Origin of the sequence: Bradyrhizobium sp., assembly GCF_027307225.1 — a bacterium.
Lineage (GTDB): Bacteria > Pseudomonadota > Alphaproteobacteria > Rhizobiales > Xanthobacteraceae > Bradyrhizobium.
Genome location: NZ_DAHUXJ010000068.1, coordinates 1 through 53,825, shown reverse-complemented (window position 1 = coordinate 53,825; position 53,825 = coordinate 1). Strand labels below are relative to the sequence as shown.

Sequence of the window (53,825 nt, the reverse complement as noted above, 5' to 3'; positions counted from 1 at the left end):
GACCCTGCTCAAGATCATGGCCGGGCTCGACAAGGAATATACCGGCGAGGCCTGGGTCGCCGAGGGCGCCCGCGTCGGCTACCTCGAGCAGGAACCGCATCTCGACGCCACCAAGACCGTCCGCGAGAACGTCATGCTGGGCGTCGCCAAGCAGAAGGCGATCCTCGACCGCTACAACGAGCTTGCGGTCAACTATTCCGAGGAAACCGCCGACGAGATGACCAAGCTGCAGGACGAGATCGAGGCCGCAGGCCTCTGGGATCTCGACAGCAAGGTCGACCAGGCGATGGACGCGCTGCGCTGTCCACCCGACGATGCCGATGTGACGAAGCTCTCCGGCGGTGAACGCCGTCGCGTTGCGCTGTGTCGCTTGCTGCTCGATCAGCCGGAACTGCTGCTGCTGGACGAACCGACCAACCATCTCGACGCCGAGTCCGTCTCCTGGCTCGAAGGCCATCTGCGCAACTATCCAGGCGCGATCCTGATCGTCACCCACGACCGCTATTTCCTTGACAACGTCACCGGCTGGATTCTCGAACTCGATCGTGGCAAAGGCATTCCCTACGAGGGCAACTATTCGTCCTGGCTGGGACAGAAGCAGAAGCGGCTCGAGCAGGAGAGCCGCGAGGAGGCCGCGCATCAGCGTACGCTTGCGCGCGAGCAGGAATGGATCGCCGCTTCTCCGAAGGCGCGCCAGGCCAAGTCGAAAGCGCGCTACCAGCGCTATGAGGATCTGCTGAAGCAGGCGAGTGAGAAGCAGACCCAGACCGCGCAGATCACCATCCCCGTGGCTGAGCGGTTGGGTCAGAACGTGATCGATTTCGAAGGGCTCAGCAAAGCCTATGGCGATCGCGTCCTGATCGACAATCTAACCTTCAAGCTGCCACCGGGCGGTATCGTCGGCGTGATCGGCGCCAACGGCGCCGGCAAGACCACGCTGTTTCGCATGATCACCGAGCAGGAAAAGCCGGACTCCGGCGCGATCACGGTCGGCGAGAGCGTACACCTCGGTTATGTCGACCAGTCGCGCGACGATCTCGACGGGAAGAAGACCGTGTGGGAGGAAATTTCCGGCGGCAATGAACTGATCCTGCTCGGCAAGCGCGAGGTCAACTCGCGCGGCTATTGCTCGTCCTTCAATTTCAAGGGCGCCGATCAGCAGAAGAAGGTCGGCGCGCTATCGGGTGGTGAGCGTAACCGCGTGCACCTGGCGAAGATGCTGAAATCCGGCGCCAACGTGTTGCTGCTCGACGAGCCGACCAACGATCTCGACGTCGACACCTTGCGCGCGCTCGAAGAAGCGCTGGAGGATTTCGCCGGCTGCGCCGTCATCATCAGCCACGATCGCTGGTTCCTCGACCGCATCGCCACGCATATGCTTGCCTTCGAAGGCGACAGTCATGTCGAATGGTTCGAAGGCAACTTCCAGGACTATGAAAAAGACAAGATGCGCCGCCTCGGCCAGGATTCCGTCATCCCGCATCGGGTGAAATACAAGAAGCTGACGCGATAAGTCTCACTGCTTCGATTAGTGAGACTTGCCGTGCGTATAGGTTAGGGCCTCTTCGCAGGCGGTTCCGTCATTCTACCTTTTCCGCCAACCACATCTTGATCAGCGACTGATAGGGAACGTCGCGCTTGTTGGCGGCGATCTTGATTTGCTCCAGCAAGCCCAGCGGCAAGCGAATTGAAATTGCCGTGGTTGAAGGCTTCAGATTCGGAAAGCGTATGCGCTCCGCCTTTCTCCAGTCGACGTAATCGGTGGAGTCATGCGTCTCCCAGAACTTCCGCTCTTCGGCTTCCGTCTTGAATTTGGGAGGCAAATTTCGCTTGGTCATTCGGCTGGGCCCAGATTTGAAGGCATCTCCAGGTCGGGCTGGCCGCTATGGTTCACAACGATCCGGAGCTATGATAACCTTACACCATGGCTGATGCAGACAATATCGTTCTTGAACACTTGCGCCACATTCGTGGCGCCCTCGATGATGTACGCGATGATATCCGAGAGATAAAGCAGCGCGTCGGAAATCTCGAGAACCAGTACGCCAATATGTCGAACCGCCTTGATCGGATGGATGTTCGTATCGAGCGCATCGAGCGCCGTCTCGACCTAACCGACGCGTGAGCATTCGGTTGCTCGTCCGTATTGCGTGCGTACTTGGCCTGCTGCTGATTCTGCTGCCTCTCCCCGCCAGCGCCGCGCCCGACCCTGCCTTCACGCAATTCATCGCCTCGCTCTGGCCCGAGGCCAAGGCGCAAGGCGTCTCGCGCGCGACCTTCGACCGCGAGACCGCAGACCTCGAGCCTGATTACAAGCTGCCGGACCTGATCCTGCCGGGACGCCCCGCAACCGGCGCGCCGTCGCAGGCGGAGTTCGTGCAGGTGCCGGCCGACTACATCAACGAAGCCTCGATCGCGAGGCTGGCGGCCGAAGGTCAAAAGCTGATGGCGAAATATCGCGCTTCGCTGGAGGCAATCGAAAAGCGCTTCGGCGTGCCGGCGCCGATCGTGCTCGCGATATGGGGCCGCGAGACCGATTACGGGCGTTATACACTGCCCTATGACGGCGTGCGCGTGCTGGCGACGCAGGCCTATGTCGGCCGGCGCAAGGATCAGTACCGCAACGAGTTCGTTCTGGCGCTGAAATTGATCAATGACGGCGAGGTGACGCGCAAGGATCTGCGCGTCTCCTGGGCCGGTGCGACCGGGCTCACGCAATTCCTCCCCTCAGAGTTTTACGAGCACGCAGTCGATTTCGATGGCGACGGCCGCAAGGATATCTGGCACTCGGTGCCGGATGCACTGGCGTCTGCCGCGGCGCAGCTCGTCAACAAGGGTTGGCAGAAGGGCCTGCGCTGGGCCTACGAAGTCACGCCGCCGGCGAATGTCGACTGCACGTCAGGGGTGCCGGAGGTGACCAAGCCGCTTGACGAATGGCGGCGCGAAGGCTTTGTGCCGGTGCGCGGGCAGCGATTGAGTGCGGCCGAACAGGCACAAGAGGCGTCGCTGTTGCAGCCCGAGGGCATTTACGGCCCATCATTTCTTGCCACGAAGAACTACTTCGTGATCAAGGAGTACAATTTCTCCGATCTCTATGTGCTGTTCGTCGGCCACCTCGCCGATCGAATGGTGAGCCCGCTTCCGTTCGCCAGACCATGGTCGGCCGCGAAGCAGTTGCGCACCCAGGATGTCGAAGCCATGCAGCGCGGCCTTACCCGCGTTGGTCTCTACGCCGACAAGATCGATGGCAAAGCCGGAATGCTGACGCGCTCAGCGCTCGGCGCCTATCAGAAGCGGACCGGGCTCAAAGTAGATTGCTGGCCGAGCGAAGCGGTGCTGCATTCGATCGAGCAGGCACGATAGCACCCGAGCAGGTCGAGCGACAGCGAGGCCGTTAGCGAACGGTGCAAACGAAGCCAGCGTCCCGATGGCTTGGAAAACCAAAAACCCGGCTGCGAGGCCGGGTTTTTCCTCGTCAAAGCGAGCTTGCGATCAGTCGCAGTACTGAACGCGGCGGAAGCGCCACTCGTAGCCGTCCCAGAAGCGCTCACGTACCCAGCGGCACGGGTAGGGTCCGGGCGCGACGTAAACCGGGGGCGGAGGAGCCTGGCTAGCGGCAACAGCGCCGCCGACGATCGCGCCACCGATGATGCCACCGGCAATCGCCGCGCCGAGCGCACGCTGGGCACTGGCCGGGGTTGTGGTGGCAAGGCCGGCTACCATTGCCAGAGCAAGGAGCGCAGCAAAGGTCTTGTTCATGTGTTCAACTCTCCTGGAGATGCGACGCCTGGGGGGGGCGCCAGGGGGGCAGTTCGATTCGCACGCCGAGTTTGAAATTTACGCTGCGGCCCAAGAAGCGCGCAACGGTCAACCCGAAGTAAACGTGCTTGGGACATTGGCCCGAAAAGCGGTTTTTTCGGGCCAACACTCCCGTGACACTACGGAAATCAGGCGAGATGGAGGGCCATCTCGCCTGATTTAATGAAGATGAATAGCCGTCAGTTGAACGGGCGTCAGTCGCAAACGCGCACGCGGCGGAAACGCCAGGCGTAGCCATCCCAGAAGCGCTGACGCTGCCAGTAGCAGCCATACGGTTCATTGGCGACGTAGGCCGGCCCACCGTAATAGGGGCCAGGTCCGGGTCCGTAGTAGTAAGGGCCGGGGCCATAATAGTAGGGGCTCGCGGCTACCGCGCCGCCGACAATGGCGCCACCGATCAGGCCGCCGGCGATCGCCGCACCGAGCGCGCGCTGGGCGTGGGCGGGGCTCGCTGCCGAGAAGGCCAACGTGGCCACGGTGGCCAGTGCCACCAGTACTTTCCTCATGGCATCACCTTTCAGATTGAACATGAGACTGCGTTCAAGCGGTCTACTCACGAGAGGTTCCCATATATCACTTGAACGATCAATGAACGGGGCTGTCATAATACCGGCCTAATCAGGCGGCGTCGGGAAAAATGGTGCAATGCACAATAGTGACTGCCATGGGGGATAGTGAGTCGTGAAGCAGGCGTTATTGGCGATGACGATCATGGTCGCCGCGGTCCTCCTCAGTTGGTTCGTGCAAGGCGTCCGGCGCCGCAAAGGGCAGGACCATGCATCGGCGCATGACGGTTCGGTCAGCGTCGAAGCGGCTGGCAGTTGCTGGTTCGACGGGCAGGGCCATTCCGGGGATCACGGCGGCACTAGCGATGGCGGCGGGAGCGATGGTGGCGGCGCACATGGCGGTGGAGGCGACAGCGACTGAAGGGCGCGGCCGTTTGCCAAACTCCGTCGATCTACGGAGCTCGCTTTTTGGATTTTAGATTCATTCCAAAGTGAACCGTCTATCAGTTTGGAATTGCTTCAAAACTCCGCTTTTGTCTTTGCATCCGGCGGCCTCATCCAATATTTCAGGCTCTGCATCACCAACGGGCCTCCCGCTTCAATGATCGTCTGTTCCTGTAACGTGCTGAGCGACAACGACGTCCGCAGCGCCGTCGAGAGTGCGCAAGATCTCCCTCGCAATGCCAAGCAACTCTATGGCTGCCTCGGTTGCAGCGCCGAGTGCGGCCGTTGCGCGCGCACGATCAAGACCATCATCGACGATGCACTCGGCGCCTGCGCCAAGGCGTGTTGCTCCGGCTGTCCGCACAACCATGCTGCAAAGCATCAGCACGGCGATACCATCCTCCCGCTCGAAACCGTCGCCTGAACCCCGGAACTTACCGCGAGTTCTCCGCTTCCCGCGGCATGGGCACGATTGGCAGGCTGCCAAACCGCTTAAACTTTGGCGGACGATGCGCTACAGCAGGAACCGGTGAGGATATTTAGGTTTGTTAGTGCCCTTGACTTTCCGAAGTTCGTGGAAGTCGGTGCTGAGGCAGGGTACGAACTTCGGAAAGTGGGCACTAAAGGGAAGCTATCATGCAAGGCGACGCCAAGGTCATCGACTATCTTAACAAGGGTTTGCGCCACGAACTCACGGCCATCAACCAGTACTGGCTGCACTACCGCCTCCTGGGCAATTGGGGCCTGCTCGAGATGGCCAAGACCTGGCGCAAGGAATCCATCGAGGAGATGGAGCACGCCGACCGCTTGATCGATCGCATCATCTTCCTCGACGGCTTTCCCAACATGCAGGTGCTCGATCCCCTGCGGATCGGCCAGAACGTCAAGGAAGTCATCGACTGCGATCTCGCCGCGGAAATCAGCGCGCGCCTGCTCTATCAGGAAGCCGCAACCCACTGTCACGGCGTGAAGGATTACGTCTCGCGCGATCTGTTCGAGAAGCTGATGAAGGACGAGGAACATCACATCGATTTCCTCGAAACCCAGATCGACCTAATCGGCCGCATCGGGCTCGAACTCTACACCCAGAAGCATGTCGGCGGCCTCCAGGGCGAGGAGCACTAGCGCTCTTCAATCATCCCTCGAGACGGCGCAAGCGCCTCCTCGGGATGAGGTCCTCAATTTGGGCGCGAGACCCCCATGGTGAGGAGTCACGCTTTTGCGTGGCGCCTCGAACCATGAGGCCACCTATCACGAAATCCGGAATCAAAGCTGCGTCTTGTAGCGCGCCTCGACCGCGGCTTGCGTTTCCGGCTCGCCGAGACTGGTCTGATCGTGGATGACCTGGCTGATCGATGGAAACATCGCGCGCTCGACCTGCGTATCCTTCGACCACAGTTTTGAACGCATCAGCGCCTTGCCGCAGTGGAAATAGGCCTCATTGACGTCGATGCGCAGCACTGCGCGTGGCGATTTTCCGAATTCTTCCATCGCCGAAAGCAGAGCCGGATCGGCCGTGAGCACGCCGCTGCCGCCGACGCGCAGCGTCTCGTCGAGGCCGGGCACGAAGAAGATCAGCTGCAAGAGGCCGCTACCCTCGACGATGTTCTTGAAACTGTCGATCCGGTTGTTGCCGGGGCGGTCGGGCATCAAGAGCCGGTTGGGTCCGTCGACATGGATAAAGCCGGGATGGCCGCCGCGCGGCGAGGCGTCGACGCTGCCGTCGGTGCCGGACGTGGCCAGCACGCAGAACGGCGACATCTCGATGAATTTCCGCGCGTGAACATCGATCGCTGGCCGCGCCTTCGTGATCACGCGCGCTGTCGGATCCGGGTAGATCTTCCTGAGGTCATCGGGGCAAAGCTCGCTCACGTCAACTCTCCAAAATTGCGGGCGCCAGCCGCAGAATTATCACCGGGACCAGATCACAGCTACCGCGAATCGCGCCGCAAGTGCGGCGAATTTGAAGTTCCTATCAGTTTCGCCGTGAGTTCGTTATAGGAACTTCAAATTCAAAGCCGCTACTCAAATCAATAAGTTGCTAGAGCTCCTTTGATTCCGAAGTTCGCATCGGAGGAGCCGCAATAGCTTGCGAACTTCGGAATCGGAGCTCTAGGGCCAGTCGATGATTTCAGCGCTGAACAGCGCCCACCAGACCAGCACCGGCTGGAAGGCGAGCCTGGGGCCGTGATAGAGCCAGCTGTTGGCGATATACGGCAGGTCGATGCCTTCGATGGCGTGCTTGAAATTGGCGGGCCACACGCAAATGGCGTAGGCCGCGAGTGCAACTCCTGCCCAGCGTCGGAATGGCCTGGTCACCAGCGCCACGGCGCCTGCCAGTTCGCACAAGCCGGTCACCAGGATGACCTGCGGCGCGAAGGGCACCCATGACGGCGTGATCGCGAGCAATTTATCCGGCACGACAAGATGAGCGATGCCGGCCGCGACGTAGAACCCGGCCATCGTCCAGCGCATCACGGCGCGCAGGGTGACGAGGCGCTGGTGTTTTCGCCCTCACTAGAGCTCCGATTCCGAAGTTCGCAAGCTATTGCGGCCCCTCCGATGCGAACTTCGGAATCAAAGGAGCTCTAGCAAGTTATTGATTTGAGTAGCGGCTTTGAATTTGAAGTTCCTATAACGAACTCTCGGCGAAACTGATAGGAACTTCAAATTCGCCGCACTAGCGCAGCAGCTCCTCAAGCGCCAGCTTGTAGAACTTTGCGTTCGCCGTCGTGCCGTGGCCGCGTGTCTCGGTTGACGCCGGGATCAGATCGAGCTTGCCATGCTTGACCTGGGCCAGTGCATCGATGATGACGCCGGTTTCGGGCGGGTTGCGCTCGTCATCGACCGCGTTGATCGCGAGCAGCTTCGCCTCGATCCGCGAAAGCCCGGCGGATGCATCGTAGTCGTGCGAGGACCCCCACTGATAGATGAAGTCGTTGGCGTCGGTGGCGATCGGCTTCGCCAGCTGCTCGGCGACCATGCGATCGGCCTTCTCCGCCGTCGGCGCCTGGTCCTGATAGGCGAGCGTGCCGCCGGAGCTCGCGAAGCGATAGGCTGCGATGGCATATTTCATCATGCGCGGCTGGCTCGTGTAGTTGCCGTTTTTGTAGTCGGGATCGTTGCGGATGGTCTCGATCATCATCCGGCGCAAGATCCAGTTGCGCGCCGCCATCGCGGTCGGTTGCGAGGCCATCGGCACCGCTACGTCCATCATGTCGGGATATTTTTCGGCCCACAGCCAGGTCTGCATGCCGCCCATGGAATTGCCGATCACGAGCCGCAGGTGCTTGATGCCAAGGCCTTCCGTCACGAGCCGGTGTTGCGCCTCGACCATGTCATCGTAGTCGTATTTGGGAAATCCGGTCTTCATGCCGTCGGAGGGCCTGGACGATTTGCCATGGCCGATGCCGTCGGGAATGATGATGTAATATTTCGAGGCGTCGAGCGGCTGGCCCGCGCCGAACAGCTCTCCGGCAAAGGCGGGCGTCAACATGCTCGCCGCCGAGCCGCCGGTGCCGTGCAGCACCAATACCGGCTGGCCGGTCGGCTCGCCCACCGTGGTGTAATGCAGCTTCAGCTCTGCCATCACCTCCCCGCCATGGAACTTGAAGTCGTGCACGATGAAGTCGCTTTGCTTCGGCGGCGGATAGTCCGCGGCGACAGCGGCAAATGACATGGCGACGAAAATCGCGGACAATAGCGGCCGCAAACCTCTCATGGCGTTATCCTCATTTGATGGCTTGCGCGTTACGGTGTGTCCTGAACATCGGTCTCGGGGCGGTCACTGCCGGAGGCGGCTTCGGTGTGCCATTTGCCGTCAGCGGTCTCATATTGGATGGATTCTGTCCGTCCTGGCACGCGTTGCTCGAGGGCGGCGCGTCGGGCGGCCGCCAGGGCCTTGGCGTGGGTCGGGAAGCTTTCGGAGAACACCCCATCGTAGGTATAGGCCCAACCGCTATCGTGTTCGACGATCTTGTAAGTGACATGGCTCATCGGGAACTTGCCTCTCGCCGGCTCGACCGGCTTTGCGGAAAGAGAATGCACGATCTATTCTATGGCAGAATTGGCCGTCCGCCAGACCTTGTCTAAGGAGCGGCCTACGCCGGGCCGTTTTCAGGGAGATCAATATGTGCCGAAACATCAAGACGCTGTTCAACTTTGAGCCGCCGGCGACCGACGACGAAATTCACGCTTCGGCCTTGCAGTTCGTGCGCAAGTTATCCGGCTTCAACAAGCCGTCGCAAGCCAACGAGGCTGCCTTCGACCGCGCGGTCGAGGAGGTCACATCTGCCGCGCATCGGCTGCTTGCCTCGCTGCATACCCATGCGCCGGCGCGCGACCGCGAGGTCGAAGCCGAGAAGGCGAAGGAGCGTTCGCGCCTTCGCTTCGGGTAGTCACGCGCTGCGAAAGAGGATCGTTCATGGTCTGGTATGTCTATGTCGGCTGGTTCTTTGCCGGCGCGTTCCTGACGAACGCGATCCCGCACGTCGTGCAAGGCACGTGTGGCAACCGTTTTCAGACGCCGTTCGCTTCGCCGCGCGGCGTCGGCGAATCCTCGGCGGTGGTCAACGTGGTCTGGGGCTTTTGCAATCTCGCGATCGGTTTCGCACTGCTCTATATTTTCCTGCCGCAGTTGCCGCCGCCGTGGCCGCTATGCGCGGTGGCGCTGATCGGCGGCCTGGTCATCGCGCTCTATCTGGCGCGGCACTTTGGCAAGGTGCGAACGGAGGCGCCGCACCCGTGACCTCTTACTTCCTGCCCTTCTTTTTACGCTTATTTGTCCGTGCATCCGCGTTCAGATCGCCCGGTAGCCGCCATCCGCCATCACGATCGATCCCGTGACATAGGCTGCGAGGTCGGAGGCGAGAAAGATCGCCGGCCCCACGATGTCTTCCGGTTTGCCCGCGCGCCCGAGCGGCGTGTGGTCGATGAAAATCTTGACCAACTCCGGATTGTTGGCGCGCACCGCGGCATTGAGCGGCGTTTCGATCAAGCCGGGGCCGATCGCATTGACGCGCACGCCAAACTTGCCGAGTTCGGCCGCAAGCGCCCGGGTGAAGCCGAGCACGCCGTGCTTGGAGGTGGTGTAGGCCGGCGAGTTCGGCGTGCGCACATGCACGAAGGACTGGATCGAGGCAATGTTGACGATGCGTCCCTTGCTCGCGCGCAAGGGTTCGAGAAGGGCATGCGTCACATTGAATACGCCGTTGAGATTGATCGAGATGATGTCTTCCCAATCCTTGATCACGGCCGAAGCCTCGCCGGCGAAGCCGTTACGGCGGTTGATGCCGGCATTGTTGACCAGGATCGAAACCTGCCCGACCTGTTCCGCGATGAGCTTCGCGACCTTCACGCAGTCCTCGCGGTGGGTGACGTCGAGCCGGTAGCTGGAAGCACGGCCGCCGGAGCGGCGAATTTCTTCCGCGGCCTGTTCGGCCGCCGGTTGGTTGATGTCGAGCAGGACCACCCGAGCGCCTTCGCGGGCATAGCCGGACGCGATCGCGTGACCGATGCCGGAGGCTGCGCCCGTGACGACAGCGATGTGCTCTTCGAGAAGTCCTGACATTTTTTTCTCCGCGTCGATTTTTTGGGAGCTTAACAACTCTGCCGCGCTGGCCACAGCGCTTTCTCGACAAATCAATTCAAATTTGCCGCAACGGAAGCGGAAAGCCTTACCTCCGCCTGGTGTTTCATTCTCTGGGTGTTTGCCATGGACCGGCATCTTGCGGAGTGGAAGCTTGAACTCGATCGCATCTGGTTGGCGCATGCGCCCGACTACGGCGAGGCGATGCGGCTCGCGCAGCTGATTGCCTCTACAAGCGAAGACGAGGCGTTGGGTCAGGCGGCTTCCCAGGCCTTGCCGATCCTGCGATCCGCCGCGCAGGACGGCGCCGATCGCGCAACCAGTGTTGCGGCACGGCGCCGGCTCGGCGTCATTCGCGAGGTGTTATCTGCGCTCACCACGCCGCAATTCGGCAGGCGACAGGCAGCGCCCAGGATGCTGACCATGGAAGAGCACTCCCGCGAGCTTCTGGGATTGCCGCTCGATCGTCGCCTGTCCGAAGCTGAAATTCATCGCGCCTACAAGCTGTTCGCCAAGCGCGCTCATCCGGATGCCGGCGGCAGCGAGGAAGCCTTCTTGCGGATTTCGGCAGCGCATGATGCCCTGCTCAGGGAGCGGCGATTGCCGCCGCGTCGTTAGCGGCTTGGCGGACGGCGAGTGTCAAATCCACGCCACGAGCGGTAGCGGGTTGTGTCGCTGTAGAAGGGGCGGCAGTTCTGACGAGCAGCGCCTAAAGGCGCGATCGGATCGACCCGAATGCTCATGAGTGCCGCGAGTTGTGGAACTGGCGGCTCCAAAATGGTTTCAAAACGACTTCGTCGAGGTTGCAATGCCCCTTCTGTTGGCGCAAAAGCGGCATCCGCTGGCGCAAGGGTGAGCTACGCGTTGCCGCCCGGGAGGAAGAGATGAGTGCTGCGACTGAAGAGAAGGTAGAGGCTGTGCAGCCAGGGCGGCTGCATCAGGCGCTCGGCATTTTTCAGTCCGCGCTGATTGCGGACTTACCGGACGGCGAGGCGGATGGATCAGTAAAGCCTGAGGAGCCGGCGAGCCTGCGCGGCATGCAGGCGGTGAAACGCGAATTTCCGGATCCGAAGGAATTTTTGAGCTTGAGCCTGCGGCTTATGCGTTTCACGGAACTCGTCAGCGACAAGAAGCTGATCAAGTGGGGCATGGTCAAGCACTCGGAAGGCGGCCTCGAAATTCATGACGCCGTCGTCAATGCGCTTGCGGCCGCGCCCATCCGCAAATCCGGCGTGCTGGACAAGGATGTCTTTCACGAACTGGTCAAGGCCGAATTCAACCGCCTGGAAGCGGAAGAGAAGGCGTAAAGGCGCTTCGCTCGCAATGCCGACGTGAGGGGCGAGCGCCGCCTCACCCGTCCGACGGCGTTGCGACGGCGACACTTTGAGCGCCAGCGCTCGCCACACTGCGCCGCTGCCACAGTTCAAAGCCGAACATGCCGAGCACCATCGCCGCCACGAAGACGATGATCGGTGCGGTCAGACTAGCGAGGTTCACCAGCGCAGGGCCGGGACAAATCCCGGCAAGACCCCAGCCAACGCCGAACAGCGCCGAGCCGGTCAGGAGCGGTGCATCGATATCGTTGCGCGAGGGCCAGCCAAATCTGGCGGCAAACAGCGGCGCAACTCGGCGTCGCGCCAGCGCAAATCCTGCTGCGGCCACAGCGACGGCGCCTGCCATCACAAAGGCCAGCGTGGCGTCCCAAGCGCCGAAGAAATCGAGGAAGCCGAGCACCTTTTCCGGTTCGTTCATGCCGGAGATCAAAAGTCCCAGCCCGAAGATGAGGCCGCTACAGAAGCTCGCGAGGATCAATGCCATGATCTTATCCCCCGAAACCGTGACGAACGATCAGAACCGTGACGACTGCGACGCCCATGAAAACCAGCGTCGCCGTGATCGAACGCATCGAGAAACGCGCAAAACCGCAGACGCCATGGCCCGAGGTGCAGCCGTTCCCCATCCGGCTGCCAAACCCGACCAGCAGGCCGGCCACGGCATAGAGCGCGAGATTGGAAGACGAAAGCCGCGCGGCTCCCGGTGCGCCGAACAGTGGCCCGACCAGCGCGGCAACGATGAGCCCGGCAATGAAGGCGATCCGCCAGGCGCGGTCGCTGCTTGCGGTCAATAATCCGCCGAGAATGCCGGAAACGCCGGCGAGGCGCCCGGCCGATAGCATCAACAGCGCGGAGGCGAGCCCGATCAACGCGCCGCCGATCAGTCCGCTCAGGGGCGTGAAATTGTGCATTCTGGTCCCTCCTGTGGCTGGCCGCTCCGAAATTACCACGATAGGGACCCGTCCGCCTGCCGCCAATGCCTTTTTCTGGGCTTGTTCGGTCGGCTAAAGTCCTGCCGCCTGAGATTCGATTTCTCGTTTCGAACGCAAACTCCCGGGGGAACCTATGAAACTGCCATCCGTCTTGCGCGCCGCCGTCCTCACGTTGGCCGCCTGCCTCAGTCTGCCGACCGCGGCCAATGCCGATGATGGCTATGTGCAGCTCACGATCTACAAGGCCGGATGGATCATCGGCGGCAACGGCGGCAGCGGCGTTCTGGATTTCCACGGCCGCCGCTACTCGCTCTCGGTCGGCGGGATCGACTACGGTCTCGTGTTCGGCGGATCGCGCGCCGTGCTGCGCGGCCGCGTCCACAATATCTGGCGGGCGTCGGATATCGCGGGGCCCTATGCGGCGGGCGGCGCGGGCATTGTGGTCGGCGGCGGCGTGCGCGGCATCCTGCTCACCAACGCGCGCGGCGTCGTGCTCGAACTTTCGGGCATGCAGGTCGGCCTGATGGCGAACGCGGATCTCAGCGGGCTTGCGATCGGCATCCGGTGAGACGCTCTTGCTTTTCCCTCCCCCTTGTGGGGAGGGTCGGCGCGAGCGAAGCGAGCGACGGGGTGGGGGTCTCTGAGAGCCAACTCAAAATAAGTCATCTGTCGGATAGCGTTAGCGCCCCCACCCGACCGTTGCTTCGCAACGGCCACCCTCCCCACGCGTTCCGCGGGGGAGGGATCAGAAGATGCGCAGGCCTCATCCGCCGATCTTGTCGAAAATCACCTCCGCTGGCACCGGCGGCGTCACCCTGAAGGTGTCGCTCATCGCGTCGGCCAGTTCCGCCGCGCTTGCGAGCGTGCGCTCACTGACCACCTCACCATCGCGCGCCTCGGTCGACAGCGTTCGATCGACCAGCCGGTAGCGCCGCCTGCCCGACAGCCGCTCCATGATCAGGCGGGTGGTGAGGGGAATCGCCGGGTTGGTCGAGGTGAACCAGTTGCCAAGTTCGTAATCGGACTGAAGCTGCGGTTGCAAGTCGAACACGTACAGCGTTCGCCAGCCGCCCTCTCGTTTCGCATTCAACCAGAGCAGTTCGTCCGATTGTGTGAGCCTATACGTCCCCATCGCGGTGGTCTGCTCGATATCGGCTTTCAGCAGCAGGGGCGCGTCCAGGAGACAGGCGCCGAAGCCGGCGTCGGCCAGATAAACGCCGTCGGCGAGATCGACTTTCAGCAGCATATGTGTCTTCGCCCCCAGCGGACTGTCCGGCGGCGACATCCAGCGCACCCGCCCGGCAAGCCCGGTGACCTCAAAGCCGATCGCCGCAACCGCGGCCTGCAGCAGCAGATTATGCTCGTAGCAATATCCGCCGCGGCGCCCATCGACGAGCTTGGCCTGCACCGAAGCGAGATCGAGCTTGACCGGACGGCGCAACAGCGGATCGAGCGTCTCGAACGGAATTGCATCGAGATGCGCAAGCTGAAGCGCCTTCAGCGTGGCGAGATCGGCGTGAAGCGGGCCGTGATAGCCGATCCGCGCCAGATAATTTTGCAGCCGAAATTCGCCGTCCATGGTCATCCGCATTCACGCAATGGCGATACTGCCATCAAACAAGAAGGCCGGGCAATCGCTCGGCCTTCGATGCCACTCTGCCTCAACCTGAGGCACTCTCAACCCACGCTCACAGCGTGCAGTGACGGGTCATCCGCATGTCTTCCTGGATGGTCGCCGCGGCCGCAAAGGTCGGCACGGTCTTGCTGACGACCTTGTACTGCGAGAACAGCTGCCACGGCTTCTGGGTCAGGTTGGTGTTCCAGATCTGGCAGACGCCGGTGTCGTCCCAGCGGATCACATAGTAGCCGGACTGCTCCTGATGCATCGGACGGGCGATGGCAGCGGTCGAGGCAACGATGGCGGCAGCAGCACAGAGGGCAGTAACGCGACGCATGAAAAGTCTCCCCAAATGATGGATCCCCAGGCACCGCAAGGTGGCCAATGTCGACCGCACGAGGGCGCTGAACGGGGCAGTCCTGCGGCAAAAGCTCTATCGGCGCCAGTAGCAAGCGCGTGATTGCCGGCGGCTTGCCCGCGCCTGGATCGCTCATGTTGCGGGTCATCACGCCCGAGGCCTTCGCCGGCGGCACCAAAGGAGGCGACGAGAGGCGGCGAGACATCGTCTCGCCGCCAAAGGCGAATTGGCTTTCCGCTCATTTGAGAATATGAATCGTGCGCCATTTCAGGCAAGGCAACAAAAGGAGGTGCGGGATGAGAGCCGTATTCGTCTCCTGCCTGCTTGCAGCGCTTGCAACATCGGCGCTGGCGGAGCCTGCCGACACGAAGTCCACGGCTTCGGCTTTCACCTATAGCGCTTCGGGAACATGCCTGGCCTCGCCGCAGGGCTTCAATGCCAGGCTGGAACCGGTCTACACCGGTGTTGCGTGGACGATGACATTCGCAAGCAACGGCAGCGTGGACGATCACGGTGCGGCCAGCGAGGTCGGTCAATTCGTCGATACTGCTTCTTTCGGGGTCGGACCCCGCATGCATGCGCCGGCAGCGCACGCCTACAACAGCACATTCAGTGCCTCGGTCAGCGAATCGCAAGACAACGGCGCCATGTTCCGCGCCGGCGCCGCAAGCGGCACCTTTACAGCCGGTCCCACCGCCGGAAAGAGCTTTGGCATTTCCTCCTTCGAACTCAAACGACTGGCGCGCCGCGACGGCGCTGACGTGTACGGCGGCGCATCGCCGATCGTGCAGACATTCTCGCTCGGCGACGGGACCAAATTCGAGCGCGTCTGTGTGCTGACGGTTACGGTATTTCCGGCGCGGTGAGAGGCAGGTGTTCTGCAGTGCGTAGGATGGGTGGAGCGCAGCGATACCCATCACGGCAGCGGCTGAGACGATGGGTTTCGCAAACGCTCAACCCATCCTGTGTGCTGCTCCGGCACACATCGCGGCGCCGGCGGACCGCTTGACAGACGTCACTCAGCCCTCATCCAGAGGCGTATCGCTGATAGCGATGCATCTCGGGGGTCTCCCGGATTCACGTGTCAGACAGCCTGGTGTAGCGACACTGACGTTCCTTTCAGTGCCGCGGGACACTGGGGCGTCAGGCCGCATTCCCGCGGCGCGAGTTGCGCGCGGGTGATGCACAAACATTTCGCCCCGGATAGAGAGGGCGCAGGGAATGCCGGTGCGTCAGGCGCACCCGCAGCCTCGTGCGCAAGGATAGAAAGCACACGAGTTAGTCACCACAGGTCCACCGGAACGATCCGGCACTCCCTGCGCAATGGTTTTAACGGTTTCCTTCGTGATCTCCCTGGTGAGCCGGGCTTTCTTGCCACCATCCTAAGTCACGATGCCGAGCATCGTCACCAAGTTGACGCCAGCGTCGGGGCGTCAGGACCACACGACTTCGCCGTCCGCGAGCCCGCGCCGTTCGTCTGTTGGCGAGGTCCGCGTCCACCGCATCTCACCCACGTTCGTGACGATCGCGAGCCGCCCCTCTCATCGGGTGAGACGGGGCGAGCTGGTATCGCTGATTTGCCCGACGGGTTAAGCGAAATATTTTTCGCGCGAGGGCTGGACAGACGCGCAAATCAGCAACCGTCATTCCGGGGTGCATCCCCAGGTACGCGCCAGAGAATCCCGAGCTGCGTGACCTCGATGCCAACGTGGATCGCGAAGTGCCTCGATCACACCGCGAGCAAGTCAGAGCAGATCGTGCCGACCGTCACCGGCAAGGTGTACAATCACAGCAAGCGGATGAAGGAAAAGCGCGCGGTGCTGGATGGCTTGGCTGCCGAACTGCGGCGGATCATCGGAAGGCCGGCGGTAGGGGCCGTCGACCGGGCGGAGCTGCCGGTCGCGGCGTGATCAACGCGGATTTGAAAACTTTTCAAATGTGAGCAGCCCGGTCGGCATATCGCCAAGGCCGGTTTTTTGCCGTTCTCTCCTTTGCGGGAGAAAGACCCTTTATTTATCGCATTGAAATTACGAAAGAAACGGGAGTTGGTACCTGCCTCCGTCCCTTGCCGACGATGATGAGCGTAACGTATGATTGACGCCTCCGTCGGATAATGCGCGTTGTTGTTTTTGGGAGCTAACAACGGATTGGTTGATGGCTATTGCCGACCAGATACCTAGTGAACTCACGCTGGAGATCGGCGCCGATCTATCTCCTGAGCGCTTCATGACGGCTGCCCGTGCGTTCTTCGGATATATACAGGAATTGAGCGCGAGCTTTGCTCCAGAGGGGGAGCCCGCGCGATGGGTCGTACGGGTGCGCGAGGGCAGCACATTACTCGGCGTTGACCCAATGCCGGTAACTCCTATTGAAGTCGTGAACGCGGTCTACGCGCGTGCTGAGAAGGGCATTAGGCGCATCGCGGAAGGCGATATTGACGACTCCGGCCTACCTGAAGCAGCGGTGAAGCACTTGCGGACCTTGGCGGAAATATCCGAAGGCACACGAGGTCACATGATTCCGGTCCGCCTTTGGGTCCGCAAAAAGCCGGTCGAGCTAGACCCAAGAATTGCGAGCGTCATCCGGGAGGATTTTAGGGCTGACTACAACGACTACGGGACAATCGAAGGTCGATTGGAAACGATAACCGAGGGCAGTAGCGGCTCTCTACAATTCCAAATCCGCGATGCAATGCTAAAGCAGAAGGTTCGCTGCTTTTTTCCCGAGAACCTGCTCGCCGAGGTCTTCGATAAGTTTCGAAAGCGCGTCGAAGTCTCCGGCGTGATCCATTATCGGAAGAACGGGATGCCTATCAGCATCGAAGCGGTTAGCGTAATCAGCCTGCCCGATGACAGCGAACTACCAACAGCAGGGGACGTGAGAGGCATTCTCCGTAACTGATTTGCCAGTTGAATTGATTTATTGGGATAGCGACGCGTTTCTCGGATGGCTCCAGTCAGAGGCCGGTAAGGCGCAGCTGTGCGAGGGCACCCTGATGCGCGCGGATGCGGGCGAAGTGCTCATCGTGACGTCGACGCTTACAATCGCTGAAGTACTTTGGATGCGAAACGCACCTCCGATTCCGAAGGACAAGGCCGAAATCGTTCGCAGATTCTTTCGCCGATCCTGCATGAGACTCCGCAACGTCACTCGCGTTGTCTCAGAGAGCGCTCAAGAACTAGTTTGGGACCACGGAATACGCCCCAAAGACGCCATTCACGTCGCGACCGCGCTTGAGGCGAAAGTTCAGGCGCTGGAGACATTCGATGACGGCTTGCTCAAAAAAACCGGAGTGGTCGGCATACCGCCGTTGTTGATCAGAAAGCCCATCGCGCCCGCGCAAAGAAAGCTGTTGTGAACGCGGCCTGCTGTAGCTTCTTCGAACGCATTGCGGAGGCCGCCGGGTACGTTGATCACCTCGCGCGACTTGGGGGCGGCAACGTCGAGAAAACCAACCAGCGGAGCGGGCGCTCGAACCGCCATCTCAGTCTTCGCCATCTTTCGGTTTCAGTGAACGTATCAGAGGATGTTGCTTTCTTAAGGAGAGCTCGAATTCCTGAACATTGCCCAATACGGGAGGGACCAAGTCTAAATTTTCTGAATTCATGAGCTGCTGATCTTGCACACTGGCCAGCACCTTAATGCTTTCCGTTCTTATCGACGGCGACCACTCCGAATAAAAGCCGTCAACACCGCGCAAGCGAATTGTTGCTCCCGTCGCCGCGGGCAACTTCACCAAATTCATTAGTTGTTCGAACCGCTCCGGTGAGACAACGATCGATAGCTGAATCCAATCCGGCTCGGTTACGTCTTCGAAATCCCACTCAGCCGTATAACTTGCGCTACCTGACAACTGACAATATTCGTTTTTGTCGTCCTTCGCTTTGTAGATAAAGAAGCTAAACCGATCTATTCGTCGCCGAGTCCCGAACATAGAGTAGAAGCCCGCCTCTCGGCGCTCCACAGAAGGGCGCAATCTTCCATAGAGATATTCCCGCACCTCGCTCGACAGAGGGGCGTCGGTGTCATGTGCCCCATCATCTTTCTTCATCTCAAGCGTATACGACGTGCTCAATTCTAGAACTTCGAATGCCACAGACCAGTCCCATGGAATCTGGTCATGGCCGATTTGTTTTCCGTGTGCATCAAACTCCTTGATGGACCACGAATACAAACTCTTGTGTTCGCGCTCGGTACTAAGAACGACCCGATGGTCCAAGTTGTATTCCATGATTATGCGTCTTTCGTGAAGCCGGCGAACATCCAGCCGATCAGCCAGGAGGCCAGATAGGCGACGACGGCGCAGATGCCAGTAACGATCATGCCGTAACCGAGCGCTTCAGCGCCGTTGCTCGTGACAAACACCGGGTCTGGCGCATCGGCAAGCGCGATCACTTCGCGAACCGATTTGCGATAGAGGCCGTCTTCGACGCAGCCGCCGACGTCATAATCGAGTGCATCACTGTAGGACTTTGTTCTGAATGTGTAGCCGGCGCGCGCGAGCCGCGCGACGCACTGCGCGCTCTCATGAGAACGAGTCGCATCGTTGTACAGCTCTTTGGCGACGAAGATGGTGATCGTCCCGCCTGTCAGCGCCACCAGCACGGCAACGACTGCGCCAATCCGAGTGAAGCCCCTTATGAAGCGCGCTCCGGCAGTCAGCTGCGTAGCAGGTCGATCCCGATAAGGTCGCAGATCGCTCATTGCGTGTGCGCTCCGGCTCCCTTTTTGCAGGCGTAAGCGACATGAAGCGCTCGTCCGAGGCCAAGCGCCATGATCAGCGCCAGTATGAGTCCTTTCATGTTCATCGATCCTCGCAGCACGCCACGTATTGGCGGCCAAGGAGGGCTTTTACAACCGATGGGCGCGTCTATCCCCAGTTTCTCCGCTCAATGATCGAGCGACTTGACGTAAATGCATGAAACAACTTGCATTTCCCACAGGAATATTTTCCGATTCCAGATTTCACATCCTCCGGGAGCAATGATTGGACCCCAGCCGCGCTGTGAGGCAGGCGGGTCCTGTCCATCCAACCCTCGCCCCGACCCTTGAGGATTTCGCCCCGTTGAGGACTTCTCATGGGTCGGCGCGCCTCGCCCGCCCCTTTATTTTTGATAGACTTCTCAGGTTCGCTCGGTAGGCGAGGAAAGCTCACAACACCTTGTTGCTGTCCTTCACCTTGTCCGCATCGAGATAGACGTTGGCGCCCATCTCCTTGAACTTGGCGCTCATCTGCGCCATGCCTTTCTCCGCTTCATCCTTCGAGACGGCGCTGCGCGCCTCCTCAGGATGAGGCTGGCCAATGCCAGCCGGATCATTGAGCGTCGCCGCATAGTCGCGCACGTCCTGCGTGATCTTCATCGAGCAGAACTTTGGGCCGCACATCGAGCAGAAATGCGCCACCTTGTGCGCTTCCTTCGGCAGCGTTTCGTCGTGGAATTTGCACGCCGTTTCGGGATCAAGGCCGAGGTTGAACTGGTCCTCCCAGCGGAAGTCGAAGCGCGCGCGTGACAGCGCATCGTCGCGCAGTTGTGCCGCCGGGTGGCCCTTCGCAAGGTCGGAGGCGTGCGCCGAGATCTTGTAGGTGATCACGCCGGTCTTGACGTCGTTGCGGTCGGGGAGGCCCAGATGTTCCTTCGGCGTCACGTAACACAGCATCGCGCAGCCGAACCAGCCAATCATGGCAGCGCCGATGCCCGAGGTGATGTGGTCGTAGCCCGGCGCGATGTCGGTGGTCAGCGGGCCAAGCGTGTAGAACGGCGCCTCGCCGCATTCCTTGAGCTGCTTGTCCATGTTGATCTTGATCTTGTGCATCGGCACATGGCCGGGGCCTTCGATCATGACCTGGCAGCCCTTGTCCCACGCAATCTTGGTGAGTTCGCCGAGCGTTTCCAGTTCGGCGAATTGCGCGCGGTCGTTGGCGTCCGCAATCGAGCCCGGACGCAATCCGTCGCCCAATGAGAACGACACATCGTATTTGCGCATCAGGTCGCAGATCTCGTCGAAATGGGTGTACAGGAAGCTCTCCTTGTGATGCGCCAGGCACCACTTCGCCATGATCGAGCCGCCGCGCGAGACGATGCCGGTGACGCGGTTGGCCGTAAGGTGGATGTAGGGCAGGCGCACGCCGGCATGGATCGTGAAGTAGTCGACGCCCTGTTCGCATTGTTCGATCAGCGTGTCCTTGTAGAGCTCCCATGTCAGCTTGACGGGATCTCCGTCGCACTTCTCCAGCGCCTGATAGATCGGCACCGTGCCGATCGGCACCGGCGAATTGCGCAGGATCCATTCGCGCGTGGTGTGGATGTTGCGCCCGGTCGAGAGGTCCATCACGGTGTCGGCGCCCCAGCGGATCGCCCACACCATCTTGTCGACTTCCTCTTCCACCGACGAGGTCACCGCCGAGTTGCCGATATTGGCGTTGATCTTGGTCAGGAAGTTGCGGCCGATGATCATCGGCTCGAGTTCGCCGTGGTTGATGTTGGAGGGGATAATCGCGCGACCACGCGCGATCTCGGAGCGCACGAACTCCGGCGTGATGAAGGCCGCCACCGCGGCGCCAAAGCTTTCGCCGTCGGCTAGAGCTGCTTCCGCGCGCTCGAGCTGTTGCTTGCGGCCGAGGTTTTCGCGCGTCGCCACGTAGATCATTTCCTTGGTGATGATCCCGGCGCGGGCGAATTCAAGCTGCGTTACCATTGGCGGATGGCCAGGTCCGCGCGACCATGCGAGGCCTCTCTGTTCCCCTCCCGTCTCTCCAACTCCCTCCCCCCTTGTGGGGGAGGGTTGGGGAGGGGGGTAACCTTGAACAGCAGCGCTTGCGACCACCCCCACCCCCGACCCCTCCCCACAAGGGGGAGGGGAGCTAAGATCGCGGGGGGAGGGAACGGAAGCATCGAGGCCGCGCAGCGGCTGGTGATGCGCGGTGAAGGCCTTGGCGGCGTGCGCGGTGCCGACATTACCGTTGTCTTCCGGCTTGATGCTGCGCCCCTGATATTCCTCGACGCCGCCGCGCTCCTTAACCCAGGCGGTGCGAGCGCGGGCCAGGCCTTTGTTGACGTCGATCACGACGCTGGGGTCGGTATAGGGACCGGAGGTGTCATAGACGGGCAGGTTTGGCTCGCCCGCACCTTCGGAGAGAATGATCTCGCGCAAGGGTACGCGCAGATCGCTCGCCGCATCGGGCGTGGAGAAGATCTTGCGCGAGGAGGGCAACGGGCCCGTGGTCACGGCGGGAAGGGTCGTGTCGGGATTGGAGCGGATGTTCATGTGGTCCTCCTTACTTGTCGTCATTCCGGGATGGTCCGAAGGACCAGACCCGGAATCTCGAGATTCCGGGTCTGGTGCTACGCACCATCCCGGAATGACGGTTGGTGTGGGATCGGTATTCATTTCACGCGGCCTCCTTCAGCCCGAGCCAGGCGCGCACGCGCTTGTCCGGGTCGGCGTTCTGGGTGACGTCGGAAACGACCGCGATCGAGTCCGCGCCGGCGGCGTAGATCTCGCTCGCGTGTTCGAGCTTGATGCCGCCGATCGCGACGAGCGGAACCTCGCCGACGCGCTTCTTCCATTCGGCGATCTTTGGGATTCCCTGCGGCGCAAAGCGCATCGATTTCAGCGTGGTCGGAAAGATCGGGCCGAGCGCGACATAGTCGGGCTTGGCCGCAAGCGCGTTCGCCAGTTCCCCATCGTCGTGGGTCGAGATGCCCAGTGTGAGGCCCGCGCCCCTGATCGCCGCCACATCGGCGTCCGCCAGATCTTCCTGGCCAAGATGCAGATGCTTTGCGCCGGCTTCGATCGCCGCGCGCCAGTAGTCGTTGACCACGAGCCTGGCGTCGGTGCCGTGAATGACCTCGAGTGCGTCCTTCACCGTCTGCAACGCGTCGGCGTCGTTCAGATTCTTGGCGCGCAGCTGAATCGTGCCGACGCCAAGCAGCGCAAGCCGCGCGACCCAGGCGACGCTATCGACCACAGGATAAAAGCGATCAGGATACGGCATGCCAGAACGGGGTCCCAACGACGGGGGTTGAAGGGGAGGCGAAGTCGCGCGCTTCCATTAATCCGGCTTCAAAGGCCGTGCGCCCGGCTTCGACGCCGGCGCGGAACGCTTTTGCCATCGCGACGGGATCGGCGGCCCTGGCGATGGCGGTGTTGAGCAGCACGGCGTCGTAACCAAGCTCGAGCGCGCGGGCGGCATGGCTCGGCGCGCCCAGGCCCGCGTCGACCACGAGCGACACGTCAGGCAGGCGGTCGCGCAGGAGTTTCAGCGCATCGGGATTGATGATGCCGCGCGCCGAGCCGATCGGCGCCGCCCAGGGCATCACCACCTTGCAGCCGGCGTCGACCAGCCGCATCGCCACCGACAAATCCTCGGTGCAATAGGGGAACACCTCAAAGCCATCCTTGATCAGGATGGAGGCCGCCTCGACGAGGCCGACCACGTCAGGCTGCAGGGTATCGTTGTCCGCGATCACTTCCAGCTTGATCCAGCTCGTGCCGAACAATTCGCGGGCGAGTTTTGCGGTCGTCACGGCTTCGCGCACGCTGCGGCAGCCGGCGGTGTTCGGCAGCACCGTCACGTCGAGCTCGCGGATCAGATTCCAGAAGGCGTCGCCGGTCTTGCCACCGGCGGCCTCGCGCCGCAGCGACACGGTGACGATTTCGGCAGCCGAGGCGCGGATCGCACTCTGCATGATCGTGGGCGACGGATAGAGCGCCGTGCCGATCAAGAGACGGGAAGCGAAGGTTTTGCCGTAGAAAGTTAGTGGCATATCAGTATTCCAGTCCACAGGTCGTCATCCCCGCGAAAGCGGGGATCCAGTATTCCAGAGCAGCAGAGGCGAAGCCGAGAGGTCGCGGCGTACTGGATCGCCCGATCAAGTCGGGCGATGACAGCGGAGTTTGCAGGTTGCTCATCCTCACCCTCCCTGCCGCGGCGTGATGATTTCGATCTCGTCGCCGGCTTTCAGATGCGTCTCCGCCCAGCGGCTTCTCGGCAGCACGTCGTAGTTCACCGCGACCGCGAAATGCGTGCCCTCGTAATCGAGTTCGCCAAGCAGCGCAGCGACGCTCATCGAGGGAATCTCGCGCTCTTCGCCGTTGATGATCACGCGCATTGCATTACCTCGTTGTCGATGGTGCCGCGCTCGACATAACCGAGCGTCAGTTCGGCGAGCGCCGGCGCCAAAAGAAAGCCGTGGCGATAAAGCCCGTTCACCGCGATCTTCCCGTTCTTGATCGCAATGCGCGGCAGGTTGTCCGGAAAGGCCGGGCGAAGGCCCGAGCCGAATTCGAGGATGCGCGCTTCGGCGAAGGCGGGATGGACGGCATAGGCCGCGCCGAGAAGCTCGAGCGCGGAGCGGACACTGACGCCGGCACTTTCGGTCTCGAGCGAAGTCGCGCCCAGCATGAAACGGCCGCCGCCGCGCGGGATGATGTAGAGGGGAAATCGCGGATGGACCAGCCGCACCGGACGCGACAGTTCCACCTCGTCGCTCTCGATCAGGATGAGTTCGCCCTTGACGCCGCGAAGCTCGCCCTGCGCCTGGCGCGCCGCAAGCCCGCGGCAATCGATCACGGTGCCGTCGAGTTGGTCCGGCTCGACCGCGCTGTTGAATTCGATGCTGCCGCCGAGCGCGCGAATGCGCGCGTGCAGTTCGCCCAGGATCTTGCGCGGCTCGACATGGCCCTCGTCCGGATAGAACAGGCCTTCGCGAAAGCGCCCGTCGAGCGAAGGTTCGATCTCGCTGACGCCTTGCGCGTCCAGCCGCCGATATCCCGATGTCAGCCGCGCAAAGCGCTCGAAGTCAGCCCGGTCGCGCGCGTGCGCCACCACCAGCGAGCCGTTGAACGGGGTATCGGGAAAATAATCCCGCCAGAGCGTGAGGGAGCGAAGGCCGAGCCGGACGATCACGGGCTCGGTCGATTCCGCCTCGCACCAGGGGGCGAGCATGCCGCCGGCCCAGTAACTGGTGGACTGCGTCATCGTGGCGTCACTGCGCTCGTGCAGCGTGACCGCGCGGCCGGACTGCGCAAGCAGCAAAGCATGCCAGGCGCCTGCGACGCCTGCACCGATGATAGAAATCGGGGATTGTCCCCTCGGACTAGTCGAACTCTGATACATCCCTGTCCCTTCGCCGGCATGACCCGGATCAGGTTCAAAGGGTCACCGCGGTCTCTTGATCCCAACGACATGATCCTTCGGACAGCGTCCTTTGGATCATTCTGGAACCAGAGGGTGCGGTCTCTCAGCTCCTCGTCGGAGCTCCCCTCGGAACAGCTCTAATTTAATCCCCTGATGCGGCGTGTCAACGCGGCCTCGGCCGGTTTGCTCCAATCGGAGGACGTGATGCACGGCTTTTGGAACCTGCCACCGTGCCCCGGACGCGGTGCAGCGCGTCAGCGGCGCACCGCTGATCCCGGGTCCACATTAATTGGAAGCGCTTGGGTCCCGGATCAGCAGCGCGTCACTTCGCGCCGCGCCGCGTCCGGGACACGAGCCTATCCTGCGCAGCTACCGGCGTGATCACCAGCGGTTCGGGATGTCTGGCATGCGCCATTCGCTGACGTTTGGCGGCGTAGTAGTAGCCGCCCGCATAGTACGCGACGGCGCGGTTGTGATTGCCGCCTGCGGCGCGATAGGCGCCGGCGAGATATTTCACGGCGTAGGTGAGGTTGGTGTCGGGATCGCGCAGGCCCTCGGCGGTCCCGGTGTAGCCAAGGCCGCGCGCGGTCGCGAGCTTGATCTGCATCAAGCCGATCGTGCCGCCGCGTCCGACCAGGGACGCATTATAGCGGCTTTCGCGCAGGATGACCCGGTGGACCAGCTCGACCGGCACGCCATTGGCCTGCGCGTGCCTGGCGACCATTTCGTCATATTGGCTGCGCTGGGCGAGCGCTGCTTCCGGGAACAGCAGGGCCGCTGCAAGCGCAAGCGAGGCGAGGGTTAACAGACGCTTCATGAAGTGGCCTCCGGGCGGGGCCGAACCGGTGGAAAGCGCGACAACGCGCGCCTTTATTCGCCATGGATATGGCGAAAACCCGGCCTTGTTCGGCAAATCCCGAGCCGCGGGTTTACCCGGAATTATGCCCTGATGTGCTTCGATCGGGCCTGAAAACCCGAAGGAATTGCGGAAGTCTCCCATGACCCTGGCTACCGCCGACGCTGTGCCCGACAGCAAAGCCCTGCGCGGCTCGCTGCCGCTGTGGATCGGTGTCGCGATCTACGCAATGCTCGTCGTCGTCAGCGGCGATCGCCTGCTGCTCGATCCCGATACGCAATGGCAGATTACCGTCGGGAAATGGATCCTCGACCATCACGCGGTGCCACACACCGACGTCTACTCTTTCACCATGCGCGGTCAGCCCTGGATCTCGACGCAATGGCTGGCGCAGGTTCTCTACGCCAAGGTCTATGCCTGGTTCGGCTGGACCGGACCGGTGGCGCTGGCGGCTCTCGGAAGTGCCGCAACGTTCGCGCTGCTGGCGCGATATCTCGTCCGAAACCTGAGCGACAGCGCCGCGGTGGTCTTTGTCGCCGTGGCGCTGGCGTTGACGGCGCCACATCTGCTGGCTCGGCCGCACGTGCTAGCGCTGCCGATCATGGTTGTCTGGATCGGTGAGTTGATCGCAGCCGCCGACCGGCGCGAGGCGCCGTCGTTCATGCTGCTGCCGCTGATGGTGCTGTGGGCGAACCTTCATGGTGGCTTCGTGTTTGGCTTGATGATGGTTGCGCCGATCGCGCTCGATTGCCTGATCCAGGCGCCGCCCGGCAATCGGGTATCGCTCGCGATGCGGTGGGCGGTCTTTGCCGCGCTGGCCATTGCCGCGAGTTGTTGCACGCCCTATGGCTGGGATTCGCTGCTGGCGTCGCGGAAGATTCTGGCGCTAGGCAGCGCGTTGCCGCTGATCACCGAATGGCGCGCCGCCGATTTCACCACGGTGCATCCGCTGGAAATCTGTTTGCTCGGCGGCGTCGCTCTTGCGCTCTACCGCGGCATCACCCTGCCGCCGATGCGCATCGTGATCCTGCTCGGGCTCCTTCACATGGCGCTGTCGCAGGGGCGAGCAGCGGAACTTCTCGCGCTCCTGTCGCCGCTCGTGCTGGCAAATCCGCTTGCCCGCCAGCTCGACGGCGCGCAAGCGGCATCCTCGCTTCCATGGAAGCCGCTTCGTGGCACCATCGTCGCAGCCCTTGCCGTCGTGCTCGCGGGCGGCACGCTGGGCTTCGCTTCGATCCATCGCTTTGCACCGTATACCGGCAACTCGCCGGTGCAGGCCGTCACCGAATTGAAGAAGCTCAAACTCGAGCGGGTCTTCAACGACTACGACTTCGGCGGCTATCTGATCGCCAGCGGGGTTGCGCCTTTCATCGACGGCCGCACCGAGCTCTATGGCGAGAAATTCTTTGTCGATCACAACAACGCGTCCGGCCTGATGGAGCCGGAGAATTTGTTCCGCCTGCTGAAGGAATATGACATCCAGGTGACGCTGATGCGTACGCGAAGTGCGGCGACCAAGCTGCTCGATCACATGGATGGCTGGCAGAAGGTCTATAGCGACGACATCGCCACGATCCATGTCCGCAAGGCTGACGCATTGCATACGATGGAACCGCTCGTGGAACCCGCGATTGCGGCGGGCGCGAAGTAACCTGGCGCACGACATCACGAATAAACGGAAAATTTGATTCATCGCGGCGACGCGTCGCGGTGACTCTGCCGTTGAATTGCCCCATTACTCGTTCATCTAACATCGTCGGAAGAGTCGATATCCGACAGCAATCCTGTCTGATTAGCTTCAACAACCAAATAAAAAACGGGAGAGATGCGCCATGGCCGGAACCAGATTCCGTTCGTTGCCCCGGGAAAATCCATGCGCCCAGTGCGGCAGGCTGATCGCTCTGCCCGAATGGGTCGAGACTGAGCCCGGCCGCACCTTCTATCTCTGGCGCTGCATGGCCTGCGATTATCGCTTCGAGTCGGTTGCCTATTTCGATTCCGAAGAGGCTGACAACGAAGCGATGGCGGCGTAACGCGACTTTACTCTGCTGCTAGAACGGCACTAGATAATTTTATTTTGCAGCGTTCCTTTGGTTCTGACATTCGTGGAAGTGCTCGCCTCAACAGGGGCACGAATGTCAGAACCGGAACGCTGCCGTATTGGCAGTTCGATGCGCACGATCAGCCCGTTCGGCTGGCGGTCGTGCAGCGAGAGCTTGCCGCCATGCGCCAGCACGATGGCGCGGGCGATCGATAGCCCAAGCCCGAAGCCCGTGGTCTCGTCCATGTTGCGCGCATCGTCGCCGCGCACGAACGGCTCCAGCATCACTTCCTTGCGCGCGTCCGAAATGCCGGGCCCGTCGTCCTCGACCTCGATGGTCGCGGCGTCGGCCGAGATCGAAAGGCGGATGGTGACGAGCGCGCCGTGCCGGACGGAATTTTCGACGAGATTGGTGACGCTGCGGGTGAGGTCGTCCGGCCGCACCGTTGCCATCGCATGTTCCGGGCCCTGATAGGTGACCTTGTGGCCGAAGTCGGCGAACTGGTCGGCGACGAGCTGCAAGGTGGAGGCGATGTCGGCAAGCGTCATGGCTTCGAGCTTGCGGTCGTTGCGCAGGAACGACAGCACCGATTCCAGCATCGCGCGCATCTGGTCGAGATCGCTCATCATGCGGTGACGATGCATCTCGTCGTCGATGAACTCTGCCCTGAGCCGCATCCGCGTGATCGGCGTGCGCAGATCGTGGCTGATCGCAGCCAGCATCTTGGTGCGGTCGTCGATCAGGGTACTGATGCGCTCTCCCATCCGGTTGAGCGCCTTGGCGACGAAGCGGATTTCTTCCGGTCCGCGCTCGGGCAGGGGAGCGGCGGCGCCGTTGACGCTGAAGTTCTCGGCCGCCTTGGCAAAGGCCGATAGCGGCGCCGTCAGTGCGCGCGCGGCCCACAGGCTGAGAAGGCTGACGCTGACGATCACAAACAGCAGCGTCACCATCCACGAGCCGATCCAGTACGGCCGCAGCCGGTCGGGCAGGACTCGCGCCGAAATCATGGCGCCATCCGGAAGTGCAACGCCGACCCTTTGGCGGCTTTGACCATCGGCGACCGCGAAGATGCGATAAGTGCTGTCGAGCCGCCGGTGCAGGCTGCGCAGGTCGAGGCCCTCGACGGCGCTCGCTTCGGGAATCGGGCCCGGCGGCAGCAGCTGGACATCGAGCTTGGGAAAGGCGCGGGCGAGATCAGCGGCCAGCCGCTGGCGTTCGGCGGGAGCTGAAGCGCCGAGCAGCATGACGGCGGCGGCAAACTGGGCATGGCCGCGGTCGATGGTCGGATTCGGCTGGTCCGGCCGGTTGAGCAGGAAGAGGCAAGTCAGGATCGCGTGGATCGCGAGGATCGATGCGATCACCAGCGCGGTGATCTGACCGCCGATGGTCCGCAAGTTCAGGAAGTCGGCCAGTTTCATTTGACGGCATCGAGGGGGGCTGTAGCCGCCTCCACCGCCGGCGTGAACAGATAGCCGCCCGAGCGGACGGTCTTGATCATGCTGGAATCCTGCGGATCGGTTTCGATCTTGCGGCGGATCCGGCTCACCAGCACATCGATCGAGCGTTCGAACGAACCGGCGCTGCGGCCTTGGGTCAGATCGAGCAGGCTGTCGCGCGAGAGCACGCGTCCCGGCCGCTCGCAAAACGCGCGCAGCAGGTCGAACTCGGCCGATGTCATCGCCACGCGCGCGCCCGCCGGATTGCGCAATTCGCGCAGGCGGAAATCGATCCGCCAGCCCTGGAAGGTCAGCGCGGTTGCGCCCATCACGGCGCTCGCGGTTTGCGCGGCGGCCAGCCTGCGCAGCACCGCATTGATGCGGGCGAGCAGCTCGCGCGGATTGAAGGGTTTGGCCAGATAGTCGTCGGCGCCCATCTCGAGGCCGAGGATTCGATCGACGTCCTCGCCGCGTGCGGTCAGCATGATGATAGGCACTTGCGAGTCGCCACGGATCTTGCGACACAGACTCAAGCCGTCTTCGCCGGGCAGCATGACGTCAAGAATCACGAGATCGACGCGATGGTCGGTCATGGCGCGAGCCATTTCGCGCCCGTCATTGGCGGTGATAACGTTGCAGGCGTTGTTGCGGAGATATTTCGCAATCAAGGCCCGCGTTTCACGGTCGTCTTCGACGACCAGGATGTTTGGCGGCACAGCAGGCATCCAAATTCTTTGCCCGAGATTTTGGGCGACAGAACCACCTTTTTTGTTTCCGGATATTTCCGGGCCAGTGCGGCGATTTGAAGCTCGCAACAACTGAATGGCGCGGGAGCTTGGCCCGGTAAGCTTATGTTAATCCTGACATACGGTGATGGGGTAGGAAACCCTTAACCTTGTGGCGCCGGGCAGCCAGGCCCGGAAGAGTGCATGTTTGAGGCCATCATTTTCCTGATCGGAGCAGTCGAGCGGACGGCGCTGCGAGCCGCCCCGTTGGGGCACAATGCCGCCCTCAACGTCCTGACGATCGAGAGTGCGATTTTGGCGTTGAGTGCCGTGGTTCCCCGATGTTCCGGCCGAAAATTACGGGAACCGCGGAACGACAACAAAGGACTGGTGTTTTCTCCTCACCTTTTTGGAAGGAGGAAACAATGTTTGCAAAAACTCTAACGGCCGCGTTGGCCAGTACCGCGTTGCTTGTGACGATTGCGTCGGCGCAAACCCCGACCGCGACCACACCGGCCGCGAAAGCCGATCAAACGAGCGGAGCGCCGATTTCGAAGTCCTCGCTCAAGGGCGATTGGCGCGCGTCCAAGGTCGTCGGCCTCAAGGTCTATAACGACAACAATGAGAGCCTCGGTTCGATCAACGATCTCTTGATGGACAAGGGCGGAAGCATCAAAGCCGTCGTGCTCGGCGTCGGCGGCTTCCTCGGCGTCGGCCAGCATCTGGTCGCGGTTCCGCTCGACAAGGTCAAGTTCGTCAACGAACCGGTCACCTTTACGGGTACGGCGAGCACCAGCAAGCCGGGTGCGGGTGGCGCACGGCCGCCGGCCGCTCCGCCGACCACTACCGGCTCCGCAAGCGGCAGCGGTGCATCTGCGAGCAAGGCGGACCCCTGGTATCCGGATCACGCCGTCTTCAACGCCAACAAGGATGAGTTGAAGGCGATGCCCGAATTCAAATATTCGGAGTGACGCTGGCCAGAACGATACGGCAACGATCACAAAACACAGCGCGCCCGGTTTTTGCCGGGCGCGCTTTGCTTGTGCGGGACTTTGCGCCTTTCAGCGCCGATGTCGCGATGTTAGTCTTGCCGGCGGCAGGAGCACCTGCCTCCTGCCTATTACCGAACGGGAGAACGATATGAGCGAAAGCGTCTACAAGGTCATCGAACTGGTCGGTACCAGCAAGGAATCATGGGAGAAGGCGGCCGCGGCCGCCATCGAAAGGGCCGGCAAAACTCTGCGAGATCTCCGCGTCGCCGAAATCGTCAAGCTCGACCTGCAACTTGATGCCAAAGGCAAGATCGAAGCCTATCGCGCCAAGCTCAACGTCTCGTTCAAATTCGAGGACTGACGAAAAGGCGATCGAGCACAATTGTCCGTGGAAAAACGCGCCCGGTTTTGCCGGGCGCGTTTTTGTTGAGGATTTGAGATTGCGATGGGTTTCGCGGTCACACTCTTTCGTCATCACCGGGGGTCAAGTCCGGCCATGACGCGGAGAGCACGAGGGCTCAATCCTTCTTCACCAGCGGGCAGTTGCCCTTGTCGAGCGGGCGGAAGGCCTCGTCGCCGGGAACGGTGGCGAGCAGCTTGTAGAGATCCCATTCGCCCTTCGATTCCTCGGGCTTCTTGACCTCGAACAGGTACATGTCGTGGACCATGCGGCCGTCGATCCGGATCTTGCCGTTCTTGGCGAAGAAATCGTTGATCGGCGTGGCGCGCATCTGGACCATTACCTTCTGCGCTTCATCGGTGCCGGTGGCGTCGATCGCTTGGAGGTAATGCATGGTGGCCGAATAGAGGCCGGCCTGGATCATGGTCGGCATTTTGCCGACCTTTGCGTAGAAGCGCTTGGAGAAGGCGCGCGTCTCGTCGTTCATGTCCCAGTAGAACGCATCGGTGACGATCAGCCCCTGCGTCGCCTTGATGCCGAGCGAGTGCGTGTCGGTGATTTCCTGCAACAGCGCGATCATCTTCTGGCCGCCCTGGACGATGCCGAACTCGGCCGCCTGCTTCAGTGCGTTGGTGGTGTCGCCACCGGCATTGGCGAGCGCAATCACCTTGGCCTTGGAGGCCTGCGCCTGCAGCAGGAAGGAGGAGAAGTCGGACGAGTTCAGGGGGTGACGGACGGCACCGAGCACCTTGCCGCCGCTTTCCTTGACGACGTTGGCCGCGTCACGCTCCAGCGCATGGCCGAAGGCATAATCGGCGGTGACGAAGAACCAGGTGTCTTCGCCGCGCTTGACCATCGCCTTGCCGGCGACGTTGGAGAGCGCATAGGTGTCATAGGTATAGTGCACGGTGTTCGGCGAGCAGGCGACGCCGGTGAGGTCGGAACTGCCGGCGCCTGAATTCATGAGGATCTTGTTCTTCTCCCGCGTCAGCTGCGAGATTGCCAGCGCGACGGAAGAAGTCGGAACGTCGAAGATCGCGTCAACCTTGTCGTTGTCATACCAGTTGCGGGCAATGCTGACGCCGACGTCGGGCTTGTTCTGGTGATCGGCAGAAACGACCTCGATCGGCTTGCCCTTCACCTTGCCGCCGTAATCGGCGACCGCCATCTGCACGGCGGTAAGCGAGCCCTTGCCGGTGGCGTCCGCATAAAGGCTCGACATGTCGGTCAGCACGCCGATCTTGACGACGTCGTCGGAAATTTGCGCGCTCGCCGCGCCGCAGGATGCGGCAAAAGCGACAGCGGCCAGCAACGTCGCGGTGAAGGATTTCATGGTCGCATTCTCCCCTTGGTGTTGATGCTTGTTTTATGCCGCTGTTTTACCGGGCTTCGGCTTTGTCCGTAAAGGCTGAAGGTTGGGCGCGTAGCGCATTCGGCCGCTCTTGATCCCTCCCCCGCGGAACGCGTGGGCAGGGAAGGCCGAAGCGGAGCGAGGCCAGGGTGGGGGGTCTTTGAACCACCCCCACCGCTCGCTGCGCTCGCCTGGGGAGGGATACAAAGATGGCTCTCAAAGCCCCGGGAGCGCCGCCACCGTGACATTGATGGTGCCGGAGACCTCGGCAATCAGGCGTAGCGTCCTGGAATCGTAGGCGATGTCCGCGAGCGCGAGGCTGCTAACAGCCGTCGTCACCCGCACGCTGTCGTCGTTCTTCTGCAAATCGGAGATGGCGCTTGCGATCATCTTCTGCGCATCGCCCAGGAACGGCTTCAAGTCCACCGTGGTCTTCTCGGCCAGCGTCTTTTGCAGATGCGGCATGACCGCGCGAGCCGCCGCTCCGAGCAGACCGAAGGCGGCCTCCGATTCAACCCCCATCTCGACGTCGGTGAGCCGCAGGATCTGGTTCGCCTTGTCGAGCACCGGCTTGCCCCAGATATGCACGGTCGCCTCGCCGCCCAACGAGAAGAAGCTTTTCTCCTTGGCGTGGAGCAGGAGCGAAATCAAAAGCCGGTCGCCCGAAGCGGAAACCTCGGCGCGCTTCACGGTCACGTTCACCGAACCCGAGCCGTCCTCGGGGAAGGTACGCCCGACCAGCTGCGCTTCGACGATCTTGTCGACTTCGGTAAAGGGAATGTCGATCGGGATATCGATGGCCACGGCCGGCTGCGTCGGCGGCACTACCGAAAGCTTTGCCGGGAACGGGCACAGCGGCGTGGTCTGCTTCGACGTGATGCGGGTTTCCGCCTCGATGCCAACCGTCATGGTGACCGCCGTCGCGCTCACGTTAGGCTGCACCGCGACCGCCCGCGTCGGCCGCAATTCAAGCCACAGCGGCGGCGCCGGGGCGCTGCTCGTTTGCAATGGGATCGAGCGGCACGCCTTGGCCCACTGAATGCGCGCGTTGTGCTCGAACGAGGAGTCGTTGTGGATGCGGTTGTCCGCGGCTACGATCTGATCGGCGACGTTCTTGTCGAGCAGCGGCTTGATCTCCGTAGGAACGTTGAGGCGCGCGCCGGCGACCGACATGGTGGTGTCGCCGAGATTGACCTGGCCGCTCAGGTTCGGCTCGATGCGCCAGTTGGCGCCGAATTTCGGCCGCGCCGTCACGGTCACATTGCCCTTGATCTCGGCGTTGGCATTCACATTCTTGATGTTGATGCTGGCGATCTGCTTGCTGACATTGGTCCCAAGCAGTCCGCCGATCGCATCACCCACCGCGCCCGTTGTCTTGGCCGCCAGCGAACCGGCGACGTTCAGTCTTCCGGTCAGCGCGGTGTTCAGCGACAACGTGTCCTGCCCGCCGGTGATCCCGATCGGCCCGCGCGAGGCGGTCCAGCCGATATCGGCGTTTTGCAGAAGCTGCGAGACCGGATTTTCGGCCTTACCTGAAAAGTTGCGTGGTGCGCCGCGGTCAGCCGCATTGCGGATCGCGGTAATGGGAATCGTCACCTGCGCCAGGATCACCGAACTGCCGGGAGCGGGCGGCAACGGCGGCAGGTTGGCGACGGCGGCCGGGCGCAAGCTCCCGCGCGGCGACACCCAATCCATCACCTTCAGGCTGACAAAAAACGATCCCGCCACCACCGCGATCGCGAGCAGAATGATCTTAAGCCGCATTGTCCCCCCAGGCTGATTCAACGGAGGATTTTACAGGGGCGGGCAGGTCGGCGCCAGTGCAGCGGCTCGGCATAGACAGGCTTAAGCCCTTAAAGCCGGGCGGCAATGTGTTCGAATTGTAACCGGGCGGAAAGAAGAAAGGGCCGGGGGCACCGCCTTCGATGATCACCCGACACTCGAGAATGGCTTGGTTGCTTCATCAGATGCTTCATCTCGCTGTCAAGAAGCGGGAAAACGAGAGCTGTGCGGGAGCAGGAACCGAGGAAACGGCAGCGATCCGAAAATCAAAGTCGTTAACCTCCATGACGTCACACGCCTGAAATATCTCTGACGCAACGTCGCGCCTCAAGGAATCAGCAAGGCCGAATCGGAAGGCTAGTGCCGCCCATTTGAAGTCCCCGCTCCGCAAGCGGCGAGTCCAGTTCGGGGACTTCAAATGGAAAGCGACACTAGAATCGAAAATTTGGCAGTGCCCATGGCTTTCCGAAGTTCGTGAAAGATGGGTGCTGAGGCGGAACACGAACTTCGGAAAGTGGGCACTGACCGATGCGAATCCTGATAGCGACAGACGCCTGGCATCCGCAGGTCAACGGCGTGGTGCGCACGCTGACTTCGCTGCGGCGGGCAGCCGGCTCGCTGGGCGGCGACGTTCAGTTCCTGACGCCCGAGGGTTTTCCCTCGATGGATCTTCCGACCTATCCGGGCCTTCAGGTCGCCTGGCCCAACCGGTGCGAGATCGCACGGCGCATCGAGGCAGCGAATCCCGAGGCGATCCATATCGCCACCGAGGGGCCGGTCGGCTGGGCGGCGAGGGCCTATTGCCGCCGTCATGGACTTGCCTTCACGACGTCCTATACGACGCGGTTTCCCGAATATATCGCGGTTCGCTCGATCGTTCCGGCGTCGGTGCCTTACGCGGTGCTGCGCTATTTCCATAACGCGGCGGCGACGACCATGGTCGCGGTCCCCTCTCTTTATAACGAGCTCTCCGCGCGCGGCTTCCGCAAGCTCGCCTTCTGGGGACGGGGCGTCGATACCGATTTGTTCAATCCGGATCACCCGGCAACGCTCGATCTGCCGCGCCCGATCTTCATGACCATGGGGCGCGTCGCGATCGAGAAGAACATCGAGGCGTTTCTGTCGCTCGATCTGCCCGGCTCGAAAGTCGTGATTGGCGACGGGCCACAGCGCCGCGAGCTCGCGCAAAAATATCCTGATGTCAAATTCCTGGGCGAAAAGAAGGGCGCGGACCTCACCGCGCATCTCGCCGCAGCCGACGTCTTCGTATTTCCGAGTCTCACCGACACGTTTGGCGTCGTGCAGCTTGAAGCGCTCGCCTGCGGCGCGCCGGTTGCTGCGTTTCCGGTGACGGGCCCGATCGACGTGATATCAGGCCATCCGATCGGCGCGCTCGACAACGACCTGCGCGCTGCGTGCTTACGCGCGCTCACGATGTCGCGCGAAACCTGTCGCCAGTTTGCGCTGGAGCGCTCCTGGGAAAACAGCGCGCGTCAGTTCATCGCTAATTTGAGTGCGTTGCAGCCGAGCCGCGCACCGCGGCCCGTCACGATCGCAAGCGAAAGCCATGCGGTCGGCGGCTCACGAACCTAACCACAACGATGCCTGGATCCGCGGGTTGGGATCAGTACTGGACGAGGAAAACGAGAAAATCATCATGGCAGAGAGCATCAAACTCGACGGCACTCAGCTCGACTTCGACCGCGAGACGGTCGAACAGGCGTATGACCGCTGGGCTCCGATTTACGACCTTGTGTTCGGCGGCGTGTTCTCGAAGGGACGCGATGCCGCGATCCAGGCGACCAACAAGCTCGGCGGCCGCGTGCTCGAGGTCGGCGTCGGCACCGGGATTTCGTTGCCGTTGTATGCGCCGCATGTGCGCATCTTCGGCACCGACATTTCGGAGGCCATGCTCAACAAGGCGAGAAAGCGCGTTGCCGAGCAGAAATTGAAGAACGTCGAGGGGCTCGCGGTGATGGATGCCGAGAAGCTCGAATTCCCCGACAATTCCTTCGATGTCGTGATGGCGCAATATGTCGTCACCGCGGTGCCTAACCCCGAAGTGGCGCTTGATGAGTTTGCCCGCGTGTTGCGACCGGGTGGCGAACTGATCATCCTGACCCGGGTCAGCGCCGATGACGGATTGCGCCGCTTCATCGAGCAGGGTTTGCAGCCGGTGGTGCGCCGGCTCGGCTTCCGCACCGCCGAGTTCGCGTGGTCGCGCTACGCGCGCTGGCTCTCGGGCGCGAACAGCGTCGAACTTGCGGAACGCCGTCTGATTCCGCCGCTCGGTCACTTCTCGCTGGTGCGGATCCGGAAGCTCAGACACGGTTTTACGACAGCCGCGTCGCGTGATGGTGTGTGACATCTTGATGATGTCACACACCGGACATCGAAATCCCGTACCGTTCCTTTGACTCACCCCTTTTGAGGATGACCATGATCAAGAATTTCCTGGAGCAGTTGCGGATCCAGCGCTGGGACGACCATCGCTTCTACCATCACAGCCGGATCAATCAGAGCCTGCACTTCGTCAGTGCCGCAAGTTTCCTGATCGGCTATGCGATGATGTTCTTCGATCCCTTGATGTCGGCGCTGATCGGCTGGCTGGTCTCGATGACCTCGCGCCAGGCCGGGCACTTCTTCTTCGAGCCGCGCGACTACGATCATCTCAACGACGCGTCCCACGAGCACAAGGAAGCGATCAAGGTCGGCTATAACCTGCGCCGCAAGGTAGTGCTGATGACGATTTGGGCGGCCTCGCCGATCGTGCTCTACTTCGATCCGACGCTGTTCGGTCTGGCCGATCCGTGGGTCACACCGGCCGATTTCATGCGGCAGGTCGCCAGGATCTGGCTGTTCGTCGGCATCGGTGGTCTTCTGTTCCGCACCGTGCAGCTGTTCTTCATCCGTGACGTCGAAACCGGCCTCGTCTGGATGACCAAGATCCTCACCGACCCCTTCAACGACTTCAAGCTCTATTGCAAGGCGCCGCTCGCCCTGCTGCGCGGCGAACTGATCGATCCGGGCCTCGACATCATCGAGCACAACGAGCTCGTCGAAAAGCAGGCCTGAAACCCGATTCAATGTCAGTGACTTCTCATGCCCGGGCAAAAGCGCGAAGCGCGTCTTCGCGTTAGATGTCCCGGGCATCTATGTTTTGGTGCATCGTGAATTGCCTTTTATCCCTCCCCCCGCGAAGCGGAGATCAGGGTGGGGGGCGCGGGTTCGCGGCAATTCCCCCCACCCCGACGCTAGCCTACGGCGCGCGTCGAGCCTCCCCACCACTCGCTATGCTCGCGGGGGGAGGGATAAGAGAGAGGACTTCAGCGCCGAAACCGGCTCCTCAGCATCTCTTTGAGGATCTGGCGGCGGATCGCCTTGTTGGTCAGCTCAGGCGGGTGCCACCACCAGCCGTCGCGCTTCATCTTTTCAGCCGCCGTGACGAAACGCTGCTCGACCTCGGCAAAATCGGCGTCGGTGAAATTCAGGCTGAAGATGAAGCGGCCGCTGCCGACCCAACTCAAAGCAAGGCCTTCGGCGCGCAGGTAATACTGGAACATCCAGTTGTAGCGGGAGGGTTCGGTATATTGCGCCGTCCAGACCGAGGAGAAATTGGCGACACGCACGGGAAGGTTTTCGCCCGCGAGCCGCGCGTTAAGCCGCGCGGCGCGGCCGTTCCAGGTCTCGTCCAGCCCCTGATAGATGCCGCGGAAGTTCGGGCTTGCGAGCCGCGACAGGAACTCGTCCATCGCCGTCATGACATAGGGGTGCGCGTTGAAGGTGCCGCGGGCAAAGCAGATGTCGGCGGGACGATCGTCGCGGAAGCGGCGCATCAACTCCTTCTTGCCGCAGACGACGCCGATGGGAAGCCCGCCGGCAAGGCTCTTGCCGTAAGTCACCATGTCGGCACGCACGCCGAAATACTCCTGCGCGCCGCCGGGCGCGATGCGAAAACCGAGAAACACCTCGTCGAAGACCATGACGATGCCGCGCTGGTCGCAGACCTTGCGCAGTTCCTGCAGCCATGCGGCATAGGCCTCGCGGTCGAAATGCGCGGTTCGCGAGGAATCGACCAGCGTGGAATCGCCCGGTGCGTTGGCGTTCGGATGCAGTGCCTGCAACGGGTTGACCAGCACGCAGGCGATGTCGCGGCGTGTTCTCAAGACATGCAGGGTCTTCTCCGACATGTCGGCGAGCGTATAGGTCTCGTGGGCGGGAAGCGGATTGCCCACACCGGGCTGCACGTCGCCCCACCAGCCGTGATAGGCGCCGGCGAAGCGAACCAGATGCGTGCGCCTGGTGTGGTAACGGGCGAGACGCACCGCCTGCATCACGGCTTCAGTGCCGGACATGTGGAACGAGACTTCGTCGAGCCCGGAGATCTCGCAGATGCGCCGCACATTCTCGGCGACGACGGGATGGTAGCTGCCGAGTACGGGGCCGAGCGCACGGGCGCGCTTCTCGCCTTCGACGATGCACTCCTTGTAGAAGTCGTTGCCGAAGATGTTGACGCCGTAGGAGCCGGTGAGGTCGTAGAACAAATTGCCATCGACGTCGGTGACGGTGACGCCGGACGATTTTTCGGTGAATGCCGAGGTGCCGAGGTTCTGCTGCACCAGACGAGAGAACTGGAACGGCACGCGATAGGCGCGGGTGAACTGCAGGTCGGAGACCCGGTCCGCCGCCTCCGCCGTCATCTGCCGTCCCTTGGCGTAGCGTTCGGCGTAAAGCTTCGCGAGCGCAAAGAAGGCGTCCTTTCGCTGGCTCGCGATTTCCGGTGGCGCGCCATCGGCGGCAAAATATTGGTCGCCGGAAAATTCATAGAAAGGCAGCAGCCGTGCCACCCGCCGCGACATCTTCGAATGTCCGGTCAGCGAGTGGTGCTTGGCGCGCGACAAATCCAGCCGCGCCTTGATCTTCGGGAAGGCGGCGGCGGCCACCACCGCTGCGGACAGCGAGAGAATCGGGAGAGACGAATCCATGCCAGAAGCAGCTAATGTCCCGATTCCGAAGTTCGTACCACGTTGCGGCTCCTTGCTTACGAACTTCGGAATCGATAGGACACTAGCCAACTTAAATTACCTAGTGTGGCTTTGATTCCAAAGTCCGCATGACGAACTCGCGGCATCAATGATGCGGACTTTTGAATCGCCACACTAGCGCCTCGATCTAACAGATTCATGACAGTCAAAGGCCTGATCGCAGCCGTGAGCGAGCAGGAGGATCTTAACTTCCTCCTGACCAACCGGATTCCGCGCGCGGCTGTGACGCGCTTCATGGGCTGGTTCAGCAAAATCGAAAATCCCTATGTCTGCGCCGCCTCGATTGCGCTCTGGCGGCTGTTTTCGGACCTCGATCTCGCGGAGGCCAAAAAGGCCGAGTTCAGGAGCCTGCACGATTGTTTCACGCGCGAACTGAAGGATGGCCTGCGTCCGTTCGATCCTGACCCTGCAATCGTCACAAGCCCGAGCGATGCGATCATCGGCGCGCATGGCGCGATCGAGGACACCGAGTTGTTCCAGATCAAGGGCGCGAATTATTCGCTGCTCGATCTCCTGGGCATGCCCGAACTGGTCGAAACCCACCGCAACGGCCGCTTCGTCACCTTGCGGCTGACCTCGAGCATGTATCACCGCTTCCACGCGCCGGCGGATTTCAGGGTCGAACGCGTCACTTTCATCAGTGGCGATACCTGGAACGTCAATCCGATCGCGCTCAAGCGCGTCGAAAAGCTGTTCTGCAAGAACGAGCGCGCGGTGATCGAAACCCGTCTCCCCTCGGGCGAAGCGCTGACGATTGTTCCGGTTGCGGCCATCCTGGTCGCGAGCCTCCGCCTTCACTGCATCGATCGGACGTTGAATGCACAAACTCAAGCGCCCACCGTCTATCCTTGTGACGCGACGGTGAAGAAGGGCGATGAACTCGGCTGGTTCGAGCACGGCTCGACCATCATCGTGCTGACGCCGGGTCGTTTCGAGTTCTGCCCCAACGTGCGCGAAGGCGTGCGCATCAAGGCCGGGCAGCCGCTATTGCGGAAGATGGGATAACGATTGGCCTCATGGTTCGAGACGCCGCGTAAGGACGCGGCTCCTCACCATGAGGGTCTTGCTCTCAACCTCGTCCTTAAGGAGCATCGCGGTGAGCGATGCGTCTCGAAGGACGGCGGCACCAGAAATCCTACCGCCGCTTCTCCTTCGGCGGTTTCCGTGGCGGCGGTGGACGGCGGGGTGCGGCGGGGCGGTTCGGCAATCCGCCCTGGCGCAGCGCCGGCGCATTGGGCCGCTGCGCGCCGGGCGGTTGTTGGGGCCGCACTTGCCCGGTCGCGCGATTCGGCTGACCGGGTTGACCCGGCTGGCCGGCGCGATTTGGTTGACCCGGCTTCCCTTGCTCCGTCGCGCGGTTCGGCTCGCCCGGCCGGCCTTGTTGGCCGCTGCGGTTGTTGGGCAAAGCATGTTGCTGCGGGCCACCCGGACGTTGCTGCAGATTGTTCTGCCGCTGCTGGCCGGGCCGAGCCGGAGCATTACGCTGGTTGTTGTTTCGGTTCGGGTTGGCGCGCCGCAGCGCGCGTTGTTCGCTCACGACCTGGCGGCCGATATTCTGCGCCGCATGCACCTGGCGCACGATGCCCTGGTCGCGCGCGGCCTCTCGCGGCGAAATCGTCAGCGGCGCGGCGGTGATGCGGCCGCCGGCGCCGGCGCGGATGGTGAAGCCGCTCGCGCCTCGTGTGAGCGTGCCGAGCCGCACGCCATTGCGATCGGTCACCTCGATGATGCCGACATGGCCGTCCGGATCGGGATAGAGCTTGATGTTATGCGCGCCGCCGCCGGCGCCATTCACCTCGACAAGTCCGGTGGTGCCGCGAATGCCCAGCGTTGCGGTCGGCGTTGCGATTTTCATGTTGCCGGTCTTGGCGACGGCGGAGGCGACAAAGGCGACGGTGCCCTTGGTGACGTCGAACAGCGCCGAGTTCTGCTGGCCGCCCTCCTGATAGACAAAGTCGTCGACCTTGATGGAGGCGCTGGCGGTGAGGTTGAAGGTCGTGGCATCGTTGAAGGTGACGCCGAGCGTGGAATCGGTAAATGTCACCAACACGTCATTGAGGTAGATGTCATCCTTCAACTTGAGCGGAAGCGTGTTCTGGTTGCGGATGACGCTTGCCGTGCCTGTCAGCGTCGCGACATTGCCGATCGGCTCGTCCGATGCGGCGGGCTGGGTGGAAGAAGCCGGCTGCGAGGAAGCCGCAGCGGGGGCAGGTGAAGGCGCTGGCGGCTGCGCCTGCGCCAGTTGGATTTGGGCACCGATTGCGCTCGCCAACGGCAGTATGATGTCGACATCCGTTGCATCCGGTGCGGGATAGGCCAGCGCCGGACCGGCCAGCGCAAGACCTGCGAGCGCAACGCCTGACAGTATCGCAAGCACCCGCGACCACCGTCGTGCCGCGCTGGATCCGCGATGATGCGGGGTCGTCGTTGAAAGATGCATGTTTTGGAAATCCGCCCTGCCCAAAGAGCCACTGATGCAGCAAGAAATGTATTTAAACAATTGAGGCCGGTATCGGCTGAACGCGGCATGAACGTCCGCGTCAGGGAGGCCGGCGATTGCACGCGGCTCCTCGGCGCAAAAAACCGGCGGGTCAAAGACCCGCCGGTTTTCGAAACCGAATGACCGGATGAGGTCAGAACACGCCCAACACGATCGCGCCGACAAAGGCAAATGCGAGGTACGCCGTCACCACGCTCAGCTGACTGACGAAGGGACGAAGGGCCATTTGATGCTCCAAGGGTGGGTTGCTCCAAAGGTCGCGTCGAAGTCACTCAAGCTCAACCAGCGCTAACGTCAAAAGCTAGCGACTCACTCATTGACGAAAAAGTCAGCGCTGCTGTCCATGCACCGCACCCCCGCGGCGCAGCATCGGCCGCGGCGTGGTTAAAGAGTCGTGAAATCAAGACGTTGATGAGTCCTTAAATAAATTGGTTGAAGTTCTCGCGCATGACGCGCGGAGTTTGTTGGTTTCTCGTCGGCTCCTTCGTCCTTGTATCGTTGGCAGGCTGCGGCCGCGGATTTTTTTCCGAGGAACGCGAGCCGTGGCGGGCCGAGGCCGAGGCCGCCTGCCTGAAATCCGGCGCAGTCAAGGAAGGTCCTGATATCGTTCGGATTAGCCCGATTTCAGGGCCCGGTGCCTGCGGTGCCGATTTTCCGTTGAAAGTTTCCGCGATCGGCGAAAGCACCTCGACGTTCGGCTTTGCTGATGACGATCTTCGTCCACCGGCTTCCATCGGCAACCAGCCGCGCTGGCCGGTCGGCCAGCCGCCTCAACCGCCGCCCCCATCGTCTTATTATCGGCAGCAGCCATATCCTGCGCCCAACTCCGGCGGAGCGGGCTACGGCGCGGGCGAATACGGAGCGCCGTCGGGTCCGGTCTCGCTGCGCGCGCCCAGCGTGGCGCCGGATCAGGATGGCATCCGCCTGCCGAGCGAAGGCGTGCCGCCGGGCTGGCAGGCCGGGCCTTCTTCGCCGTATGCGCCGCCGCCGCCGTCCTACTCGCGCGACCGTTATGCGCCGACCTTGCCGGAGCGTGGCGAGGCGCCGATGTCATCCGCCCCGGCTTATCCTTCGTATCAGCCGCCGCCGCGGTTGGGTCCGGGAGCGATGGAGCCCGTTGTCGCCGGTCCCGTTGCGGTCAAGCCCGCAGCAACGCTCGCATGTCCAATCGTCTCGGTGCTCGATCGCTGGTTCGCCGACACCGTGCAGCCGGCGGCGCAGCGCTGGTTCGGTAGCCGCGTAGTCGAGATCAAGCAAATCTCCGCCTATTCCTGCCGCGGCATGAACGGCAATCCCAACGCGCGCATTTCCGAACACGCTTTCGGCAACGCGCTCGACATCGCCGCCTTCACATTCGCCGACGGCCGCCGTGTCACGGTGAAGGACGGCTGGCACGGTCTGCCGGAAGAGCAGGGATTTCTGCGCGACGTCGAGGCCGGCGCGTGCCAGCAATTCACCACCGTGCTCGCGCCAGGCTCCAACGCCTATCATTACGACCACATCCACGTGGACCTGATGCGCCGTGCCTCGAGGCGACTGATCTGCGAGCCGGCGGCGGTCTCCGGCGAGGAAGTCGCCGCACGCGTCATGCGACGCAACCCCTATGCCTCGCGCGAACCGGCGGTGACGGGATCGCTCGGCAAGACCGCGTCTTCGCGCAGGCACCGCGGCAAGGTCGACGACGAAGACGACTCGGAAGACGAATAGGGGCGCGCGGACCCCTTTCCCCGGATGCTACGCAGCGCGTAGCGAAGGCGGAGCGGTGGTTTGCGGATCCGGGGCCCATAATCCACGACACTAGTGGTCCGATTCTAACATTCGCATCCCTTCTCAGCGGGCACCTTTGCGAATGTTAGAATCATAGGACCACTAGCAAGGATATGTTTCTAGTGGAGTTTAGGATTTGACATTCGCTTTCCGAGTTTGCGGCTAGGTGGGTAGCGAATGTCAAATCCACTCCACTAGGTCCCGGCTGTGCGGAGCGGCGTTGCACGCTGCACCCGCGTCCGGGACATCAGCGCTGTGCTCACCGCGCCCCAGGCCCGTCATCGCTCGGTCTCGAGCTTGTCGATATGCCGTCGCGGGAAAGTCGCCCTTGGAACCAACAGTGTGGCCTCGCGGTTGGATTTTCAGCACCTGAAATTATTTCCCGTGGCGCGACATGAACTCGAATGTAAATGTGCCGTTCAGCAATCTGCGCGCAGTGGTCATCCTGATCGTGGTCGCCTTTCATTCGGCGCTGCCTTATCTTGCATCGCAACCCCCGCACCCCTTTGCTTTTGATGCCGAACCCTATCGCTGGGTGGCGTTCCCGATCATCGATCAGCAGCGCTGGTTCGGCTTTGACCTTTTTTGCGCCTGGCAGGACATCAGCCTGATGCCCCTGATGTTTTTCCTCGCCGGCCTGTTTGCGCCGGCAAGTCTTGGACGCAAGGGTGCGTTTCGCTATCTCGCCGATCGGTGGTGGCGGATCGGCCTTCCCTTTGTGCTGGCGGTCGCGATCCTCAGCCCGCTTGCCTACTATGCCTCGTATCGCCTCACGGCAGTCGACCCGTCGCTATCGGCGTTCTGGCAGCACTGGCGCAAGCTTCCGATGTGGCCCTCCGGCCCGCAATGGTTTCTATGGCAGCTGTTCGTGCTCAGCGCGCTCGCCTCCGCGCTGTATGGCTTCGCGCCTCGCTGGGGTGAGGCCTTGAGCCGTTGGGCCGGTCGGCTAGGCAAGAGACCGCTCGTCTTCGTCGCGTGCCTGACCGGATTCTCGGCGCTCGCCTATATTCCGCTGGCGATGATCTTCACGCCCTGGGCCTGGAGCAATGTCGGGCCGATCTCGTTCCAATATAGTCGTCCCTTGCACTATCTCGTTTATTTCTTTGCCGGCTTTGCCATCGGCGCCTATGGCTGCGAACGCAGCCTGTTGCGCAACGACGGGCCCATCGCCAGGTACTGGCTCGCCTGGCTTGCGGGTGCCACGATCTGCATGTGCGCCTGGGGCGGTTTGACATCGCTGACCTTGCCGGACTGGAACGCGAGTCCGCTGGTTGAGCGGCTGGCGGCGGCGGCTGCCTTTCCCTTTGCCAGCGCGGCCGGCGTGATGGCCTATCTCGGAATCGCGCTGCGGCTGTTGCGCGCGCGCGACCACCTGCTCGATAGCCTGTCGGCGAACGCCTACGGCATCTATCTAGTGCATTATGTCTTCGTGCTGTGGCTGGGATATGCGCTGGTCGGCGCGCCATTGAACGCCGTGTTCAAGATGATCATCGTCTTCTCGGCCGCGCTGATGCTAAGCTGGCTGACAAGCGCCGGCGCCAGCGCGATCGTCGGGCCGCGCTTGAAGGCTGCATTCAAGGGTCCTGCACTGCGGCATTCGGCCATTCCGCGCGACGGCGTGGTCGTTGACCAGACACGATGAGGGAATGAGGTTAGATGTCTCTGGTCATGACGCTTGCCACGCGCAACCTCCTTCACGACCGGCTGCGCTTGGTCGCGACGCTGATCGGGATCGTGTTCTCGGTGGTGCTGGTGATGATCCAGATGGGCCTTTTCCTCGGCTTCGGTCACATGGTCTCGACCATGATCGATCACGCCAATGCCGATCTCTGGGTGCTGCCCAAAGGCGCGAAGTGCTTTGAGGATCCGTCGCAGCTCGACGTCAAGCTGCGCGAGAAGGTCGCTGCCGCAGACGGTGTCGCCTCCGTGGTGCCGCTCGTGATCGGCTTCTCCGACTGGCGGCTCGACTCGGGCGAGGTCACGCCGGTCTTCATCGTCGGCTCTGACGTGAAGGCCGGAGGGCTACAGCCCTGGAACGTGGTCGAAGGCGACGTCCGCTCGCTCTCGCAATGGGGCGCTGTTGCGGTCGACCGCACCTATTTCGACCGGCTCGGGATCAAGAAGCTCGGCGATGCCGCGGAGATCCATGGTCACAAGGTCAAGGTGGTTGCGGTGACCGACGGCATCCGCTCGTTCACCACCACGCCCTATGTGTTCGTCGATCAGAAAGACTCCCGCTTCTATACCGGCATGTTTCCGAGCAAGGCGAGCGATCTGCTCGTTCGCCTCAAGCCCGACGCCGATCGCACCAAGGCGGTGCAGGCGATCCGCGACCGTGTCGGTAACGACGTCGAGGTGCTCACCACGGCCGAATTCCGCAAGCGCAGCCGATCCTTCTGGCTGTTCGGCACTGGCGCCGGCGCGGCGCTGTTTGCCGGCGCCATTCTCGGGGTGATCGTCGGCACCGTGATCGTGGCGCAGACGCTCTATTCCTCGACCAAGGATCACCTGAGCGAATTTGCCACGCTCCGCGCAATGGGCTCGTCGAACAACTACATCTACGGCGTCATTATCTATCAGGCACTGTTTAACGCGGTGGTCGGCTTCATCATGGCCGGTGCGATCGGTTACGTGGTGGTCAGGATGACCGAAAGAAGCGCGCTTCCGATCGTGATCACGCCGTGGCTGATGGCCGCGCTGTTCGTTCTCACGGTCGTCATGTGCGTGGCCTCGGGCTTCGTGGCCATCATCCGCGTCGTTCGTATCGATCCTGCCTCGGTTTTCATGCGATGAACGACATCATTATCGATGCCAGGGAAATCAGGAAGACGCTCGGCAAAGGCGCCGGGGAGGTGCAGGCGTTGCGTGGCGTCGACCTCGCTCTGCGCAAGGGCGAGCTGACGCTCCTGATGGGGCCGTCCGGCAGCGGCAAGACCACGCTGCTTCTGATCCTCGGCTGCATGTTGACGCCGAGCGCGGGCAGGGTGACCGTTTGCGGCACCGCGACTTCGGATGCCGACAAGGAAGCTCTCGCCCGAATCCGCCGCGACCATATCGGCTTCGTATTCCAGTCCTATCATCTGTTCCCGACCATGACGGCCCGGCAAAATGTCCAGCTCGCGCTCGATATTCGCGGCCATCACGGCCGGGACGCCGCGCGAAAATCGCGCGATGCGCTCGCGCTTGTCGGGCTCGACCAAAAGGCGAAGTCGCTGCCCGACTCTTTAAGCGGCGGCGAACAGCAACGGGTTGCGATCGCCCGCGCCTTTGTCGCCAATCCTTCTGTCATTCTCGCCGACGAGCCGACTTCGGCGCTCGACGGCGACAGCGGTCGCGCCATCATGCGCATTCTTGTGGACGCAGCTCACAAGCGCGACCGGGCGGTGCTCGTCGTCACCCACGATCCCCGCATCGTTTCGTTCGCCGATCGCATCGTCAGGATCGAGGACGGTGTTCTGGCGGATGAACAAGCCGACGAAAGCGAGCGGCGGCGCTTGCCAAAGGCCGCCTCATGGCCGTGAGGCGGCCATCACCATGAGTAAATAGGCGGTACTAGTGCTCCGATTCCGAAGTTCGTATCACATTGCGGCTCCACGTTTACGAACTTCGGAATCAAAGGAGCACTAGCCAATTATATGATTCTAGTGCGGTTTAGAATTTGAAGTTCCTATGACGAGGTTACCGCGAAACTGATAGGAACTTCAAATTCACCGCACTAGAACCGGACGGTGCGCTGCGCGGCAGACAGGGAAAACGACTGGAAGGTTTCCTGCGCTTTTGCGAGTTCCTCTGCCGGGACCGGCGGCAAGCCCGGGCGATTCCTGACAACCATCTTCGTCGTGCCCCAGCTCAATCTGCCCGCCTTGCAAGACAGGACGAGACCTTCGATCTTCTCGCTGGCGATCAGGGCCCAGATGACGTTGGCCGGCGATCCCGTCAGCACGGCGAGCGCTGCGGCAACATCGAGGTAGTCACGGCCGGCCGCTGCGCGATTCACGGTGGAATCGCGCAGCTTGCCCTTGCGGGCGACCTCCGCCATCCTGGCCTGAGCGCGTGCCAGATCCGACGGGTCGGGATCGGGCATGCCGGACGTTGCCCTGGACGCAACGGTGTCTTCAATCTGGTCGCGCATGGCGCGTGGCCTCGAGGACTGCAGCCGCATCTGCGCATCTTCGAGCCTGGTTTGAATCTCTCGCTTGATCGAATCCGGCATGTCCCTCCGGCGCGCGAGTTTTTCCGCGAGCTTGGGGTCGTTCTGTGCGAACTCGGCGAGACGGACCCAGCCGGCTTCCGACATTTGGGCCCCGCGGTTTTCGGCCAACGCCTGGTGAACGGCCGACGGCCCGCGTTGTATCAATGTATCGCTCAGCGAATGATCGATCGAATGTCTGGAAGCAATCGCGAGGTGGTGGGCGAGGCCGGACGACGCGATGACCTCGAGGAGAACGCCTTGAGCGACGCCTCCGGACTTCAGAACAGGCGCCCAGACGGACTCGTTCCCGTCGAAGGCAAGCCGGCGGGTAACCTGAGGCAAGGAGCAGTTCGCCTCCGAGAGTTTTTGGCTCAATTTGGTCAACGATTGCGTATCGACGTGGTCGATCAATCGGCCAAGGACGCTGTCGAAGAGCTCAATCTGGGACGCCGACAACTTTTCAATGCTGCACAGGAACAGCTTCGCGGTGCGATCCAGGACGGCAGCCCAGCGCTCGGCGGGCCATCCCTCCGTCGCATCCAATTCCGCGAGCAACTGCAACGTTGCCGTTTCCATCGACGCCTCTGGGGCTTTCAAGAAATCGGGGCGGCTTTGGCAGCTCGCCTGGATCGAAAATAAAAAGTCCGCTGAAACAAACTTCCCGGCAAGGTAGCGGGCAGGTTTTATGATTTGATTAACGTTTGACCCTTCGCGGGACTGTCGGTGCATGTCAGCCGGTGGGCAGTCGATTTCCGCAAAAAAGCGCCTCTGGCGGCGGCGACGCGGGCTTGGCACATTTCCGCGGTATTATGGCGCAAACGCCACAAGCGGGAGCACCTAGTACCGACCACATGAAAGGAGTGGTCGATGCGCGGTATAGGTGGATGGATTGTTTAGTCTTTGCTGCCGATCAAAATTATGATTGGAGTAGAAAGTTGGGCAGACTCCGCAATAGGTGATGTTGGCGGTTCAAGTACCCAGCTATTCTTATATCCAGCGTCAGTCAGCGCATGGAACAATTCGATAGCGAGTGGCTGTAGGTACGGGCTTGAAATATGTGTCTCGATGCCTCTTAGCATATCCATTCCCACGTCTGGCTTTCCACCTGCCGGTTTAGTTACGATACCGCCCCGAGGCCAGTTTATCCAGCGCCAGTCAGCCGCCTTCAGCGCATCTGCAATATCGCTAGCAAAATCTATCGACTCGGCCCCGACCGCCGACATAGCAAATGCTATATGCTGGAAACCTTTCATACGTTCGGCAATGGAGGCCTTTTGCTCTACTGTTAATCGTCGCGGAGTGGTCAGTTTTGCCAACTCTAACTTAGCTTCAAGGGCGCGGGCATTTGCGTCTGCGGCGCGAGCATTTGAATCGGAAATTTTACCCCCTGTTTCCAATTTATATTTTTCTAGCGCATCCTCTGCCGCCGATGTCTCCCTTTTATGGGAGACGATTGAACCAGCAGTCGTGATGCCGACGGCAACGCCAGCTAGTGCGGCGAATATCACTGCCAATATCAGCGAAGAATCCCACCATTCGCCGTTATGGCCGAGAAACAGGGTTGAAGCTGCCGCATTTGCGCTGGCTATCGTTTCTGTCATCGGTGGGCTTGCCGTAGTTGCGTTTGGCATTTTTTGCACGTCGCACTATGCGAAGGAAGCCCTAACCTAGATTTCATCCAAAACAACTTGTTCTAATTCCAGGCGCCGCAACGCACGCGTCTCGAACGGGGATCAGGTGAACCGGATTGCCGCGCTTGCGATGAAGCGCGGCAAGTCAGTGGACTTCACTGGCTATTGGCAGCGGCATATTGATTAGCCGCCCAACACGCGTCCGAGAATTTCATAGAAATCTGGCTTAACCAATTTGATTACGAAGGCCATCGCAATCAAAAATATAGTCCAGCAAGCAGCTCCCATAAAAGCTTCTCGCACGCCATCCCAAAAGCCCTTTTTGGATTTTGCCGCCTCGGCTTTGTACTCTTGCAAGGCGGCCTCAAGGAAGGCGACACGCTCTTGCTCTACGATGTTGTTGGCAAAATCCTGCAAGACATCGGTAGCTTTTTCAGTATGGGCAGCGATGCCGTGCGGGACATAGCAATCGTACCATTCCTTATATTTGCCGTGGGTGGGCCAAGCAGGCTGAGACTCTGCCCACTTACATTCGGAATCAATGTACATGCCGAAGGCGACGTACCCGGTTAGGGTATCACCGTGGTTGTTTTTGAAATGCTCAAAGGCCAGCACATACAACGGCTTTGGCATGCGAATGAACGCGGTAGCAACCGCCCCCTAGCTGCCCGCCGTAAGGCTATTATTTTTCTTGCAGCTGTTTTGAAATTTCACGAGCAATTTGATCAGTCATTTGGTTGATCGTTTCGCTCGTTTGCCGAGAGGCATTGTTGACGGCGTCGCGGCCAACATGGATTTGAACAGCAACCTGCGGAGCCCGCTCTTGCGGCCCCTGCTTCTTCATTGCGAATGACATTTGCCTATCCCCACCGGCAGGAACACCTTACCAGTGGCTCCATCGCTGACAAGTCGAAAGACAAGACATAGTATTGGTGTTTGTTCCTTCTAGGGCGTTAACGCCCTATGGATCAAAGTTAATTTTAATTGTGTGTCGCTGTGAGTACAGCTCCGGTTCAGGTCAATTTTGGGGATTTTCCCCCGTTAACCTGTGTGACAGCGATTCCCGCCGACTAGCCAACTAGCCGCCTTCCCACGGGCCCCATCCCCGACGCAGGCGGCACGGCCTCAACCGATCCCGGACCTATTCCGCATCAGCGGACTGGATGGCCGCTTGAACGTCTATCTCCTGCTTGCGGGTGGCCTTGGGCTCCCGGCCTTCCAGAACCGCGTCCATATCATCTGCCGCGCCGTCATGGGCTTCTCTGCGGTCCTGAGCACGTCCAGTACGGCCCTGTATAATGTGCCATGCTTGAACCAGGGATTGCCTTGGTTGCGCCGTTTGACCGCGATGGCCCGCAGGTTCACTTCCGGATTGAGCATCTTCATGACGGCCTCGACCTGCATCATCTGCATTCGGAGCTTGTCACCCTGCTTGCGGTTGCCTTCGATCTTGCCGGCCAGCTCGGCATGAAGCTGCGTAAGGGTGTTGAGGCTTGCTTGGTTAGGATTGTCCCGAGCGGCATTGCTGTCTCCGATGTTTGCGGAGACATGGTGGGGATCGTTCAAAATTCTTGTGGCGTCTGCGCCACAATACCGCATTTCCGAAGTCCTCGCCCTGATCGAGCGAATTTGCTAAGTCTCGCGCGGAAAAATCCTGGGGAGCCGGACGTGGCCGTTTTCGAAGCAGCATTGCGCGGAGGAGCGGTATTCCTGTTGATTTTGCTCGCGGTGCTCCTGGTGCGCGACGCGCGGCAGATTGCAGCCGCGCGGTTCGCCGCGTTCTTTGCCCTTGGGGTTGCCTGCTACGCGGTCGTCTCGGCCTCGGAATTTGCCGCGGGACTGCCCGCCTGGCTGCTGCCGCTGCGCTTCGTTGCGATGGGCAATCCGGTCGTCTTCTGTCTGTTTGCGGCCGCTCTGTTCGACGACGACTTCAAGCCTTCCTGGTGGCAGGGGCTCGCCTGGCTCGCGGTCGTGGCGGTTGGGGCTTCCTGTTTGTGGATCGGCACGCCCGCCGCCCGCATCGGCTTCAGCACCGTCGGACTCGCCTGCAATGCGGTGGGCGCCTGGTATGCGCTGGCCGAGCGGTCGCTCGATCTCGTCGAACAACGCCGGCGATTGCGCGGCATGCTGGTGGTCGTCATCGCCTTCTATGCAACGGCGATTATTGCATCGGAGATTCTCTACCCGGGCGGCAGCGGCGGTCCGGCACTGGGGATGGCGATCAGCGCCGGCGTTCTGGCGATCGTGATGGTGTTCGCGGCCGCTCTGTTTGTGGTCAATCGCGACGGATCGCTGATTCCATTTGATCAGTCGGAGCCGCAACCGCTTGCGGTCACACCGCGCCGGCCGGCGGCGGCGGCGGGTGTTGTTGGGCAATCCGACGATGAGGGAGCGCCGATGCTTCTCGCATTGCGCCGGTTGATGGAGCACGACCGGGCCTACCGCGAGGAGGGGCTGTCGATCGGCGGTCTTGCCGGGAGGCTTGGCATCGCCGAACACGCGCTGCGGCGCCTGATCAATCAGCGGCTCGGCCATCGCAACTTCAATGCCTTTCTCAACGGCTATCGTCTGGACGAGGTCGCCGCGGCACTGGCCGATCCGGCGCAGGAGGCGGTGCCGATTCTCACCATTGCGCTGGACGCCGGTTTCCAGTCGCTCGGCCCCTTCAACCGGGCCTTCAAGTCCAGGACCGGCATGACCCCGAGCGAGTTCAGGCGCGAACAGCTAGTGTCCCGATTCCGAAGTTCGTCGCATTTTTCGGAGCCACGTTTTCGAACTTCGGAATCGAAAGGACACTAGCCAAACCTATTAATCTAGTGGAGTGGATTTGACATTCGCTACCCACTTGGCCGCGGGTTCGTCAGGCGAATGTCAAATCCAAAACTCCACTAGAAACCTATATTTGCTAGTGGTCCTTTGATTCTAACATTCGCAAAAGTGGCCGCTGAGATGGGATGCGAATGTTAGAATCGGACCACTAGTGTGGCTTTGGTTCAGAAGTCCGCATGACGGACCCGTGGCACAAACGATGCGGACTTCTGAACCGCCACACTAGGTCAGAATGGCCGATTGGCGGCCGCATAGGGCGTTCTCTTCAGGAATCGGCTGGCCGATTTCGAATTCGGCCAACCATTTTGCAAGCTTCGGCGAGCCCATCGCCGTGCCTCCGTTCAGGATCGTACCGGTTTTCGATCCCCAAACGGAGTGTTCCGATGCAGACCATTCTCGAGCTACTCGCCAGTTTCTGGCAAATCTGGTCCCCCAACCTCTTTCTCGACGTCGGCCGCTACGTGGTTGCGGCCGGCGGACTGGCGCTGATCCTGAAGCTGTTCTGGAATTTCGGCCTTAGGCGCCGCAAGATCCAGGCGCGCTGGGCCACCACTGCCGACATTCGCCGCGAAATCCTGGCCTCGCTGCGGACCGGCGTCATCTTCTCGCTGAATGGCGCGGCTATCGTCTACGGCGCAATCCACGGCGTCTTCACGATCTACATGGATTTCGACAAGGCCGGCATCGGTTATCTCGCGGTCAGCCTGGCCGGGATCATCGTCGCGCATGACGCCTACTTCTACTGGACCCACCGGCTGATGCACCAGCCGCGTCTCTATCCTTATTTCCATCGCACGCATCATCGCTCGGTCACGCCGACGCCCTTTGCGGCCTACGCCTTTGACATTCCCGAAGCGATGTTGATGGCGACGTTCACGCCACTGTGGCTGTGGTTCGTGCCGATGCATGCGCTCGGCCTGTTCCTGTTCATGGCCTTCATGATCGTCCGCAACGTCATGGGCCACGCCGGCGTCGAACTGATGCCGCGCTCGCTCGCCGACAGCCGCTGGTTCGGATGGATCAACGCGACCACCCATCACGATCTCCATCACGCGACCTTCCATCACAACTACGGTCTCTACTTCACCTGGTGGGACCGGATGATGGGAACGGAGCATCCCGCCTATCGCGAAAAATTGCGCGGCACGCCTGCCCATGATGCCGCCGGCTCCGTGGTTAGCGTCGCTCGCCCGGCCGCCGCGACGAGCTGAGTTGGACGAAGATAACGCACTGGAGCAGTTGCGAGCCCGGCTTTGAGCAATCAAGGCCGGGCTCTAATCCTGCCGGCTGCGCCGGCGGGCGAAGGTGAGCGTGAGGTCCCAGACGATAAGGACGCCGCCGATCGAAAGGCAGTTATGTCCCCGGTCGACTGACAGGCGCCGGCTTGCGATCAGACGTCTGTCCGTAGCGGGTGAAGATGTCGTATTTTTGTAGCTCGTGATCTGTCGCCTTCGTTGTTGAGTTTCGGAGGAGCCGGAAAGCGTGGACGGTTCCGCCAGCCTGGTCATGCCATGGATATTGCTGCCGGGTTAGCCCTC

Annotated in this window: 62 protein-coding genes and 1 riboswitch (1 of these 63 running past the window's edge); of the genes, 30 read left to right on the top strand and 32 right to left on the bottom strand. The window is 61.6% G+C overall.

The features are described 5' to 3' along the window. Positions 1–1,513 carry the 3' portion of an energy-dependent translational throttle protein EttA gene (ettA, locus tag M6D32_RS11915; RefSeq protein ID WP_298256299.1) on the top strand. The gene continues 140 nt to the left of window position 1, outside the view, so the window shows 1,513 of its 1,653 coding nt (coding positions 141–1,653); its start codon lies off the left edge, out of view; its stop codon occupies positions 1,511–1,513. Between the two features lie 67 nt (positions 1,514–1,580). On the opposite strand, the gene M6D32_RS11910 is transcribed toward ettA, so the two are convergent. Beyond that, the gene (locus M6D32_RS11910) at positions 1,581–1,838 is read right to left on the bottom strand and encodes a BrnA antitoxin family protein (protein ID WP_298256267.1); all 258 of its coding nucleotides are present in this window, start codon (positions 1,836–1,838) and stop codon (positions 1,581–1,583) included. 86 nt (positions 1,839–1,924) lie between these two features. Here M6D32_RS11910 and M6D32_RS11905 point away from each other — a divergent pair, with 86 nt between their 5' ends. Further along, positions 1,925–2,125, top strand: coding sequence for a hypothetical protein (locus M6D32_RS11905; RefSeq protein ID WP_298256265.1), 201 nt, complete (start codon positions 1,925–1,927; stop codon positions 2,123–2,125). Positions 2,126–2,127: 2 nt separating this feature from the next. After that, a complete protein-coding gene (locus M6D32_RS11900; RefSeq protein ID WP_298256297.1) occupies positions 2,128–3,363 on the top strand; it encodes a lytic murein transglycosylase in 1,236 nt (411 codons plus the stop codon). A 129-nt stretch (positions 3,364–3,492) separates the two neighbouring features. Here the strand turns inward: M6D32_RS11900 and M6D32_RS11895 are convergent, their stop codons facing one another. Beyond that, positions 3,493–3,759 (bottom strand): hypothetical protein, encoded by a 267-nt coding sequence (locus M6D32_RS11895; RefSeq protein WP_298256263.1) that lies wholly within the window; start codon positions 3,757–3,759, stop codon positions 3,493–3,495. 254 nt (positions 3,760–4,013) lie between these two features. Continuing rightward, positions 4,014–4,325, bottom strand: a complete 312-nt coding sequence (locus tag M6D32_RS11890) for a hypothetical protein (RefSeq protein ID WP_298256261.1) — start codon at positions 4,323–4,325, stop codon at positions 4,014–4,016. A gap of 175 nt (positions 4,326–4,500) precedes the next feature. Here M6D32_RS11890 and M6D32_RS11885 point away from each other — a divergent pair, with 175 nt between their 5' ends. From M6D32_RS11885 to bfr, 3 genes are all read left to right on the top strand, one after another. Continuing rightward, positions 4,501–4,746, top strand: a complete 246-nt coding sequence (locus tag M6D32_RS11885; RefSeq protein ID WP_298256260.1) for a hypothetical protein — start codon at positions 4,501–4,503, stop codon at positions 4,744–4,746. Positions 4,747–4,926: 180 nt separating this feature from the next. Beyond that, a complete protein-coding gene (locus M6D32_RS11880; RefSeq protein ID WP_298256258.1) occupies positions 4,927–5,193 on the top strand; it encodes a (2Fe-2S)-binding protein in 267 nt (88 codons plus the stop codon). 212 nt (positions 5,194–5,405) lie between these two features. Next, on the top strand, positions 5,406–5,894 hold the full coding sequence (gene bfr / locus M6D32_RS11875; RefSeq protein WP_298256256.1) for a bacterioferritin: 489 nt from the start codon (positions 5,406–5,408) through the stop codon (positions 5,892–5,894). 141 nt (positions 5,895–6,035) lie between these two features. On the opposite strand, the gene M6D32_RS11870 is transcribed toward bfr, so the two are convergent. The 4 genes from M6D32_RS11870 to M6D32_RS11855 all read right to left on the bottom strand — a co-directional run bounded on the left by M6D32_RS11870 (position 6,036) and on the right by M6D32_RS11855 (position 8,765). Then, positions 6,036–6,641, bottom strand: coding sequence for a pyridoxamine 5'-phosphate oxidase family protein (locus M6D32_RS11870; RefSeq protein ID WP_298256254.1), 606 nt, complete (start codon positions 6,639–6,641; stop codon positions 6,036–6,038). A 240-nt stretch (positions 6,642–6,881) separates the two neighbouring features. Beyond that, the gene (locus tag M6D32_RS11865; RefSeq protein WP_298256252.1) at positions 6,882–7,244 is read right to left on the bottom strand and encodes a DoxX family protein; all 363 of its coding nucleotides are present in this window, start codon (positions 7,242–7,244) and stop codon (positions 6,882–6,884) included. Positions 7,245–7,449: 205 nt separating this feature from the next. After that, a complete protein-coding gene (locus M6D32_RS11860; RefSeq protein ID WP_298256250.1) occupies positions 7,450–8,490 on the bottom strand; it encodes an alpha/beta fold hydrolase in 1,041 nt (346 codons plus the stop codon). 29 nt (positions 8,491–8,519) lie between these two features. Beyond that, positions 8,520–8,765 carry a DUF2188 domain-containing protein gene (locus M6D32_RS11855; protein ID WP_298256295.1) on the bottom strand — a complete coding sequence of 82 codons (246 nt, stop codon included), beginning with the start codon at positions 8,763–8,765 and terminating at the stop codon, positions 8,520–8,522. Between the two features lie 134 nt (positions 8,766–8,899). Between M6D32_RS11855 and M6D32_RS11850 the strand changes: the two genes are divergently transcribed. After that, positions 8,900–9,166: a DUF2277 domain-containing protein gene (locus tag M6D32_RS11850; RefSeq protein ID WP_298256248.1), complete on the top strand. Its 267-nt coding sequence runs from the start codon at positions 8,900–8,902 to the stop codon at positions 9,164–9,166. A 26-nt stretch (positions 9,167–9,192) separates the two neighbouring features. Beyond that, on the top strand, positions 9,193–9,516 hold the full coding sequence (locus tag M6D32_RS11845) for a hypothetical protein (protein WP_298256246.1): 324 nt from the start codon (positions 9,193–9,195) through the stop codon (positions 9,514–9,516). Between the two features lie 51 nt (positions 9,517–9,567). On the opposite strand, the gene M6D32_RS11840 is transcribed toward M6D32_RS11845, so the two are convergent. Then, positions 9,568–10,338, bottom strand: a complete 771-nt coding sequence (locus tag M6D32_RS11840; RefSeq protein ID WP_298256244.1) for an SDR family oxidoreductase — start codon at positions 10,336–10,338, stop codon at positions 9,568–9,570. Positions 10,339–10,482: 144 nt separating this feature from the next. On the opposite strand from M6D32_RS11840, the gene M6D32_RS11835 reads away from it, so the two are divergent. Together M6D32_RS11835 and M6D32_RS11830 are read left to right on the top strand one after the other, a co-directional pair. Then, positions 10,483–10,974 (top strand): hypothetical protein, encoded by a 492-nt coding sequence (locus tag M6D32_RS11835; protein WP_298256242.1) that lies wholly within the window; start codon positions 10,483–10,485, stop codon positions 10,972–10,974. Between the two features lie 266 nt (positions 10,975–11,240). Continuing rightward, entirely contained in the window at positions 11,241–11,663 is a 423-nt protein-coding gene (locus M6D32_RS11830; RefSeq protein ID WP_298256240.1) for a hypothetical protein, read from the top strand. Between the two features lie 43 nt (positions 11,664–11,706). Here M6D32_RS11830 and M6D32_RS11825 read toward each other — a convergent pair whose 3' ends face one another. Further along, on the bottom strand, positions 11,707–12,174 hold the full coding sequence (locus M6D32_RS11825; RefSeq protein ID WP_298256238.1) for a DUF6691 family protein: 468 nt from the start codon (positions 12,172–12,174) through the stop codon (positions 11,707–11,709). Positions 12,175–12,178: 4 nt separating this feature from the next. Next, on the bottom strand, positions 12,179–12,601 hold the full coding sequence (locus M6D32_RS11820) for a YeeE/YedE thiosulfate transporter family protein (RefSeq protein WP_298256236.1): 423 nt from the start codon (positions 12,599–12,601) through the stop codon (positions 12,179–12,181). Positions 12,602–12,755: 154 nt separating this feature from the next. Here M6D32_RS11820 and M6D32_RS11815 point away from each other — a divergent pair, with 154 nt between their 5' ends. After that, positions 12,756–13,190, top strand: coding sequence for a hypothetical protein (locus tag M6D32_RS11815; RefSeq protein WP_298256234.1), 435 nt, complete (start codon positions 12,756–12,758; stop codon positions 13,188–13,190). A 195-nt stretch (positions 13,191–13,385) separates the two neighbouring features. Here the strand turns inward: M6D32_RS11815 and M6D32_RS11810 are convergent, their stop codons facing one another. Next, positions 13,386–14,213, bottom strand: a complete 828-nt coding sequence (locus M6D32_RS11810) for an arylamine N-acetyltransferase (protein ID WP_366145832.1) — start codon at positions 14,211–14,213, stop codon at positions 13,386–13,388. 97 nt (positions 14,214–14,310) lie between these two features. After that, the gene (locus tag M6D32_RS11805; RefSeq protein ID WP_298256232.1) at positions 14,311–14,577 is read right to left on the bottom strand and encodes a hypothetical protein; all 267 of its coding nucleotides are present in this window, start codon (positions 14,575–14,577) and stop codon (positions 14,311–14,313) included. 317 nt (positions 14,578–14,894) lie between these two features. On the opposite strand from M6D32_RS11805, the gene M6D32_RS11800 reads away from it, so the two are divergent. From M6D32_RS11800 to M6D32_RS26950, 4 genes are all read left to right on the top strand, one after another. Next, a complete protein-coding gene (locus tag M6D32_RS11800) occupies positions 14,895–15,464 on the top strand; it encodes a hypothetical protein (RefSeq protein ID WP_298256230.1) in 570 nt (189 codons plus the stop codon). Positions 15,465–16,298: 834 nt separating this feature from the next. Next, entirely contained in the window at positions 16,299–16,508 is a 210-nt protein-coding gene (locus tag M6D32_RS11795; protein WP_298256228.1) for a hypothetical protein, read from the top strand. 244 nt (positions 16,509–16,752) lie between these two features. After that, complete coding sequence (locus M6D32_RS11790; protein WP_298256226.1) at positions 16,753–17,499, top strand: OB-fold nucleic acid binding domain-containing protein; 747 nt, start codon at positions 16,753–16,755, stop codon at positions 17,497–17,499. Position 17,500: 1 nt separating this feature from the next. Beyond that, the gene (locus tag M6D32_RS26950; RefSeq protein ID WP_366145831.1) at positions 17,501–17,956 is read left to right on the top strand and encodes a PIN domain-containing protein; all 456 of its coding nucleotides are present in this window, start codon (positions 17,501–17,503) and stop codon (positions 17,954–17,956) included. Here M6D32_RS26950 and M6D32_RS11785 read toward each other — a convergent pair. The 9 genes from M6D32_RS11785 to M6D32_RS11745 all read right to left on the bottom strand — a co-directional run bounded on the left by M6D32_RS11785 (position 17,845) and on the right by M6D32_RS11745 (position 25,556). Then, entirely contained in the window at positions 17,845–18,096 is a 252-nt protein-coding gene (locus M6D32_RS11785) for a hypothetical protein (protein ID WP_298256224.1), read from the bottom strand. The two genes, M6D32_RS26950 and M6D32_RS11785, sit on opposite strands and share 112 nt — an antisense overlap. After that, complete coding sequence (locus M6D32_RS11780) at positions 18,083–18,829, bottom strand: hypothetical protein (RefSeq protein ID WP_298256221.1); 747 nt, start codon at positions 18,827–18,829, stop codon at positions 18,083–18,085. Before M6D32_RS11780 ends, M6D32_RS11785 begins: the two co-directional genes overlap by 14 nt. 2 nt (positions 18,830–18,831) lie before the next feature. Beyond that, positions 18,832–19,302 carry a hypothetical protein gene (locus tag M6D32_RS11775; protein WP_298256219.1) on the bottom strand — a complete coding sequence of 157 codons (471 nt, stop codon included), beginning with the start codon at positions 19,300–19,302 and terminating at the stop codon, positions 18,832–18,834. 447 nt (positions 19,303–19,749) lie between these two features. Beyond that, positions 19,750–21,864 carry a phosphomethylpyrimidine synthase ThiC gene (thiC, locus tag M6D32_RS11770; protein WP_298256217.1) on the bottom strand — a complete coding sequence of 705 codons (2,115 nt, stop codon included), beginning with the start codon at positions 21,862–21,864 and terminating at the stop codon, positions 19,750–19,752. Positions 21,865–21,988: 124 nt separating this feature from the next. Then, entirely contained in the window at positions 21,989–22,594 is a 606-nt protein-coding gene (locus M6D32_RS11765) for a thiamine phosphate synthase (protein WP_298256215.1), read from the bottom strand. Continuing rightward, positions 22,581–23,366, bottom strand: coding sequence for a thiazole synthase (locus M6D32_RS11760; protein WP_298256213.1), 786 nt, complete (start codon positions 23,364–23,366; stop codon positions 22,581–22,583). The genes M6D32_RS11765 and M6D32_RS11760 overlap by 14 nt, the downstream gene beginning before the upstream one ends. Positions 23,367–23,513: 147 nt before the next feature. Beyond that, positions 23,514–23,711 carry a sulfur carrier protein ThiS gene (thiS, locus tag M6D32_RS11755; protein ID WP_298256211.1) on the bottom strand — a complete coding sequence of 66 codons (198 nt, stop codon included), beginning with the start codon at positions 23,709–23,711 and terminating at the stop codon, positions 23,514–23,516. Then, a complete protein-coding gene (locus M6D32_RS11750) occupies positions 23,702–24,718 on the bottom strand; it encodes an FAD-dependent oxidoreductase (RefSeq protein ID WP_298256209.1) in 1,017 nt (338 codons plus the stop codon). Before M6D32_RS11750 ends, thiS begins: the two co-directional genes overlap by 10 nt. Further along, a riboswitch (TPP riboswitch) is annotated at positions 24,706–24,876 on the bottom strand. It overlaps the preceding gene by 13 nt. 185 nt (positions 24,877–25,061) lie before the next feature. Next, positions 25,062–25,556, bottom strand: a complete 495-nt coding sequence (locus M6D32_RS11745; protein WP_298256207.1) for a transglycosylase SLT domain-containing protein — start codon at positions 25,554–25,556, stop codon at positions 25,062–25,064. A gap of 181 nt (positions 25,557–25,737) precedes the next feature. Between M6D32_RS11745 and M6D32_RS11740 the strand changes: the two genes are divergently transcribed. Together M6D32_RS11740 and M6D32_RS11735 are read left to right on the top strand one after the other, a co-directional pair. Beyond that, positions 25,738–27,246: a hypothetical protein gene (locus M6D32_RS11740; protein ID WP_298256205.1), complete on the top strand. Its 1,509-nt coding sequence runs from the start codon at positions 25,738–25,740 to the stop codon at positions 27,244–27,246. 181 nt (positions 27,247–27,427) lie between these two features. Continuing rightward, positions 27,428–27,628, top strand: a complete 201-nt coding sequence (locus M6D32_RS11735) for a hypothetical protein (protein WP_298256203.1) — start codon at positions 27,428–27,430, stop codon at positions 27,626–27,628. A 29-nt stretch (positions 27,629–27,657) separates the two neighbouring features. Here M6D32_RS11735 and M6D32_RS11730 read toward each other — a convergent pair whose 3' ends face one another. Beyond that, positions 27,658–29,055: an ATP-binding protein gene (locus M6D32_RS11730; RefSeq protein ID WP_298256201.1), complete on the bottom strand. Its 1,398-nt coding sequence runs from the start codon at positions 29,053–29,055 to the stop codon at positions 27,658–27,660. After that, the gene (locus M6D32_RS11725; protein ID WP_298256199.1) at positions 29,052–29,798 is read right to left on the bottom strand and encodes a response regulator; all 747 of its coding nucleotides are present in this window, start codon (positions 29,796–29,798) and stop codon (positions 29,052–29,054) included. Before M6D32_RS11725 ends, M6D32_RS11730 begins: the two co-directional genes overlap by 4 nt. A 204-nt stretch (positions 29,799–30,002) precedes the next feature. On the opposite strand from M6D32_RS11725, the gene M6D32_RS11720 reads away from it, so the two are divergent. The 3 genes from M6D32_RS11720 (at position 30,003) to M6D32_RS11710 (ending at position 31,151) form a co-directional block, all read left to right on the top strand. Next, entirely contained in the window at positions 30,003–30,242 is a 240-nt protein-coding gene (locus M6D32_RS11720; protein WP_298256197.1) for a hypothetical protein, read from the top strand. Next, complete coding sequence (locus tag M6D32_RS11715) at positions 30,224–30,769, top strand: PRC-barrel domain-containing protein (RefSeq protein WP_298256195.1); 546 nt, start codon at positions 30,224–30,226, stop codon at positions 30,767–30,769. The genes M6D32_RS11720 and M6D32_RS11715 overlap by 19 nt, the downstream gene beginning before the upstream one ends. Positions 30,770–30,938: 169 nt before the next feature. Beyond that, positions 30,939–31,151 carry a dodecin family protein gene (locus M6D32_RS11710; RefSeq protein WP_298256193.1) on the top strand — a complete coding sequence of 71 codons (213 nt, stop codon included), beginning with the start codon at positions 30,939–30,941 and terminating at the stop codon, positions 31,149–31,151. Between the two features lie 157 nt (positions 31,152–31,308). Here M6D32_RS11710 and M6D32_RS11705 read toward each other — a convergent pair whose 3' ends face one another. Then, positions 31,309–32,523 carry an ABC transporter substrate-binding protein gene (locus M6D32_RS11705; RefSeq protein ID WP_298256191.1) on the bottom strand — a complete coding sequence of 405 codons (1,215 nt, stop codon included), beginning with the start codon at positions 32,521–32,523 and terminating at the stop codon, positions 31,309–31,311. A gap of 234 nt (positions 32,524–32,757) precedes the next feature. Next, complete coding sequence (locus tag M6D32_RS11700; protein WP_298256189.1) at positions 32,758–34,305, bottom strand: DUF4403 family protein; 1,548 nt, start codon at positions 34,303–34,305, stop codon at positions 32,758–32,760. A gap of 546 nt (positions 34,306–34,851) precedes the next feature. Here M6D32_RS11700 and M6D32_RS11695 point away from each other — a divergent pair. From M6D32_RS11695 to M6D32_RS11685, 3 genes are all read left to right on the top strand, one after another. Next, positions 34,852–35,916 carry a glycosyltransferase family 1 protein gene (locus tag M6D32_RS11695; protein ID WP_298256187.1) on the top strand — a complete coding sequence of 355 codons (1,065 nt, stop codon included), beginning with the start codon at positions 34,852–34,854 and terminating at the stop codon, positions 35,914–35,916. A 64-nt stretch (positions 35,917–35,980) separates the two neighbouring features. Next, positions 35,981–36,688 (top strand): methyltransferase domain-containing protein, encoded by a 708-nt coding sequence (locus M6D32_RS11690; RefSeq protein WP_298256185.1) that lies wholly within the window; start codon positions 35,981–35,983, stop codon positions 36,686–36,688. Between the two features lie 74 nt (positions 36,689–36,762). Beyond that, positions 36,763–37,398 carry a hypothetical protein gene (locus M6D32_RS11685; protein WP_298256183.1) on the top strand — a complete coding sequence of 212 codons (636 nt, stop codon included), beginning with the start codon at positions 36,763–36,765 and terminating at the stop codon, positions 37,396–37,398. Between the two features lie 251 nt (positions 37,399–37,649). On the opposite strand, the gene M6D32_RS11680 is transcribed toward M6D32_RS11685, so the two are convergent. Then, positions 37,650–39,308 carry an aminotransferase class III-fold pyridoxal phosphate-dependent enzyme gene (locus tag M6D32_RS11680; RefSeq protein ID WP_298256181.1) on the bottom strand — a complete coding sequence of 553 codons (1,659 nt, stop codon included), beginning with the start codon at positions 39,306–39,308 and terminating at the stop codon, positions 37,650–37,652. Positions 39,309–39,506: 198 nt separating this feature from the next. On the opposite strand from M6D32_RS11680, the gene asd reads away from it, so the two are divergent. Continuing rightward, a complete protein-coding gene (asd, locus tag M6D32_RS11675) occupies positions 39,507–40,373 on the top strand; it encodes an archaetidylserine decarboxylase (protein ID WP_298256179.1) in 867 nt (288 codons plus the stop codon). A gap of 130 nt (positions 40,374–40,503) precedes the next feature. Here the strand turns inward: asd and M6D32_RS11670 are convergent, their stop codons facing one another. Further along, complete coding sequence (locus M6D32_RS11670) at positions 40,504–41,808, bottom strand: FecR domain-containing protein (protein ID WP_298256177.1); 1,305 nt, start codon at positions 41,806–41,808, stop codon at positions 40,504–40,506. 507 nt (positions 41,809–42,315) lie between these two features. On the opposite strand from M6D32_RS11670, the gene M6D32_RS11665 reads away from it, so the two are divergent. The 4 genes from M6D32_RS11665 to M6D32_RS11650 all read left to right on the top strand — a co-directional run bounded on the left by M6D32_RS11665 (position 42,316) and on the right by M6D32_RS11650 (position 47,156). Then, complete coding sequence (locus M6D32_RS11665; RefSeq protein ID WP_298256174.1) at positions 42,316–43,575, top strand: extensin family protein; 1,260 nt, start codon at positions 42,316–42,318, stop codon at positions 43,573–43,575. 454 nt (positions 43,576–44,029) lie between these two features. Continuing rightward, positions 44,030–45,277 (top strand): acyltransferase, encoded by a 1,248-nt coding sequence (locus tag M6D32_RS11660; protein ID WP_298256172.1) that lies wholly within the window; start codon positions 44,030–44,032, stop codon positions 45,275–45,277. Between the two features lie 14 nt (positions 45,278–45,291). Further along, positions 45,292–46,428 carry an FtsX-like permease family protein gene (locus M6D32_RS11655; protein WP_298256170.1) on the top strand — a complete coding sequence of 379 codons (1,137 nt, stop codon included), beginning with the start codon at positions 45,292–45,294 and terminating at the stop codon, positions 46,426–46,428. Beyond that, positions 46,425–47,156: an ABC transporter ATP-binding protein gene (locus M6D32_RS11650; protein WP_298256168.1), complete on the top strand. Its 732-nt coding sequence runs from the start codon at positions 46,425–46,427 to the stop codon at positions 47,154–47,156. Before M6D32_RS11655 ends, M6D32_RS11650 begins: the two co-directional genes overlap by 4 nt. A 194-nt stretch (positions 47,157–47,350) precedes the next feature. Here the strand turns inward: M6D32_RS11650 and M6D32_RS11645 are convergent, their stop codons facing one another. The 5 genes from M6D32_RS11645 to M6D32_RS11625 all read right to left on the bottom strand — a co-directional run bounded on the left by M6D32_RS11645 (position 47,351) and on the right by M6D32_RS11625 (position 51,024). Further along, positions 47,351–48,403, bottom strand: a complete 1,053-nt coding sequence (locus M6D32_RS11645) for a DUF2336 domain-containing protein (protein WP_298256166.1) — start codon at positions 48,401–48,403, stop codon at positions 47,351–47,353. Between the two features lie 317 nt (positions 48,404–48,720). Continuing rightward, complete coding sequence (locus tag M6D32_RS11640; protein WP_298256164.1) at positions 48,721–49,428, bottom strand: hypothetical protein; 708 nt, start codon at positions 49,426–49,428, stop codon at positions 48,721–48,723. Positions 49,429–49,641: 213 nt separating this feature from the next. Continuing rightward, entirely contained in the window at positions 49,642–50,091 is a 450-nt protein-coding gene (locus M6D32_RS11635) for a hypothetical protein (RefSeq protein ID WP_298256162.1), read from the bottom strand. A 49-nt stretch (positions 50,092–50,140) separates the two neighbouring features. Continuing rightward, positions 50,141–50,314 (bottom strand): hypothetical protein, encoded by a 174-nt coding sequence (locus M6D32_RS11630; RefSeq protein ID WP_298256160.1) that lies wholly within the window; start codon positions 50,312–50,314, stop codon positions 50,141–50,143. A gap of 323 nt (positions 50,315–50,637) precedes the next feature. Then, positions 50,638–51,024: a hypothetical protein gene (locus M6D32_RS11625; protein ID WP_298256158.1), complete on the bottom strand. Its 387-nt coding sequence runs from the start codon at positions 51,022–51,024 to the stop codon at positions 50,638–50,640. A 102-nt stretch (positions 51,025–51,126) separates the two neighbouring features. On the opposite strand from M6D32_RS11625, the gene M6D32_RS11620 reads away from it, so the two are divergent. Both M6D32_RS11620 and M6D32_RS11615 read left to right on the top strand, forming a co-directional pair. Next, positions 51,127–52,257, top strand: a complete 1,131-nt coding sequence (locus M6D32_RS11620; RefSeq protein ID WP_298256155.1) for an AraC family transcriptional regulator — start codon at positions 51,127–51,129, stop codon at positions 52,255–52,257. 413 nt (positions 52,258–52,670) lie between these two features. Further along, a complete protein-coding gene (locus M6D32_RS11615) occupies positions 52,671–53,498 on the top strand; it encodes a sterol desaturase family protein (RefSeq protein WP_298256153.1) in 828 nt (275 codons plus the stop codon). Positions 53,499–53,825 lie beyond the last annotated feature (327 nt).

Bases quoted from the DNA above. Each gene is read 5' to 3' on its own strand.
- M6D32_RS11660 (WP_298256172.1), top strand. From the start codon at position 44,030: ATGAACTCGAATGTAAATGTGCCGTTCAGCAATCTGCGCGCAGTGGTC.
- M6D32_RS11855 (WP_298256295.1), bottom strand. From the start codon at position 8,765: ATGAGCCATGTCACTTACAAGATCGTCGAACACGATAGCGGTTGGGCC.
- M6D32_RS11740 (WP_298256205.1), top strand. From the start codon at position 25,738: ATGACCCTGGCTACCGCCGACGCTGTGCCCGACAGCAAAGCCCTGCGC.
- M6D32_RS11700 (WP_298256189.1), bottom strand. From the start codon at position 34,305: ATGCGGCTTAAGATCATTCTGCTCGCGATCGCGGTGGTGGCGGGATCG.
- M6D32_RS11760 (WP_298256213.1), bottom strand. From the start codon at position 23,366: ATGCCACTAACTTTCTACGGCAAAACCTTCGCTTCCCGTCTCTTGATC.
- M6D32_RS11745 (WP_298256207.1), bottom strand. From the start codon at position 25,556: ATGAAGCGTCTGTTAACCCTCGCCTCGCTTGCGCTTGCAGCGGCCCTG.
- M6D32_RS11635 (WP_298256162.1), bottom strand. From the start codon at position 50,091: ATGCCAAAGCCGTTGTATGTGCTGGCCTTTGAGCATTTCAAAAACAAC.
- M6D32_RS11750 (WP_298256209.1), bottom strand. From the start codon at position 24,718: ATGTATCAGAGTTCGACTAGTCCGAGGGGACAATCCCCGATTTCTATC.
- M6D32_RS11830 (WP_298256240.1), top strand. From the start codon at position 11,241: ATGAGTGCTGCGACTGAAGAGAAGGTAGAGGCTGTGCAGCCAGGGCGG.
- M6D32_RS11820 (WP_298256236.1), bottom strand. From the start codon at position 12,601: ATGCACAATTTCACGCCCCTGAGCGGACTGATCGGCGGCGCGTTGATC.
- M6D32_RS11835 (WP_298256242.1), top strand. From the start codon at position 10,483: ATGGACCGGCATCTTGCGGAGTGGAAGCTTGAACTCGATCGCATCTGG.
- M6D32_RS11895 (WP_298256263.1), bottom strand. From the start codon at position 3,759: ATGAACAAGACCTTTGCTGCGCTCCTTGCTCTGGCAATGGTAGCCGGC.
- bfr (WP_298256256.1), top strand. From the start codon at position 5,406: ATGCAAGGCGACGCCAAGGTCATCGACTATCTTAACAAGGGTTTGCGC.
- M6D32_RS11790 (WP_298256226.1), top strand. From the start codon at position 16,753: ATGGCTATTGCCGACCAGATACCTAGTGAACTCACGCTGGAGATCGGC.
- M6D32_RS11685 (WP_298256183.1), top strand. From the start codon at position 36,763: ATGATCAAGAATTTCCTGGAGCAGTTGCGGATCCAGCGCTGGGACGAC.
- M6D32_RS11690 (WP_298256185.1), top strand. From the start codon at position 35,981: ATGGCAGAGAGCATCAAACTCGACGGCACTCAGCTCGACTTCGACCGC.
- M6D32_RS11825 (WP_298256238.1), bottom strand. From the start codon at position 12,174: ATGGCATTGATCCTCGCGAGCTTCTGTAGCGGCCTCATCTTCGGGCTG.
- M6D32_RS11840 (WP_298256244.1), bottom strand. From the start codon at position 10,338: ATGTCAGGACTTCTCGAAGAGCACATCGCTGTCGTCACGGGCGCAGCC.
- M6D32_RS11880 (WP_298256258.1), top strand. From the start codon at position 4,927: ATGATCGTCTGTTCCTGTAACGTGCTGAGCGACAACGACGTCCGCAGC.
- M6D32_RS11735 (WP_298256203.1), top strand. From the start codon at position 27,428: ATGGCCGGAACCAGATTCCGTTCGTTGCCCCGGGAAAATCCATGCGCC.
- M6D32_RS11615 (WP_298256153.1), top strand. From the start codon at position 52,671: ATGCAGACCATTCTCGAGCTACTCGCCAGTTTCTGGCAAATCTGGTCC.
- M6D32_RS11640 (WP_298256164.1), bottom strand. From the start codon at position 49,428: ATGACAGAAACGATAGCCAGCGCAAATGCGGCAGCTTCAACCCTGTTT.
- M6D32_RS11890 (WP_298256261.1), bottom strand. From the start codon at position 4,325: ATGAGGAAAGTACTGGTGGCACTGGCCACCGTGGCCACGTTGGCCTTC.
- M6D32_RS11775 (WP_298256219.1), bottom strand. From the start codon at position 19,302: ATGAGCGATCTGCGACCTTATCGGGATCGACCTGCTACGCAGCTGACT.
- M6D32_RS11705 (WP_298256191.1), bottom strand. From the start codon at position 32,523: ATGAAATCCTTCACCGCGACGTTGCTGGCCGCTGTCGCTTTTGCCGCA.
- M6D32_RS11795 (WP_298256228.1), top strand. From the start codon at position 16,299: ATGCCAACGTGGATCGCGAAGTGCCTCGATCACACCGCGAGCAAGTCA.
- M6D32_RS11650 (WP_298256168.1), top strand. From the start codon at position 46,425: ATGAACGACATCATTATCGATGCCAGGGAAATCAGGAAGACGCTCGGC.
- M6D32_RS11645 (WP_298256166.1), bottom strand. From the start codon at position 48,403: ATGGAAACGGCAACGTTGCAGTTGCTCGCGGAATTGGATGCGACGGAG.
- M6D32_RS11805 (WP_298256232.1), bottom strand. From the start codon at position 14,577: ATGCGTCGCGTTACTGCCCTCTGTGCTGCTGCCGCCATCGTTGCCTCG.
- M6D32_RS11860 (WP_298256250.1), bottom strand. From the start codon at position 8,490: ATGAGAGGTTTGCGGCCGCTATTGTCCGCGATTTTCGTCGCCATGTCA.
- M6D32_RS11695 (WP_298256187.1), top strand. From the start codon at position 34,852: ATGCGAATCCTGATAGCGACAGACGCCTGGCATCCGCAGGTCAACGGC.
- M6D32_RS11910 (WP_298256267.1), bottom strand. From the start codon at position 1,838: ATGACCAAGCGAAATTTGCCTCCCAAATTCAAGACGGAAGCCGAAGAG.
- M6D32_RS11765 (WP_298256215.1), bottom strand. From the start codon at position 22,594: ATGCCGTATCCTGATCGCTTTTATCCTGTGGTCGATAGCGTCGCCTGG.
- thiS (WP_298256211.1), bottom strand. From the start codon at position 23,711: ATGCGCGTGATCATCAACGGCGAAGAGCGCGAGATTCCCTCGATGAGC.
- asd (WP_298256179.1), top strand. From the start codon at position 39,507: ATGACAGTCAAAGGCCTGATCGCAGCCGTGAGCGAGCAGGAGGATCTT.
- M6D32_RS11845 (WP_298256246.1), top strand. From the start codon at position 9,193: ATGGTCTGGTATGTCTATGTCGGCTGGTTCTTTGCCGGCGCGTTCCTG.
- M6D32_RS11630 (WP_298256160.1), bottom strand. From the start codon at position 50,314: ATGTCATTCGCAATGAAGAAGCAGGGGCCGCAAGAGCGGGCTCCGCAG.
- M6D32_RS11800 (WP_298256230.1), top strand. From the start codon at position 14,895: ATGAGAGCCGTATTCGTCTCCTGCCTGCTTGCAGCGCTTGCAACATCG.
- M6D32_RS11815 (WP_298256234.1), top strand. From the start codon at position 12,756: ATGAAACTGCCATCCGTCTTGCGCGCCGCCGTCCTCACGTTGGCCGCC.
- M6D32_RS11730 (WP_298256201.1), bottom strand. From the start codon at position 29,055: ATGAAACTGGCCGACTTCCTGAACTTGCGGACCATCGGCGGTCAGATC.
- M6D32_RS11905 (WP_298256265.1), top strand. From the start codon at position 1,925: ATGGCTGATGCAGACAATATCGTTCTTGAACACTTGCGCCACATTCGT.
- M6D32_RS11785 (WP_298256224.1), bottom strand. From the start codon at position 18,096: ATGGCGAAGACTGAGATGGCGGTTCGAGCGCCCGCTCCGCTGGTTGGT.
- M6D32_RS11655 (WP_298256170.1), top strand. From the start codon at position 45,292: ATGTCTCTGGTCATGACGCTTGCCACGCGCAACCTCCTTCACGACCGG.
- thiC (WP_298256217.1), bottom strand. From the start codon at position 21,864: ATGAACATCCGCTCCAATCCCGACACGACCCTTCCCGCCGTGACCACG.
- M6D32_RS11710 (WP_298256193.1), top strand. From the start codon at position 30,939: ATGAGCGAAAGCGTCTACAAGGTCATCGAACTGGTCGGTACCAGCAAG.
- M6D32_RS11665 (WP_298256174.1), top strand. From the start codon at position 42,316: ATGACGCGCGGAGTTTGTTGGTTTCTCGTCGGCTCCTTCGTCCTTGTA.
- M6D32_RS11680 (WP_298256181.1), bottom strand. From the start codon at position 39,308: ATGGATTCGTCTCTCCCGATTCTCTCGCTGTCCGCAGCGGTGGTGGCC.
- M6D32_RS11720 (WP_298256197.1), top strand. From the start codon at position 30,003: ATGTTTGAGGCCATCATTTTCCTGATCGGAGCAGTCGAGCGGACGGCG.
- M6D32_RS11850 (WP_298256248.1), top strand. From the start codon at position 8,900: ATGTGCCGAAACATCAAGACGCTGTTCAACTTTGAGCCGCCGGCGACC.
- M6D32_RS11865 (WP_298256252.1), bottom strand. From the start codon at position 7,244: ATGCGCTGGACGATGGCCGGGTTCTACGTCGCGGCCGGCATCGCTCAT.
- M6D32_RS11715 (WP_298256195.1), top strand. From the start codon at position 30,224: ATGTTTGCAAAAACTCTAACGGCCGCGTTGGCCAGTACCGCGTTGCTT.
- M6D32_RS11810 (WP_366145832.1), bottom strand. From the start codon at position 14,213: ATGCGGATGACCATGGACGGCGAATTTCGGCTGCAAAATTATCTGGCG.
- M6D32_RS11670 (WP_298256177.1), bottom strand. From the start codon at position 41,808: ATGCATCTTTCAACGACGACCCCGCATCATCGCGGATCCAGCGCGGCA.
- M6D32_RS11725 (WP_298256199.1), bottom strand. From the start codon at position 29,798: ATGCCTGCTGTGCCGCCAAACATCCTGGTCGTCGAAGACGACCGTGAA.
- M6D32_RS11780 (WP_298256221.1), bottom strand. From the start codon at position 18,829: ATGGAATACAACTTGGACCATCGGGTCGTTCTTAGTACCGAGCGCGAA.